This is a genomic window from Brevundimonas vesicularis (assembly GCF_027886425.1).
Classification (GTDB): Bacteria; Pseudomonadota; Alphaproteobacteria; order Caulobacterales; family Caulobacteraceae; genus Brevundimonas; species Brevundimonas vesicularis_C.
Genome location: NZ_CP115671.1, coordinates 1007681 through 1063080 on the forward strand (window position 1 = coordinate 1007681; position 55400 = coordinate 1063080).

The following is a 55400-nucleotide window of genomic DNA, read 5'->3' on the forward strand; positions in this document are numbered from 1 at the left end:
CTACAACGCCTACCTCGGCGCCCCGCGCACCTACGGCGTGACGCTGAAGGTCAAATACTGATCGCTTAGCCTCAAGGCTGACCGAAGAAGGGCCGACCGGGCGACCGGCCGGCCCTTTTTCTTTGCAATCAGGCCTGACAGCGGGCGCGACCCGGCGCTGTCGAGACGGGGAGCCGGCCAGAGTTTTGGTCGATCAACGGGTTTCGGGCGCCGAACTGTTCTAGACGCGGACGTTAGACTGCCCGATACACGATTCTATCGACGCCCTGCGTCCACTGAGGAAGCGAATGCGTCACCAGAAGTTTCGTCATCCGGCCTGGCGTGGCTATGCCTTGGCCGTCGTCGCCTGGCTGATCGCCTTCGGGCTGCGTTATGGCCTGGCCCACTGGTTTCCGCCGGGCTTTCCCTATCTGACCTTTTTTCCAGCCGTGGTGTTGGTCGCCTACTATGCGGGCCTGCGTCCGGCCGTTCTGACGGCGACCCTGTCGGGCCTGTCGGCGTGGTGGTTCTGGATCGGCCCGCCGGGCTTCGACCTGGGCGTCGCCACCCTCGTCGCCATCGGATTCTACGCCTTCGTCGTCGCTGTCGATATCTTCTTCATCGTTGGAATGGACAAGGCTTCGGCCAGGTTGGCGCGCGAGGTCGAGCGCAACGCCGCCCTGGCGGAAAGCCGCGACATCCTGCTCCGGGAAGTGCAGCACCGGGTGTCGAACAACATCCAGATGGTCAGCGCCCTGCTGAAGCTGGAGGCGCGCACCACCGTCGATCCGGGCGCGAAAAAGGCCCTGACCGACGCCTCGGCCCGAACCGGTCTGGTTGCCCGCATCCAGCGCAGTCTGGCCGACGCCGATCAGAAGAAGACGGCCTTCCACGATGTGGCGCGATCGATCGTCGACGATGCGCTGACGGCGGCCGCGCGAGACGACGTGGTCGTCTCCATCTCCGGCGGCGATGTGATGCTGTCGGCCGAAGAGGCCACGCCCGTGGTGCTGATCATGCTGGAATGCGTCAACAACGCGTTGGAGCACGGCTTCCCCGATCGGCCCGGCCGGATCACGATCGACCTGTGCGACGACGGCGCGGTGCGCACCCTGACCATCGCCGACGACGGCGTGGGCGTCGCCGAGGAACCGGGCGCCGAACCGACCAGCCTTGGACTGCGAATCATTACGGCGCTGGCCCGCCAGCTTGGCGGAGACTGGTCGCTGCGACCGTCCTCGCCCGGCGCAATGGCTCGGCTGTCCTGGCCCAGCGCGCCCGTCGCGCACTAGAGCGGCAGATACCGCCCCGCGAAAAAGGTCGCGGTCGAGAAGGCTCCGCGAAGGCATAGGCGCTCCGCGCCATCATTTTTCAGGAATTGGCAGATCGGCTGCGCGTTGCGCTTAGTCTGTTCCGGTCCGGATCGACGCGGGAATTCTGGCTCTTTCAGAACCGTCACCCTCGGGCGCTTTACCGAGGGTGACGGAGACGGTGACGAAGGTTGCGGTGTGAACAGCGCCGCGCGCTTACTCCACCAACGGCCCCTGTCTCGGTTTCGCCAGCTCCCGCTGCCCGGCCGTCTTTCGGCTCAGGATGCGGCGGCCCCAGCCGGCGATGTCGTCGACGATGGTGAAGATGGCGGGGATGTAGAGCAGGGACAGGAAGGTCGACGAGATCAGTCCACCCAGCACGGCGATGGCCATGGGCGAGCGGAACTGGACGTCGGCGCCGACCCCAAGGGCGATGGGCACCATGCCGGCGCCCATGGCGAAGGTGGTCATCAGGATCGGCCGGGCGCGCTTGTGCGCCGCGTCCATGATGGCCTCGTGGCGCGGCATGCCCTCTCGCTCGGCCATGATGACATAATCCACCAGCAGGATGGAATTCTTGGCCGCGATCCCCATCAGCATCAGCACCCCGATCAGGGCCGACATGGAGAAGTTGGCGCCGCCGATAGCCAGGGCGATGAAGGCGCCGCCGATGGCCAGAGGCAGGGCCGCCATGATGGTGATCGGATAGGCGAAGCTTTTGAACAGCAGCGTCAGAACCGCATACATCAGCAGAATGCCAGAGGCGAAGGCGATGGCGAAGCCGGTCAGCATCTCCTGAATGAACTCGGCGTCGCCCGCCGGCACCTGGCGCACGCCGGCGGGCAGGTTCTTGACCGAGGGCAGGCGGTTGACCGCCGCGCCCGCCGCACCGGTGGTGATGCCGTCCAACTCGGCGCTGATCGAGGCGATACGCGACCGATCCTGGCGGGTGACGGTGGCGGGACCGGCGCCGAACTGGATATCGGCGACGGCGCTGAGTGGGACAGAGGTTCCGCCCGTCGCCGGCACGCGCAGGTTCTCCAGCACGGTCAGATCCTCGCGCGCATCTGCGGTCAGTTGCAGGCGGATCGGGATCTGGCGGTCGCCGAGATTGTACTTGGGCAGGTTCTGATCCACGTCGCCGATGGTGGCGACCCGCACGGCTTGAGAGATGGCGCCCGCCGAAACGCCGACCAGGGCCGCCTCGTCGGGACGTGGCGTGACCAGAATTTCGGGTCGGGCGATGGCGGCCGAGTTGACGACGTTGGCCAGGCCGGGGACGCCGCGCATCTCTTCCTCGACCTTTCTAGCCGCTGCGTTCAGGGCGTCGGGATTATCGCTGAGGATCGAGAAGGTGTAGCTGGTGCCATCGCCGGGACCGCCGCCCTGCTGGGCGATGCCCGCACGGATGCGGGCGCCGGGGATCTGTTTCAGCTCGTCCACCATGGCGCGGGCGAAGGCCTGCTGGCTCAGTTCGCGGTCGCCCTTGGGGACCATGTCGGCATAGACATTGGCCTGGGTCACGTCCTGACCGCCGATGGCGGCATAGACCGAGATCACCTCGGGGCGGGCCTCCAGCCGCTTTGTGACCTGCCGAACCACGGCGTCGGTCTGGGCCAGCGTCGCGCCAGGCGGCAGTTCGACCTGGAAGGCGGCGCGGGCGGTATCGCCGGGCGACATGAATTCGAACGACATCTTGGCGATGACGGCCGTGGCGATGGAGCCAAACAGAAACAGCACGCCGAGGATCAAGACTTTCCACCGGTTGCCCAGCGACCAGCGTAGCGCCTTCAGATAACCGCCCATCCAGAACGGATCGCGATCCTCATGGTTGGCGTGCTTGAGGATGTAGGCCGCCATCAGCGGCGTCAGGGTGCGCGCCACCAGCAGCGAGAAGGCGACGGAGACGCAGGCGGCCAGCGCGAAGGCCTTGAAGAACTGCCCGATGATGCCGGGCATGAAGCCGACGGGCGCGAAGACGGCGATGATGGTGGCGGTGGTGGCCACGACCGCCAGACCGATCTCGTCGGCCGCCTCCAGCGAGGCGCTGTAGGGCGGTTTTCCGTCGCGCATGTGGCGCACGATATTCTCGATCTCCACGATCGCATCGTCGACCAGGATGCCGATCGTCAGCGACAGGGCCAGAAGGGTCACCACGTTCAGCGACTGGTCCAGCGGGCCCAGGATGGCGAAGGTCGGGATCAGCGACATCGGCATGGCAATGGCCGCGATGAAGGTCGCCCGCCAGTCGCGCAGGAAGATGAAGACGATGATGACCGCCAGCACGGCGCCCAGCAGCAGGGCCTCCAGCGAGGCCAGATAGGATTCCTCGATCTGTTCGACGCTGGCGGTGACCTGCTGGATCGTCAGTTCGGGGTGGGCGTCGTCAAGCTTCTTGACCTCCTCGCGGACCTTTTCGGCGACCTTGACCTCGGACGCGGTGCGCGACCGCAGGAAGTTGAAGGTCACAGCCTCCTGGCCGTTGTAGCGGGCCAGGCGGCGCGGCTCGCTCCACTTGTCCTCGACCGTGCCCAGGTTATCGAGGCGGATGGTCTTGCCGTCGCCCAGGGGGACCAGGGTGTCGCGAAGCTGCGCCACCGAGGTCGCGGCTCCGAGGGTGCGCACGGCCCTCTCGGAGCCTGCGATGGTGACCCGGCCGCCCGGCAGATTGTTGTTGACGTTGTTCAGCGCCTGGCTGACCTCGGCGGCGGTGACGCCGTATGCGGCCAGGCGTTGCGGATCCAGCTCGACGCGGATCTCGCGGTCCACCCCGCCCGAGCGGTTGACTTCTCCCACGCCGCCCAGAGCCAGCAAGCTGCGGCTGACCTCGTTGTCGATGAACCAGCTGATCTCTTCCGGCGTCATGGTGGGCGAGCGGACCACATAGGTGATCAGGGCGTCGCCGGTGATGTCGATTCGCTGGACCGCCGGCTCCTGCATGTCCTGGGGCAGGGACGCGCGCAGGCCGGTCATGGCGTTGCGCACGTCGTTGGTGGCGCGGTCGGTGTCGGTGCCCAGCTCGAACTCGATCGTCGTGGTCGAGACGCCGTCGGTGATGTTGGACGTGATGTGGCGCACGCCCGACAGGCCGGCCAGCGAATCCTCGATCAGGCGTGTGACTTGGACCTCCATCTCCGCCGGGGCCGAGCCGGGGCGGGCGGCCGTGACGGCGACCAGTGGAAAGTCGATGTCGGGGTTCTGATTGATCCGCATGCCCATGAAGCCGACCACGCCGCCTAGCGTCAGCAGCAGGAACAGCAGGATGATCGGGATCGGGTTCTTGATCGCCCAGGACGACATCTGGTTCATGGTCGTCGGTCCTACTTGGTCGCAGGCTGAGCGGCCGGGGCGGGCGCATTGCCGACCGCCTGGGCCACGTTGACGCGGTCGCCTTCGTTCAGGAAGCCGGCGCCGTCCACCGCGACGCGGGCGCCGACATCGACGCCGCTGACCGCCGTCTGGGCCTCGGTGCGCGACAGGACGGTCACGGGCTGGAAGTGGACGGTGCTGTCGCCGCGGACCACGAAGACGCCGGGCTTGTTGTCGCGATACAGGACCGCGCCGGTCGGCACGGTCGTCGCCGGCTGATCGCCGACGGCGATGTCGGCGCGGGCGAACATGCCGGGCCGCAGCTGGGCGCCGGGCGCCAGGGAAATGCGGGCCAGGCCGAGGCGGGTGGTGGCGTTGACCTCGGGCGTGACGATGCGGACCGAGCCGGTGGTCTGGCCGGCCTCGCTGGAGGTCACGATCGCGGACTGTCCGGCACGGACCAGGGACAGTTCGGTTTCCGGCACCTGGGCGTCCAGTTCCAGCCGGCCGTCGCGAACCATGCGGAACAGCTCGGTCCCGGCGGCGATGATCTGGCCCTTGGTGACGCTGCGGCTGATGATCATCCCGCCGACGGGCGCGCGGATGGTCGCCTGCGACAACTGGGTCTGGGTCTGGCTGAGGGCCGCGCGGGCGGCGGCCAGATTGGCGTTCGAGCTGCGCTGGTTCGCCAGGGCCGTATCCAGCGACGCCTGGCTGAGGAAGCCGCGCTCCTTCAGCTGCTGCGCGCGATCAAGCGCGGCGTTGTCGCGCGCCACATTGGCCTCGGCCAGCTGCACCTGGGCCTGCTGCTGGCGCAACTGGGCGCGCAGCAGGACGTCGTTCATCTGCACCAGCGGCTGGCCCTGACGGACGTAGGAGCCTTCGTCCACATAGACGGCGACGGCGGTCAGGCCGCCGGTCTCGGCCGCCACCGGCACCTCTTCCCAGGCGGAGACGGTGCCCGAGGCGGTGACGGTGCGGTCCAGGCTGGTCTGGGTCACGGTCGCGGCGCTGACGGTCTGGCGCGAGCCGCCTGCGGCCTTTTCGTCCTTCTTTTCCTCGCCATGTCCGCCGCAGCTGGCCAGCAGCAAGGCCGACAGGGCGACGGCGCCGAAGTTGAAAACGGTTCGGGTCGTCTTGGACACGGGATTTCCTCGGTTGCAGGCGAAGCGGGTCGCCGGCTCGCGCCGGTTATCGGGAGGTTTGTTCCATACCGCGTCCGCCAAGCCTTCTCAAACGGCGAAAGGCTTTATTGCCAAGGCTTAATGTGACGCAGTTCGGGACCAGTTCGGCCGTGCGTCTGGTCCCGAACCCTTACGCGTGATAGGGGCGCGCGGATGACGACTCCCCCGATCTCGAACATTCGCAACTTCAGCGTGGTCGCGCACATCGACCATGGCAAGTCGACCCTGTCCGACCGCCTGATCCAGCACACCGGCGGCCTGACCGCGCGCGAGATGTCCGAGCAGGTGCTCGACAATATGGAGATCGAGAAGGAACGGGGCATCACCATCAAGGCCCAGACCGTGCGCCTGACCTATCGGGCCAAGGACGAGCAGGACTATATCCTGAACCTGATGGACACGCCGGGCCATGTGGACTTCGCCTATGAGGTCAGCCGCTCCCTGGCCGCCTGCGAAGGCTCGCTGCTGGTCGTGGACGCCTCGCAAGGGGTCGAGGCCCAGACCCTGGCCAATGTCTATCAGGCCATCGACAACAACCACGAGATCGTGCCGGTCCTGAACAAGGTCGATCTGCCGGCCGCCGAGCCGGACCGCGTGCGCGCCCAGATCGAGGACGTGATCGGCATCGACGCCTCCGAAGCGGTCCTGGCCAGCGCCAAGTCCGGCATCGGCATCGAGGAGGTGCTTGAGGCCATCGTCACCAAGCTGCCGGCGCCCAAGGGCGACGTGAATGCGCCGCTGAAGGCCATGCTGGTCGACGCCTGGTACGACCCATACCTCGGCGTCGTCGTGCTGGTGCGGGTCTTCGACGGCGTGCTGAAGACCGGCATGCGGGTCAAGATGATGCGCAACGGCTCGACCCACCTGATCGACCGGGTCGGCGTCTTCCTGCCCAAGAACACGCCCGTGGATCAGCTCGGCCCCGGCGAGGTCGGCTTCATCACCGCCCAGATCAAGGAAGTGGCCCACGCCGCCGTCGGCGACACCATCACCGATGAGAAGAAGCCGACCGCCGAGCCGCTGAAGGGGTTCAAGGAAGTCCAGTCGGTCGTCTTCTGCGGCCTGTTCCCGGTGGACGCCGCCGACTTCGAGGACCTGCGCGCCGCGATCGGCAAACTGCGTCTGAACGACGCCTCCTTCACCTATGAGATGGAAAGCTCGGCGGCGCTGGGCTTTGGCTTCCGCTGCGGCTTCCTGGGTTTGCTGCACCTTGAAATCATCCAGGAGCGCCTGAGCCGCGAGTTCAACCTCGACCTGATCGCCACGGCGCCGTCCGTCGTCTACAAGATCGGCCTGCGCGACGGCTCCGAAATGGACCTGCACAACCCGGCCGACCTGCCCGACGTGATGCAGATCGAGACGATCGCCGAGCCCTGGATCAAGGCCACCATCCTGACCCCCGACGAATACCTCGGCGGCGTCATCAAGCTGTGCCAGGACCGTCGCGGCCAGCAGATCGAACTGTCCTACGTCGGCAACCGCGCCATGGTGGTCTATGAGTTGCCGCTGAACGAGGTGGTGTTCGACTTCTACGACCGGCTGAAGTCGATCTCGAAGGGCTATGCCTCGTTCGACTACGAGATCACCGAATACAAGGTCGGCGACCTGGTGAAGATGTCCATCCTGGTCAACGCCGAGCCGGTCGACGCCCTGTCCATGCTGGTCCACCGCGCCCGCGCCGAGACGCGCGGCCGGGGCATGGTCGAGAAGATGAAGGAACTGATTCCGCCTCACCTGTTCCAGATCCCGATCCAGGCGGCCATCGGCGGCAAGATCATCGCCCGCGAGACCGTCCGCGCCCTTCGCAAGGACGTGACCTCGAAATGCTACGGCGGCGACGCCACCCGCAAGAAGAAGCTCCTGGAAAAGCAGAAGGCCGGCAAGAAGCGCATGCGCCAGTTCGGCAAGGTCGAAATCCCGCAGGAAGCCTTCATCGCGGCGCTCAAGATGGACGAGGATTGATCCCGCGCTGGACCTCTCCGTCCCCGCCGGGGGAAGGGAGAGGTCTTGGTGCGCGGCCTCAGTGCGCGCCGTTCAACTGCTCGAACACCGCGTCGTAGCCATTCGCTTCCGCGAACCGCAGCGGCTTGACCCGTTCGACCAGGATTTCGCCGCGCGGGGTCTCGCCGCGTTCGATCAGGCCGATCACTTCGTCCGTATAGTCGGCCAGCGGCATGGAGGCGGGGTTTTCCGCATGGCCTGGCATTATGTCGGTGGCGACGCCGGGCGGGGCCAACTCCAGCACCTCGACCGCGGTGTCCGCCAGTTGATGCCGCAGGGATTGGCTCCACGAATGCAACGCCGCCTTGGTCGCATTGTAGGTCGGCGTCGCCGTCAGCGGGACGAAGGCTAGGCCCGAGGTCACCGTCATCACCGTCGCCTTCGGCTGGGCCGTCAGATGCGGCAGCAGAGCGGCTGTCAGGCGGATCGGCCCCAACAGATTGGTGGCGATGATCGTCTCCAAGACGGCCAGGTCGAACGGCTGGGCCTTCAAGTCCTCTGCCTTCATGATGCCGGCGTTCAGAATGACGACGTTCAGGGCGGGGTGGTCCTTGACGACTTGGGCGCCGAAGGCGGCGACGGCCGCAGCGTCCTCCATGTCCAGCGTCGCCCAGGCCATGCCGGGATTGGCGGCCGCCGTCTCTTTCAGCACGCTTTCGCGGCGGCCGGTGATGATGATCTGATTGCCGCGCGCGTGCAGCGCCTCGGCGAGGGCGCGGCCGATGCCCGTCCCGCCGCCGGTGATCAGTATGGTGTTGCCGGTGATGTTCATGATCGTCTCCTCGGGATGCGTCAGCGATGAAAGCGAGGTATGACGTTCACTCTCCAACCGAAAGTAGGCACTTAAAACCGCCCTACTTACTGTCCGGAAAGAAATGGCTATGACGGCGCTTCCGCCTGCAAGAATTGGTCATCCCGAGACCGGCGAGGTCGCCGATCCGCGCGTGGAGGCCTTGGTCAACGACGTGATCGGCCGCGTCGCCGACAAATGGACCATGCTGATCCTGGAGGTTCTGGCCGAGCACGGCGAGACACGTTTCACCCGCGTCGGCGAACTGGTCGGGGGCATCAGCCAGAAGATGCTGACCCAGACCCTGCGCCAGATGGAGCGCGACGGCTTGGTGATCCGCACCGTCCACCCCATCATCCCGCCCAAGGTCGAATACCGCCTGACCGACCTGGGCTTCACACTGGCCGAAGCCTTTTGCGGCGTCTGGATGTGGGCCGAAAAAAACATCGACCGCATCGAGGAGGCGCGCGCGGCGTTTGATGGGCGAGATAAATAATCCCGCTCAAATCAGAGCGCCGGGAATCAAGCCTGCACCGTCTCCGTGATGAAGTGCCGCCCCTGCTTGTCCTCGATCTCGACCACCCACAGGTCCGGGTCATACCCGCGCTGGCGGGCGATATAGGCGTCCAGTTCGCTTTCGCTGTCGGATGTGACGGGCTGGATCCACAGGCGGTCGCCGTCGGTTCCGAAGGCTTCGCTGAACAGGCGGGCGGTGCGGGTGGAGGTGTCGTAGGCCTTGACGATGACCGAGCCGGCGCGGGCGTCGCCTTTCTTGACCACGGTCGCATAGGCGCCCTCGATCTGGGCGCGGCGGATCAGGGCGCTGACCCACAGCTCGCTGGAAAGAAGCAATTCGCTAACCCTGCTCGAACACGGAACCCCAACCCTGGCGCGCTAGGGTCGGGGCATGAGGATAGGCCTTTCCCCCCGGCAAGCCAGAGGTTTCCTGTCGGCCGTGCTGATCGCCGCGACGCCCGTCGCAGCCTTCGCCGCGCCGCAGGACCGCTTCTATGAGCGCAGCTTCGTGCTGGCCGCCAACGACCGCTGCGGCCTGTTCGAGCCGCAGCTGACCGCCGCCTTGACGGCCGCCGCCTGGCAGGCGCGGGGCGCGGCCTTGCGCGCGGGATCCAACGACCGGCAACTGGCCGAGACGGCGCAGCGGGCGCGGGCGCGCGCGAACACGACGCCGTGCGGCTCGACCGATCTGAAGACGGTTCAGGGCCGGGTCCAGACCGCCTTTTCCGGCTGGTCGCGCACGACGCGGATGGAGTTTCCCGGCGATCGCCGAAAGTGGAGCGCGGATCGCGCGGCCTATGCGCGCCCGACCTGGCGGCTGATGCAGGCGACCGTGACCGGCGCATCGCCCGTGCGGTTCGGCGTGGTGGGCGGCATGGACCGGCCGGATCAACTGGCCGCCGTCGTGTCCTGGCAGGGGCGCTCGCGGCCGACCGGGGTGCGGGTGGTGATGCGCGATCACACGGTGGCGCCGCGTCCGTGGCTGTCGCACGACCTGCCGCCCGCCGCGCAACGCCGCGCCTTCTGGGCCGCCGGCGTGACAAACGCCGAACCGATGCTGTTGCCCGAAGGTCGCCCGGCCGGTCAGGCCTGGCTATTCCCCGCCGCCGCCGCCGACGCCCTGTCGGCCCTGGACCCGCGCGAGGTCTTCACCGTCGAGTTCCTGTTCCGCGACGGCAGCATCGCCCGCTCCACCTTCGAAGCCGGCGACTTCGCGGCGGGCCGCGCCTTCCTGGCGATGGGGCAGGTTTAGCCTCTTTGAGCAATTCTGCTGTTAGAAGGGGGCTCTGTGATCCAGGCTGTTTGGGCGGCCGTGGGCTTGGCCCTGATCGGCGGGTGTTCGAGTCCTCCGCAAGCTTCTGACGACGTGCGCAAAGTCGGTGGGCGCAGTTTCCGGGTGCCATCAAATGTCGTCGTCAATCCGACGCCCGATTCATTGGCGTTCTATATGCGCGGTTCAGATTTCGGATTGCTGGATGAACATACGCGCGGCGAGCGCCTGTTCATCCAGATACAGAGCGACCGACAGCCTGACGTCGCCAGCGCCATCGTTGGACTGCGGCGGCATGGCGGTGTTCTCGGCCGCGAAGTCTACGGTGGGCTGACGCCAGTGTCCGGCGCTGGGGAAGACGCACACTACTTCATCCAGAACAGATACGGCGGCGCATCGATATTCTGTCCGGTCGATGGCTGGGAATGTCGTGCGCGCGTCCCCTATCGGGATCTCTCAATCAGCATCCGGTTTCCGCAAGCGCGCCTATCCAGTTGGATGTCGGTGATAGACGGCGTCTTAACTAAGGTCGAAAGTTTAGAAGTCTGACGCCGGGTGCCACTACACCTTCGTTCGTTATTCAAAACGGCGCTTCAGTGACGATATCAGGCCTCGACCTTGGCCGGCTTTACGTCTGACAAACTACCCGCCCCACTTAAATCAATCACCATCACCGGCAACCGGATCATCACCGCCGCGCCTTCGCCCAGGGTGCTGTCGATGGTCATGCGGCCGCCGTGCAGTTCGGTCAGGCTGCGGACCAGGGACAGGCCCAAGCCCGTGCCCTGCGCCTTCTGGTCGGCGCCGCCGGCCTGTTCGAAGGGGCGGCCCAGGCGTTGAAGGTCCTGCGGCGCGATGCCGACGCCGGTGTCGGAGACGGCCAGATCCAGGTCCGGTCCGTCGGCGTCCAGGGTGATGGTGACGGATCCGCCGGCCGGGGTGAACTTGACCGCATTGGACAGCAGGTTCAGCGCCATCTGCTTCAGGGCGCGGGCGTCGGCGCGGACCTTGATCGGCTCTGACGGCAGGACGGCGGCCAGCTCGACCCCCTTGTCGTCCGCCTGCAGCCGGACCAGGGCGACGGCGGCGGATACGGCGTCGCGGGCGTCGAACGTCTCCATCGCCAGCTGGTAGCGCTCGGCCTCGATCTTGGACAGGTCCAGGACGTCGTTGATCAGGTCCAGCAGATGGCCGCCCGCCTGATGGATGGCGTCGGCGTATCCGGCGTAGCGTTCGGGCAGGGGGCCGAACAGCTTCTGGCGCATGATGTCCGCGAAGCCGATCACGGCGTTCAGGGGGGTGCGCAGCTCGTGGCTCATATTGGCCAGGAAACGGGTCTTGCCGGCGGACTGGGCTTCGGCCTCGACGCGGGCGGTCTCCAGCCCCAGCTCGCGGGCGAACTGGGCCGTGCCGTCGAACGCCTGGGCGATCAGGCGCGGGCGGTCCGTCTCGTGCTGGAACGGGCCCAGGATCATGACGACCCGGCGGTCCAGGGCGATGCGCGGGGTGAACTGGACCTCGACCGACTGGCCCGACAGGGCGCGGGCCAGGGCCGCGGACACGGCCGGGCGATCCGGCGCATGCACGGCCGAGATCAGGCCCTGTTCCGTCAGGGCCAGCACCGAAAGGGCGGGCGGCGGCGCGCCCCAGGTCGCGACGGCGCGGCCCGACGGATCGAGCAGCAGGGTTAGGGCCGGCTGATCCTCCAGCAGAGCGGCGATCCGGGCGGCCTCGTCCTCGGCTTCGGCCAGCCGATGCTGGCGCGCGCTCCAGGTCAGGCGCATGGCGGCGATGATCGCGCCCATGGCCAGCAGGCCCGAAACGGCGGCCAGCAAGGGGCCTTGCGCCTCCGCCCCGTTCAGCCAGGTTGAGATCAGCCCCGCCAGCAGCGGCAGGGCCACCGCAAAGGCGCCCATCCGGGTCAGGCGATCGGCCCCGACGCGGGCGTGATGCACGCCGTGATCTAGGGCGATCCCCGCCGCCAGCGGCGTCAGGATCAGGCCGGGCAGGGCGCCGGTCACGCCGCCGGTCAGGCCGGCCGAAGCGGTGGCGGCCAAAATCCACCCGCCCATGACGGCCAGCCTCAGCCCCGCGCTGTCGCGCACCATCAGCACGACGCCGAACACGCCGGGGAAGGCCATCAGCAGCAGGGCGGCCAGCGGCGCGTCCTTCAGCCCGTCCATCATTTGGGCCGCCAGCGCCGTCAGGGCCACAGCCACCGCCCAGATGGCATGCCATAAGGCGACCAGCGGAGCGCCCAACGCCGCGTCGTGCGTCGGGTCGTCCTCGTATCTGGCGTGGGCGTCGGGTTTCAAGAAGGGCGGGCCATGGGTTTCGTCTGCGCCCAGACTAGGGCTGCGGCTGAGTCGGTGCGAGGCCGCTCCCCCCTGAGGCGAACCCCATTGCGGCGTTCACCATGAATATCGGGGGACAAAACGGCCGGTTGTCGTTAACGGCCGCGCGGCCTATCTGGCGGCGCATGACCGACCGCACGCCGCCGACCGACACCCTGGACCAGACCCTGGCCGAACTGGCCGAGGATTTCGACCTGCTGGGCGATTGGGAGCAGCGGATCGAATACGTCATCGAACTGGGCAAGGGGCTGGCTCCGCTGGACGAGGCCGACCGGATCGAGGCCAACAAGGTGCCGGGCTGTGCCGCCCAGGTCTGGCTGGCGACGACGCAGGACGATGGACGGCTGTGGTTCGCCGCCGACAGCGACAGCGCCCTGTCCAAGGGCAATATCGCCCTGCTGCTGAAACTGTACTCCGGCCGCACGGCGGCGGAGATCGTCGCCTTCGACGCCCGCGCGGCGCTGGATCGGCTGGGCCTGCCCTCGGCCCTGACGCGCCAGCGCGCCAATGGCTTGAACAGCATGGTCGGCCGCATCCGCGAGGCGGCGCTGGCGGTTCAGTAGTCGGGGGTTGCAACCGCCGGCCCGGCGACCCACGATCGCGGGGTCGTAACCGGGGGCGCGAATGGACCTGCTGAAGATCCTGCGCAGTTTCGAGGAGTTTCTCTTCGAGGCGGTCAGTTGGCTGGTCTTCTATCCCCTGACCCTGTGGCGCATCCTGCGCGGACCGTTGGCGGCGATGGACTATTCGGACCGCGAGCAGAGCGACAGCGAGGAGCGTCGCTACGACGATGCGCTCAGCCCGCCGCTGTTCCTGTTGGCCACCATCGTCCTGACCAATCTGCTGTCGATGGCGCTGCATGTGCCGCCGCCGCCCGAGGCGACCGACCTCAGCCGCGTGGTCTATGCGTCCCAGCAGAACCTGGTCCTGTTCCGCTCGCTGGCCTTCAGCCTGATCCCTCTGGTCGCCGCCGTCACCCTGCTGCGTCACGAGAAGAAGCGCATCAGCCGCGAAACCCTGCGCGCGCCATTCTATGCGCAATGCTATCTCGCCGCCGTCTGCGCCGCCTTCGTCTCGGCGGGCGGGACCATCTTTCAGCGGCCCGAACTGCCCAATGCGGTCGGCGCCGCGATCATGATCGGCGGCACGGCCTGGTTCGTCGTCGTGCAGTCCCGCTGGTTCGCCCGGCGGCTGAACGTGTCAAAGAGGCGCGGCGCCGTCATCGCGGTGCTGGCCCTGATCCGGGCGCTGATCTACCTCCTGGCCATCCTGATCCCCATCGCCCTGATCTGAGCGGACAAGACAGAGTGCAGTGAGGGCGCTCTTGTCAGCGCAGCGCGAAATCTAAGCGGAGGTCTGCTTGCCAGCGTGATGGCCATTTCGGATTTCGACCCATTGCGGACATCCAATCGGAAAAGCATCATTGGTGAATGTCAGCGCCAGACTACAACGATCCTAGGTCCAGACTTAAGCCTAAGCTGCGCTTGAGGCCGATGCGCGGCTCAGGCCCCATTACCGCGCTAGCCGCTGGGCTGTTCATGTACGCCGCCATTCTCTGCATGATCGCATTTCTGGCTAGCTTTCTTCCCGGTGTCGAAGGCGCCGGCAGTCCGTTCTGGTTCCTCGCTGGAGCGGCAGCCTTTGCCATCGGCGCTGCCATCTTTTACGCGGCCCATAAGTTCTTTCGACGCTTCCGCTAACCACCCAAAGCCGACATTTGCCGCGTCCGTTTCCCGCAGTAAAAATTCAGTGCAATCTGTGCACTTCATCCAATGCCATAGTGATCCGCCAGGGCCTGGAGCGCCTGTTTCAGGACGGTCTTGCCCTGGCGGCGGCGCAGGCCGAGGCACGTTTCGGCCAATTGCAGGCTGTCGCCGTGGATGCAGATGCGGGTCAGGATGGGGCGAAGGCGCGGGCCGACGGCGGTCAGCGCCTGTTCGACGCGGCGGGCGGCGGACAGGGCGCGGTCGGTCGGCTCCATCCGCGCGGCGGTTCCTGAGCCGGAGGTCGGCAGGGCGTCCCAGCGCATGGTGAGCGACGCGCCCTTCGTCGCCTGTTCCGCCTCCCGCCGCAGCCGTTCGCCGGCGGCGGCCTCGGCCGGGGTCAACCAGGGGCGGCCGGACGCATCCTTGCGCCGCGCCAGCCAGGCGATGGGGCTTTCGCCCAGATTGGCCCGCGCGCGGACCATGCGGCCGTCCGGCTGCATCAGGTCGCGCTCGCCCGCCACGAAGCCGGGACGGCCGGGGGCGGGGGACGGCGTCGGGTCCGGCTGGGCGCGTCCCGACCAGCCGCCGCCTGGCCGCACGCGCAGGCCGGGCTGGTCGATCAGGGCGCGAAACTCGGTCTCGGTCAGGGTCAGGCTGATGCGGCTGCGGCGATCCGGCGACAGGCGCAGGGCATATGCGCCGCCCTCGGCCGACAGCCACGCGCCGGGCTTGGCCATCAGATCGCGCGCGCGTTCCAGAAGCCGGCTCATTGCGGCAGCTCCAGGCGGGGCGACTGATACAGACCCTGAATGCAGCCTTCGAGGTCGTTCATTAGATCGTCGATGCTGCGCTGTTCGCGCTCGTCCTCGACCCAGCGGCAGGCGGCGCCGACGCTGGCGCGATTGACGCCGAAGACGTGGCCGACCCGCTCCATCGTCCAGCCATAGGCGACGTGCGACAGGTACATGGCCAGCCAGCGCGGGCGGGCCGCGCGCGGGTTCATCCGGCCCCGACCGGTCATCTGCGACGGATGGGCGCCGGTGCGCGCCGCGATCAGATGAATGGCCAGCCCGGCCTTGACCTGATCCTCCTCGGTGACCGGCACCCTGTAGTCCTCCAGCACGAAACGTCTCCCTCTCACGAACTCTCGACGCCGGCATCATAGGTGACCGTGACGTCGCGCTAGGAATATCGTCCTACTGTGCGCCAAAATCGGTCGTGGCGGCTTAACCGCCTTGCGGTTGCGGGCAGCACGTCGTGCGTGAGGGAGGTGAGAGGACGGGCGGTATGTCGGCCGAAACACGGGGCGCGGGTCCAACATGGTTAATAAATTTCGAATCGTTGACTCCAGCCTCTCGACGCCGATTCGCAAATCAGCCTAGATTCGCCTCAATTGGATGGCGTTAACCCTTCTTAAGGTTTTCACGTCTTAACTTGCGAACAAGGTTACCCGGCCGTGTGCCAGGGTGGTTACCGCAAAGCTTTTGCCTGGAGGGGCACGTATGCGCGTCCTGTTGATTGAAGACGATCACGCAACCGCCCAAAGCATCGAACTGATGCTGAAGTCGGAAGGCTTCAACGTCTATACGACGGACCTGGGCGAGGAAGGCATCGACCTGGGCAAGATCTATGACTACGACCTCATTCTTCTTGACCTGAACCTGCCGGACATGAGCGGCCTGGAAGTCCTGCGCCAGCTGCGCGTCGGCAAGGTCAACACCCCGGTCATGATCCTGTCGGGCAGCCACGAGATCGAAACCAAGGTCAAGACCTTCGGCGGCGGCGCCGACGACTATATGACCAAGCCCTTCCACAAGGACGAACTGATCGCGCGCACCCACGCCGTGGTCCGCCGCTCCAAGGGTCACGCCCAGGCGATCATCCACACCGGCGAGATCGCCGTGAACCTGGACGCCAAGACGGTCGAGGTGAACGGTCACCGCGTCCACCTGACGGGCAAGGAATACCAGATGCTGGAGCTGCTCTCGCTCCGCAAGGGCACGACCCTGACCAAGGAAATGTTCCTGAACCACCTGTACGGCGGCATGGACGAGCCCGAGCTGAAGATCATCGACGTCTTCATCTGCAAGCTGCGCAAGAAGCTGGCCACCGCCGCCGACGGCAAACACTATATCGAAACCGTCTGGGGACGCGGCTATGTCCTGCGCGACCCGGCCGAGGGCGTCGTCACCGTCGCCGCCTGATCGACCTTCGATCCGCGATTTCGAAACGCCCGCCGGTGACGGCGGGCGTTTTGCGTTGAGACCCTACTGACGCTTCGCCGGCATGTCGCGGCCGCCCTGGTGCAGGACCAGGCCCTCGACGGCGCCGTCGGCGTTGCGGGTGAAGGTGATCTGGGCGTCGACGGCGGTGAGGTAGAAGGCGTCCTCAGCTTCCGCCGTCAGTTCGAAGGCGGGCTGGCCGGTGGCCTGGGCCATCAGCTTGCCGTCCACGACCGAGATCGTCAGGGCGAAGGTCGGGGCCAGATTATAGACCCCCCCGTAAGCCTTCAGCACCTCAGGCGAGAGGGCGACGGCGCGGCGTTCGCTGGGCAGGGTGACGGTTCCGCCGCGCGCCAGGGTGACCAGGGCCGCGCCCAGCTTGTCCGGCGCCTCACCGTTCAGATTGCCCAGGACGATGACGGCGGTCCGATCGCCCGGATCATAGGCCATATAGGTGTTGAAGCCCTCGATGGCGCCGTTGTGCCAGACCAGACGCTTGCCGTCGGCTTCGGACACCATCAGCCCCATGGCGTAGCCGTTGCGGACCGGCGTGGTCAGGGCGGTCATCGACTGGGCGTTCAGCAGCCGCCCACCGAACAGGCCCTGTTCCCACTTCAGCAGGTCGTGGGTGGTCGAATACAGGGCGCCGGCCCCGGTCGGGATGCTCATGTCCACATAGTCGGCGTTGACGACGCCGTCGGCGCCCAGCGCATAGCCCGAGGCCCGGCGGGGCAGGATCATGTCGTGGCGGTCGTAGCCGCTGTCGCTCATGCCCAGCGGCTGGAACAGATTGGCGGCGACGAAGTCGGCGTAGGTCTGGCCGCTGGCCGTCTCGATGATGGCGCTGAGCAGCACATAGCCCGAGTTGGAATAGGCGAACCGGGAGCCTGGCGCGAAGTCCAGCGGCCGGTTGCGGAACCGGGCGATCAGTTGGCTCATCGTTGCGGGCCGGGTCTTCTGGGCCTCGAAATCGGAAAAGGCGGTGAAGTTGGGCACGCCCGCTGTGTGGCTGAGCAGATGGCGCGGGGTGATCGCGTCCCAGGCGGCCGGGGCGTCGGGCAGCCAGGTCTTGATCGGCGCATCCAGATCCAGCTTGCCCTGCTGGTTCAGCAGCATGACCGCGACGGCTGTGAACTGTTTCGACAGCGAGCCCAGGCGGAACTTCACATCACCGTCGTTGGGGATGTTCCACTCGCGGTTGGCCAGGCCGTAGCCCTGATCCAGAAGGATACGACCGTCGCGGGCGACCAGGACGGCGCCGGAAAAGGCGTCGGCGTCGCTGGAGGCGCGGATCACCTGATCCATGCGCGCCGCGTCCTGGGCGGCGGCCGGGCGGTTGGCCAGCGGGCTGAGCGTGAGGGCCAGAGCGCTGGCGGCCAGCAGCAGGATGGCTGGGCGACGGCGGACGGTGAGCGAATAGGGCAAGGGGGCGGTCTCCTGAACGCGTCACGCTAACGCTTTCAGAGAGAGGCGACGAGGGCGGCGTTCGGATGCAGGCGCGGCGGATTTTGTCAGTTCATCTGTGTTTCAGACCGTTTACACTGGGATGCCTGTGGTCAGGCGGGGGTCTTGAAGCCTGCTGCGATGGCGGCCGCCATCGGATTGGGACGGCCGAAGCTATCGAAGGGCAGGGGCTTGTCCCGGCCATCGTCCTTGTCGCCCTGGCGATACCAGCTGTCGGTATCGCGCAGGCCCCAGACGGTGAAGGCGAACTGCTGGGCCTTGGGCAGGGCCGCGAAGGCCGAGGCCAGTTCGGTGACGCGCGCGCCCTGGGCCGCGATCCGGTCGGCCTGGCTGCGGAGGTCCAGACGGTTTTCGGTGCGCAGGGTGCAGTCCAGCTCCGACACATGGATCGGCAGGCCGAACTGGCTGATCTTGCGCATATAGGCGGCGATGACGCCCTCGGGGATGTCGATCCACAGGTGGGATTGCAGGCCCAGGCCCTGCAGCGGACAGCCGGCCTTCAGCAGCCGCTCGACCAGTTTCAGGAACTGCGCGCCCTTGGCCGGCACGCTCTCCTGATTGTATTCGTTCAGAAACAGGACGGCGTCAGGATCCGCGATCCGGGCCCTTTCGAAGGCGCGCAGGATATAGCCGTCGTGGCCGTATCGCGCCGACCAGTGGCAGTCGCGCATGCCCGAGCCGTCGTCCAGCATCGGCTCATTGACCACGTCCCAGCTGCGGACCTTGTCGCGATAGCGGCCGGCGACCGTGGCGATATAGCCGTCGAAGGCGCGGTCGAAGGCGGCGCCCGACAGACCGGCGAACGCCTCCTTGCCCTGCGCGTACCAGATCAGGGTGTGGCCATGCATCGCCATGCCCTCAGCCTGGGCGAAGGCGGCGATGCGGTCCGAGCGGTCGAAGTTGGGCCGGTCCAGGCCGTCGGCCAGGATGTACTCCATCTTCATCTCCCACTCGGGCGTGAGTTGGGAGACGTTGGCGCGGGCCAGCGCGACCCAGTCCGGGTCGTCGATCTGGCTGGCCTTGATCGCCGTGCCGAAGGGAGCCGGGGCGATGGACTTCAGCGGGGGGACGTTGGGCGGCGACGGCTCCGCCGAGGCGAAGCGGTCGCAGGCGGCAAGCGCGAGCGGGGCAGCGAGGATAGCGCGGCGGGTGGGCGTCATGCGTCTCCCTTCAACGAGGGCAGACGTAGAAGGCTGCGGATCGTCAGACCGCATGCTTCCGCAGGCCCAGCTCGTCGAAGGCGGCGGTTTCGCGCTTGGCGAGGGCGATCAGCTGGTTCAGGCGCGTGGTCTCGGCGACGTGTTCGAACTTCTTCAGCTCTTCGAACGCGCCGGTCAGGGCGTCGCGGGCGCCGGCTTCCTCGGCGTCCAGCACCGACAGGTCGCCTTCGGCGGCGGCCTTCCTTGATTTCCAGCCGTTCAGATAGGCGCCCAGCATCATGCCGGCCTCAGCATCCATGCGGGCGCGGTTGCGTTCGCCTTCGGCCTCGGCGTCCAGCACGGCGATGCGGAGTTCGGCGCCGGCGCGGCGTTCGGCGATCTCGGCCAAGCGCTTCTGCAGCGTCTCGACCTCATAGTTGGAGATGCGGATCAGGGATTGGGCCCAAGCGGTCATCTAAATCATCACTCCCTGATCATGCCTTGGTTCAGGATTGCTTCCAGCCGGGTAAAGGAATCGGAAAGACGCGTCGCATCGTCCTTGTCTTGTCCCAGAAAATCTTCGAGCGCCGGATTCAGGGCGATGGCCCGGTCCACGATCGGGTCGGCGCCGGTGCGGTAGGCGCCGATCTTGATCAGCTCTTCCATATTGGCGTAGGCGCTCAGGCACTGGCGCGCGCGCTTGTTCAGCTCGCGCTCGGGCGGGGTCTGACAGCCGGGCAGGGTGCGGCTGACCGACTTCAACACGTCGATGGCGGGGAAGCGCCCACGCTCGGCGATCTTGCGATCCATGACGATGTGGCCGTCCAGAATACCGCGCACGGCGTCGGCGATCGGCTCGTCATGGTCGCCGCCGTCCACCAGCACGGTGAACAAGGCGGTGATGGGCGCCGCCGTCGTGCCGTCGGGGCGGATCGGGCCGGGACCGGCGCGCTCCAGCAGCTTGGGCAGTTCGGTGAAGACGGTGGGGGTGTAGCCCTTGGTGGTCGGGGGCTCGCCAGCGGCCAGCCCGATCTCGCGCTGGGCCATGGCAAAACGGGTGACGCTGTCCATCAGGCACAGCACTTCCAGGTCTTGGTCGCGAAGATATTCGGCGATGGCCATGGTCATATAGGCTGACTGACGGCGCTTCAGGGCCGGTTCGTCCGACGTGGCGACCACGACGACGGCGCGTTTCAGCCCCTCTTCGCCCAGGGTCTCTTCCACGAACTCGCGCACCTCGCGGCCCCGTTCGCCGATCAGGCCGACGACGACGGCGTCGCAGGTCGCCTCCTTGGCCAGCATGGACAGCAGCACCGACTTGCCCACGCCCGACCCGGCGAATATGCCCAGGCGCTGGCCCCGGCAAGTGGTGGTGAAGACGTCCATGGCCCGCACGCCCAGGTCCAGACGCTCGCCCACCCGGCCGCGCGAATGGGCGGGCGGGGGCGGGGCGCGCAGGGGATAGGGGGCGGGGCCTTGCGGCAGCGGCCCCTTGCCGTCGATGGGCTGGCCGAAGGCGTCGATGATGCGGCCCAGCCAGGCGGTCGTCGGGCGCACGCTGGCGGCCTGGTCGATGATGCGGATGTCGGCGCCGGGGGCCACGCCCTCCACCGGACCGAAGGGCATCAGAAGGGCCTTGGAATCGCGGAAACCGACCACCTCGGCCGGCAGGGGATCGTGGCCGCGCCGCCCGATCTCGGCCCGAGCGCCGACGGCGAGGCGCGACAGGCCGCCGCGCGATTCGATCAGCAGGCCCGACACGCCTGCGACCTTGCCGGTCACGACCAGCGGGTCGATCGCTTCGACGGCGGCGACGAGATTGCGCAAAAATCAGACCCCAGGAACAGGCCTCAACAGATGCGGCAACGTGGTTAACGACCGATGAAGCGCTGCTGGAAGGCGGGGGATAAGACAGCGATTATTGCGTCTCGATTGCAACTCAAACGCGAAACAGTTTTTCAACTAATTAGCCTATTAATCTTGCAACCGAGGCGGGCGGGGGCCGGCCGATAGCGAAGAGGTTGGGGCCTATGTTCGCGCGTAAACCGAAGTCATCGGACATGCAGGATCGGCTGATCGATCTGGACGGCAAGATGGCCGCCATCGGCCGGTCGCAGGCCGTGATCGAGTTCAACCTGGACGGCACCATTATCGACGCCAACCAGAACCTCCTGACCACGATGGGCTATAGTCTGGACGAGATCCGGGGCGCCCACCACAGGACCTTTATGGACCCGGCCGAGGCGGCCTCGCCCGACTACGCCGCCTTTTGGCGCGAGCTGAACGCGGGACAGTTCCTGGCGCGCAAGTTCCGGCGGCTGGCCAAGGGCGGGCGCGAGGTTTGGCTCCAGGCCTCCTACAATCCTGTGTTCGGCCCAGACGGGCGGCCGGCCAAGGTCATCAAACTGGCCATCGACATCACCGCCGACGAGCAGGAGGCTGCGCGCCGCGAGGCCGAACGGGTCGAGGCGGAAAGCGCCCAGACCCTGCTGGTCGACGCCCTGGCGGGGGTGCTGAACAAGCTGTCGGCCGGCGACCTGACTGCGCGGATCGACGCGCAGGTGAAGGGCGACCATGTGCGGGTGCGCGACGATTATAATGCGGCGGTCGAAAGCCTGCGCCAGACGATGGGCCAGGCGCTGCGGGCCGTGTCGGGTCTGCGGGGCGGGGTGGGCGAAATCTCCAGCGCGTCCGACGACTTGTCGCGCCGCACCGAACAGCAGGCCGCCAGTCTGGAAGAAACGGCCGCGGCGCTGGACCAGATCACCGCCACGGTGAAGCGCAGCGCGGACGGCGCCAAACAGGCTTCGGCCGCCGCCCTGGGCGCGCGCGCCGAGGCGGACCGGTCGGGCGAGGTGGTGCGCCAGGCGATCGCGGCGATGGACGGCATCAAGCGCAGCTCGACCCAGATCAGCGACATCATCGGCGTGATCGACGAGATCGCCTTCCAGACCAATCTGTTGGCCCTGAACGCCGGGGTCGAGGCGGCGCGGGCGGGCGAGGCGGGGCGCGGCTTCGCCGTCGTCGCCTCCGAAGTGCGGGCCCTGGCGCAGCGTTCGGCGGAAGCCGCGAAGGAGATCAAGACCCTGATCACCACCTCGGGCCAGGAGGTGGCGCAAGGGGTCAAGCTGGTCGACGAGACCGGCGCGGCCCTGTCGGCGATCGCCGTCAAGGTGGCGGAGATGGACGCCCTGGTCAGCGAGATCGCCGCCTCGGCCCAGGAACAGGCGACGGGGCTGAGCCAGGTCAATACGGCCGTCAACCAGATGGACCAGGTGACCCAGCAGAACGCCGCCATGGTTGAACAGACGACCGCCGCCGCCATGAGCTTGAAGTCCGAAACCGAACAACTGGCCCTGCTGGTCGAACGGTTCGAGACGGGCGAGGCGCCGGCTCAGACCCGCGTCCACGACCTGTCGCAGGCCGCCGCCCCCGTCCCCCTGGCCCGCGAACGCGCCCGCATCCGGGCCTTCGCTAGCGGCGGCGCGGCCGCGGCTGCGGCGGCGTCGAGCGCGGGCTGGGAAGAGTTCTGACCACCCCGCCTCCGCTCATCCCCGCGAAAGCGGGGACCCAGTCCTTTCGCATGGCAGGGTGCGTAGGATTGGCGGTGTGACTGAACTCAGCCGGTGGAACGCCCAAAGCGCTGGGTCCCCGCTTTCGCGGGGATGAGCGGGGAAATTAGAGCCTAAACCGGTTCCGCCCCGATCTTCGCCTCCCGCGTCGTCGCGATGGCGCCGACCGAGGCGGCGACGATGGCGGCGATGGCGAGCCATTGCTGGCCTGTCAGATGCTCGTGCAGGATCACAAGCCCCGCCAGGGCGCCGACCGCCGGCTCGGCGCTGAGCACCACGCCGAAGGTGCGTTTGGGGATGCTGCGCAGGGCGACCATTTCCAGCGAGTAAGGCAGGGCGCTGGAGAAGATCGCCACCGCCACGCCCGCCAAAATGATGGCGGGGTTCAGCAGGGCCGCGCCCGGATGGGCCACGCCGAACGGCACGACGACCAGGGCCGCCACGCTCATGCCCAGCGCCACCGACTGACCGGCGTGCAGGTGCGACAGCCGCTTGCCGAAGACGATGTACAGCGCCCAGCACAGGCCGGCGAAGGCGGCCAGCGCCATGCCGACGGGATCCAGCGCGCCGGCCCCGGCCTTGATCGGCAACAGCAGGCCCAACCCCAAGACCGCCAGACCAATGCAGGCGAAATGAATGGGCTTCCTCGAATGGATCAGGGCCAGGGTCAGCGGCCCCATGAACTCGATGGCGATGGCCAGGCCCAGCGGAATGGTGCGCAGGGCCATGTAGAAGCTGAGGTTCATCGCCCCCAGCACGACGCCGTACAGCGCAATGGCGCCCAGATCCGCGCGGGTCAGGCGGAACCGCCAGGGCCGGAAGACGGCGACCAGCAGAACGGCTGAAATCCCGACGCGATAGGCCGAGGTCCCCTCCGCCCCGATCACCGGAAACAGCGTCTTGGCGAAGGAGGTGCCACACGCCAGCGTCACCATGCCCGCAAACAGCGCCAGATAGGGGATCAGGCGCGCCGCCAGCGGCGAGTTCAGATGGGTTTTCAGGGCCAGCGACGTCATGGCGTAAAGCTAGCGTAACGCCGCTTGCGCTTCCCGGCGAGTTTCCGCTTGAATGCGACGGAAATCGTCAATGGAGACCCTGTAATGACGAATTTCGTCGCGCTCGACGATTTCGACCATAAGCTGCTGATGCGGGTCCGGCGCAACAATCTGGAGCCGGCGCGGGTGACGGCCGAGGCGGTGGGCCTATCGGAATCCGCCGTCCTGCGCCGCTTGCGTCGCCTGCGGGCCGAGGGCGTCATTGCCGCCGACGTCGCCGTCATTGATCCCGCCCGGGTCGAGCCGCGCATCGTCCTGCATGTCCAGGTCGAGATGAACACCCAGGATCGTAAGGTCATGGACGCCTTCCAGCGCGCCATGAAGGCCAGCCCGGAGGTGCAAGGCGCTTGGGACGTGACGGGCGAAACCGACTATTTGCTGACCGTCGCCGTCCGCTCCATGCAGGACTATGAAGCCTTCGGCATCCGCGAACTGGTCCCCGAAAAGGGCGTGCGCGGCTTCAAGAGCATGATCGTCATCCGCGAGGTCGTCGGCTTCGATCCGGGGCGCGCGGTGCTGGAGCGCTAGGTCGCCGGGGCCTCGACCACCAGGATCGCGCCGACGCCTTGGGTTCGGTTCTCGATCGTGCCGCCGATCTGGCGGACCAGGCTGTCGATCACGCGCATGCCCAGGCTGCGGTCGCTGCGGGCGGCGATCAGGTCGAAGCCCTTGCCCTGATCCGCGACCGTGACGGTCAGGCGTCCGTCGGCGATGCGGCCTGTGACCGCAACGCCGCCGCCCTCGGGGCCATAGGCGTATTTGATGGCGTTGGTGACCAGCTCGTTCACGATCAGACCGAGCGGGATGGCGATGTCGGCGCCCAGCGGCGCATCGGACGCCTCGCAGGTGACGACATGGCGGTCGCTGCCGGCGTCGATGGCCTCGCACAGCTGGCACAGGAAGTCGGACAGGATCACGGTCTGGACGTCGGCGCCGCGCCACAGCTGATCATGGACTTCGCTGATGGCCTGGATGCGCGATCCGGCCGTGGCCAGAGCGGCGCGCACCTCGTCGGAGGCCGCGCCGCGCGCCTGCATCGACAGCAGGCTGGAGACTAGAGATAGGCTGTTCTTGACCCGGTGGCTGACCTCTCGCGTCAGAAGGGCCTGATGTTCGATGGCGGCCAGAAGCCGCTGCTCGGTCTGCTGGCGGGCGATGGCGGCGCCGACGACGGCGGCGAAGGCGTCCAGGAACAGGGCGTCGCGGGCGTCGAACTGGCCCTCGTCTGGGCTGTCGACCTCCAGCACGCCCCAGGGTTCGCCATCCAGCTCAGGCCGGATCAGGACGTTGATGGCGCGCCGCACGCCGTGGTCGGCCAGAAGCTTGGGCGTATGGAAGCGCTGTTCGTTCTCCAGATGGTTGGAGATCAGCGGCTTGCCGGTCTGGAAGGCGTAGCCGGCCGGCGAATCCAGCTCGACGCCCAGCGAGGCCTGGCCCTCGACCGGCCCGGTCCAGCCGACGCCCGCGATCAGCACCAGCCGGTCGCGCGCCTCGTTATGGATCAGCACCTTGGACAAGGGCGTCTCCAGCCCGTCGGCGCAGACCGCGCAGGCGGCGTCGAGCAGGGCCTGACGATCGCGCTCGCGCAGGGCCACCTCGCCGAAGCGCGCCAGCAGCGACTGCTGCTTTAGGCGATAGCGCAGCTCATCGGCGGTGGAGCGCGTCTCGGCCGCCGGCGCATCCTCGATCCTGGGCGCGACCGGGGCGTCCATCCGGATCTGGGTTTCGGCGGCCGTATCCGCGTGCACCTCCGCGACCAGTTCGGCGATTTCCGGGGTCAGGCCGGTGTCGGAGAGCGGACGGGTATGAGGCAAGGACGGAAATCTCGGTTCGCGCGACGGCGACATATAGGCTGACATAGCCGCTCTGAAAGGTTTGCGCAGAAATCAGCGCGCGTCACCCCTTGCGTGGGGGCGCAAGAGCCATGGTCATCCGTATCGGTTTCGCCCGGGCCGGTCCCCGCGGCGCTACAGCGTTCGCTGGAAGAAGCTGACGATCTCGCGATTGAGGTCCTTGTGAAAATCGGCGCGGTCGAAACCTGGCGTCGGGGTGCAGAGCTGCGGCGCCTCGGTCGCCAGGGCCGGCGAGCAGGGCGGCAGGAAGTCGTAATGACCTGCGCCTTCGACGCGGTGGTACTCCGGCGCGGCGCCCAGCCGGTCGCGGATCGGCTCGACGTTGTAGGGCGCGGGCAGAATGGCGTCGGCGCCCGCCTGCCACAGCTGAACCGGAATGCGCACGGCGGCGAGGCTGTCGGACGTAAACGAGAAACCCAGGGCCGGGGCGGCGATGACGGCGGCCTTGATCCGGTCATCCTTCGCACGCGGACGCCAGGTCGACAGGTCGATCTCCATCGCGTCCAGCAGGCGGCAGGCGAAGAAGCCGGTATGGGCCTGGCAATGGTCGCCGATGGCCGCCGCGTCCGAGACCCCGCCGATGGCCGAGGTGACCGTGAAGCCGCCCGCCGAGAAGCCAAAGGCGCCGATGCGGTTCGGATCGACGGCCACGCCGCCCGGCCGCGCGGACCAGTCGCCGGTCATATAGTCGATCAGGCGGCTGAGCTGGGGCGCGCGATTGGTCAGTTGGGTGGAGCGGCTCATGTCGCGATAGTTGTCGCCGGGATGGGTCAGGGCGGCGACCACGAAGCCGGCGTCGGCCAGGGCTTTGGCGGTGTCGGCATGGCTGCGGAAACCGCCGCCGTTGCCGTGCGAAATGACGATCAGGGGCGCGGGCCGGCCGTCGACGCGGCGCGCCGGCAGCCAGACGCCGGCCTCGACCGCCCCGTCCGGTCCGCCGGGGAAGGTGAAGACCTGGTCGGGCGCCAGCGGATCGGTCTGGGCGCGCGCCGGACCTTGGGCTTGTGGCGCGGTCGCCTGCACGGACGAGGCGGCGCCGGCCAGAAGGATCAGCGCGAAGCTGACGCCGGCGATCAGGTTTTGGGGCGGCGAGCGATGGGTCATGTCGGTTTCCGTTGGTCGAGACGATCCGCTGTTCGGGGCAAGACCGAGTGAGCGCCAGCCGGATTTCGCCAATGGGCGAACGGGTGCGTGGACGGGCGACGGGTTCGACGATAGTGGGCTGACGAGGGGAGGGCCGATGACGCAGAACGCCGCCGACAGACTGAATACGCCGCGCGCCTGGGCCGTCGATCTGGCGGCCTGCGCCGTGACCGGGGTGGTGCTGGGCACGGTGGGTCCCTTCGGCAGCTTCTTCAACGACGGGCTGGCGGTGCGGGTCGGCTATTGGACGGCGGTTCTGGTGATCAGCGGCGCGGTGCTCGGTGCTGCGATCCGCTGGGTCTGGCCCAGGATGCGTCGCAGACGCGTGTCCATGCGGTTCTGGCTGCCCATGCTGATCGTCGTCGCCAGCGGGCCGACCGCCGTGATCAGCCGGATCATCGCCGTGGTCCTGTGGCCCGGCATTCGCCAACGTGTCGGCTGGGTCGAATGGTATGGGCAGGCCCTGCTGATCGGGGCCGTCTATGTCGCGCTCTACGCTGTGTTGCGGATGCGGACGTCCGCTACGGCGACGCGAGCGGGTGAAGGCGATCCGGGCTTCGCGCGCACCCTGCCCGCCGGGTTGGGGCGCGACCTGATCTGCCTGCAGATGGAGGACCATTATGTGCGCGTACACACGACGCGGGGGTCGCAGCTTGTTCTGATGTCGCTGTCGCAGGCCGTCTCGGCGTTGAAGGGCGTCGAGGGGCTTCAGACCCATCGCTCGTGGTGGGTGGCGCGCGCGGCCATCGTCGGGGTCGTCGAGGACGGCCGTAACCTGCGCCTGGCCCTTACCGGTGGTCTGACGGCGCCGGTGTCGCGTGCGCGGGTGGCCAATCTGCGGGCCGCCGGCTGGCTTTAGGTCAAGGGTTCTGACGGTCGTTCGCAGAAATCATCGCGCGTCACCCCTTGCGTGGGCCGGCAAGGCCTTATCTGTTGTGCGCCAGCATTCGAGGAGACCTTTTCCATGACCGACTTCAGCTATGACGCGTCCCGCCACCTGAAGAAGGGCCGGGGCAAGGTCTATGACTCGATCGTCGACACCATCGGCGACACCCCCATCGTGCGTCTGCCGCGTCTGTCGGCGGAGTACGATACGAAGGCGACGGTGCTGGCCAAGCTGGAGTTCTTCAACCCGATCGCCTCGGTCAAGGACCGGATCGGCGTGGCCATGGTCGAGGCGCTGCAGGAGGCGGGCAAGATCGATCAGGACACGGTGCTGATCGAGCCGACCAGCGGCAACACCGGCATCGCCTTGGCTTTCGTGGCGGCGGCCAAGGGGCTGAAGCTGACACTGTGCATGCCCGAAAGCATGTCGATCGAGCGGCGCAAGATGCTGGCGCTGCTGGGCGCGCGGCTTGAGCTGACACCGGCTGAAAAGGGTATGAAGGGCGCGATCGCGCGGGCGCAGGAACTGCTGGAGACCACGCCGAACTCCGTCAGCCCGTCGCAGTTCGAGAACCTGGCCAATCCCGCCATTCACCGCGTCACTACGGCCGAGGAAATCTGGAACGACACGGCCGGTGCGGTGGACATCGTGGTCGCCGGCGTCGGCACCGGCGGCACCATCTCGGGCGTGGGCCAGGCGCTGAAGGCCAAGAAGGCGTCGGTGCAGTTCATCGCCGTCGAGCCGGAGGCCTCTCCGGTGCTGTCCGGCGGCGCGCCCGGCCCGCACAAGATCCAGGGCATCGGCGCCGGCTTCGTGCCCGCCATCTACGATCCGTCGGTGGTCGATGGGGTCGAGCAAGTCTCCAACGACGACAGTTTTGACATGGCCAGAAAGGCCGCGCGGGTCGAGGGCATCCCCGTCGGCATCAGCTCGGGCGCGGCCCTGACCGCCGCCTTCCGCATCGCCGCGCGCGAAGAGAATGCGGGCAAGACCATCGTGGTGATCATCCCGTCCTTCGCAGAACGCTATCTTTCGACCGCGCTTTTCGAAGGGCTTTGAAGGGAGCGTGATTCACGCTTTTTGACGCCGCCGCGGCGCGGCTTCGTCAAAAAACGATCACGCTCCAAGCGGAGCCTTTAGGCCGTTCGCGTGTTCGATAACGGACGCGCGTGCGGCTCCGCTTGGGATGAGGGGCGACGCGCGGCGGATCAACAACGCCGGAGCGTTTCATGCCTGTCGCCGCCCTTCGCCTGATCGCCGTCGCCGGGGTCTCGGCCCTGGCGCTCGCCGCCTGTTCCAACAATGACGACAAGGCGGCGGTCGATCCGTCGATGTCGCCCGAGCAACAGGCCGCCGCCGCCGCCAATACCCCCGTCACCGCCCAGCCGCGCCAGATCCGCAATGTGCCGGTGAATGTGCAGGGCGTGACCGACGTGGGCGCCACGGTCCGGGTCAAGAACGTCGATCTGGCCGAAGACGCGACCATCCTGGACGTCAGCATCTCGTTCGCCAGCGACATGACCAACAGCGTCCAGATGGCCTCCGAGGCCACCTATGTCGAACTGCCGAACGGCCAGAAGCTGCGTCTGAAGCCGCCCGAGGGCAATCCGTACATGACCATCGCCAAGGGCGACACGATGAACGGCCGGCTGGTCTTCATGGGCGCGGTGCCGGCCGGGGTGAACCAGATCTCGGTGGTGTTCAACGAAGGCTCGACGTCGGACAGCATCATTGGTCCGTTCCTGCGCATGACCATTCCGCTGACCGCCCAGGCCGCCCAGAACCCGACGAGCGGAGAGGTCGGATGACGGGACGACACGCGCCCGCCATGGCGGCGGCGCTGTTGGCCGCGGGACTGACGCCCTGCGTCGCCTCGGCCCTGACGGTGCGGCTGATGAGCGGCAGCGCCATCGGCCTGCGCTCAACCTTCGAAAAGGATATGGCCGCGCCCCGGTCCACCTTCGCCAAGGCGGGGCCGGACAGCGCGCTGGAAAGCGTGTTCGTCTCGTCCGAGGTCGCGCCCGAACGGGTCGAGACCACCCGCAGCCTGCTGAGCGAACTGAACGCGCGGCGCACCGACGGTGTGATCGTGATCGATCTGCCGGCCGACGTTCTGTTCGACTTCGACAAGGCGACGATCCGGCCGGACGCCGAGTCGGCCCTGACGCGGGCGGCGGAACTGCTGAAAAGCTATCCGCAGGCCCAGGTCAGCATCGGCGGCCATACCGACGCCAAGGGCGACGACGCCTATAACGAGGGCCTGTCGCTGCGCCGCGCGCGGGCGGTGGCGGCGCGGCTGCAACGCGAGGCTGGGCGCAGCCTGGCCGCCGAGGGTTTTGGCGAGCGCAGGCCCGTGGCCCCCAACGTCAAGCCGGATGGTTCGGACGATCCCGACGGGCGTCAGAAGAACCGCCGTGTCGAGATCCGCATCACGCCGCGCGCGGGAGGCTGAGCATGGCCTTGATCCCTTGCCCCGCCTGCGGGCGTCAGGTGTCTGAGGCGGCGGTCGCCTGTCCCAACTGCGGCCATCCGATCGCGGGCGACGCAGCGCGGCCGTCGAGCACGTTCAAGGAGGCTTTGACGCGGCCCGAGGCGGTCAAGAGCGGGATCACTGTGCTGGGCGTCTTCGTCGCCGCGCCGTGGATCGCGCGCGTGCTGGCGGTGGTCGCCTTCGTGATCCTGGCCATCGTGGTGGTGGTCAACAAGAGCTGATCCGGCTCACGCCCGGTTAACCGCTCGCTTCTAAGGTGGGGGGATGGGCGATCTGGCAGCCATGATCGGGGAAGAGGCGACGCCGCCGCCGCTGCGTGCGCGCCGGGCGCTGCTGAAGCGTCTGGCCGACGTCGTGTCCCTGCCCGCCAGCCGCATCAACGCCTTCGAGCGGGCGGTGACGGGCGACCTGCTGGTCGAGATGCTCCGGCTGGCCTCGCACGATGAGCGCAAGCGCGTGGCTGCACGTCTGGCCCCGCTGGCCGAACTGCCCAACAGCGTGGCGCGCATCCTGTTGCGCGACGATCCGGACATCGCCGGCCTGCTGATCGAACAATGCGCCTCGCTGAGCGATGCGGACATCGTCGGTTGCGCGCGCGACGCCAGTTTCGAACATCGGATGCTGTTGGCCGTGCGCCGGGGCCTGTCGGAAATCGTGACCGAGACCCTGTTCTCCTTCGGCGAGATGGAGGTGATCGAGGCGGTGCTGCGCAACACGACCGCGCGCCTGTCTCAGCTGGGCATCGAGACGGTGGTGGGCCTGAGCCGCCAGTCGCCGAGCCTGTGCAGCCCCTTGTTGAAGCGGCCCGAGCTGAGGCCGTCGGGCGCCTATGTCATGTTCTGGTGGTGCGCGCCCGAGGATCGCCGCACCATCCTGCAACGGTTCGCCGTGTCGCGCGAAGTCATGCAGGAGGCGTCCGAAGATGTCTTCGCCATCGCCAATGACGAAAGCTGGTCCGATCCCGTCGCGCGCAAGGCGCTTCAGTTCATCGAACGCCGCCAGCGCAATCGCGCCGCCATCGAAAAGAGCCCGTTCGACAATCTGGAACACGCCGTCATGGTCGCCGCCAGCGATGGCCTGACGCGCGAGACGGCGTCCGAGATCGCCTTCCTGGCCGGGATCAAACCGCTGACGGGGGCCAAGCTTCTGGGTGATCCCGGCGGCGAGCCGCTGGCGATCCTGTGCAAGGCGACGGGGATGTCGCGCGTCGATCTGACCAATCTGTGGCGCTCGATGCGGCGGCCCGAGACGACGGCGGACGGCAAGATCCATCCCGACTGGGAGCGTGTGCAGATCACCTATGAAATGCTGGCCGTCGATCGCGCCCAGACGGTGCTGCGTTACTGGAACTGGTCTTTGTCGTCGGCCCTGACGCCCACGCTGTTGCGCGCCATTCGCGACGGCGAGGATGACGCCGTCGATGAATATTCGGCGCCGGAGCGGGCGGCGATGATGGTGCTGGCCGAAGACTTCGGCCGATAGGTCTGATCACTAAAGTCGAATGCATAGACGTGCATATCGCACTGCTTATACGCGTGTTTGCTTTCGCGGCGAAACAACCCTATGACGCTATTGGGGTCGTTCGGTTGGAGAATCAGCCGAACTCAATAAATCAGGAAAGCGAAGCCGATAATGGAAGATAAGCCCGAACTGCTGGAGATGACCGCAGACATCGTGTCGGCCTATGTCGGCAATAACTCGGTCTCGGCAGAGGCCCTGCCTGCGCTTATCGCCAATATTCACGCCGCCCTATCGGGTGTGTCGAACGGTCCGGTCGAGGCCGAACCTGAACCCAAGGAACCGGCGGTGCCGATCCGCAAGTCGATCGCGCCCGATTTCCTGATCTGCCTGGAAGACGGTCGCAAGTTCAAGTCGTTGAAGCGCCACCTGCGCACCAAATACGACATGAGCCCCGAAGAATACCGCGCCAAATGGGGTCTGCCGAAAGACTATCCCATGGTCGCCCCGAACTACGCCAAGGCGCGTTCGGAGCTGGCCAAGTCGATGGGCCTGGGCCAGGGCGGCCGCAAGCCCGCCCGCGCTGCCGGAACCCGCGCGAAGAAATAAGCCGAGGTTTTTCGGTCTGGAGACGCCCGCTTCCGACAGGAAGCGGGCGTTTTTGGTTTTGGGCGCACGAGCATTCTCCCTCCCCGTACCGGGGAGGGTGGCTGAGGCGCAGCCGAAGCCGGGTGGGGACGGCAGGGCGACGTTCCACGGATTTGTCTTTGATCTGATGAGTGCGCCCGTGCCGGGCCGCCCTCACCCGGTCGCTGCGCGACCACCCTCCCCCGCAGGGAGGAGGGAGAAATAATTACTGCTTCAGGCCGCCTGGGCGGTCCGGCGCATGCGCCAGAAGCGCAGGGTGCGCAGGGCCGCGTCGCGGGTCAGTTCGCCGTACATGCGGCCGTAGGCGGCGGCCTTGCCCATCGGATTGTCCTCGGCGCCCAGGACGGCGACGGCGTAGGTCAGATAGACGGCGCGGTCCATGTCGGCCGCCTTGCAGACCACCGACAGAGCGTCCAGGTCCTTGCGCTCGACGATGCCGCGCGCGGTGTGGAAGTCGATGTCGGCCAGCTTGGACAGGGCGATCAGGAAGGGCGTGCGGCCGTTGGAGCGCAGGAAGCGGATCAGGGTCTGCGGCGTCAGCTGGCCGGCGGCCTGAAGCTCGTCGATATAGGCCAGGTTCTCGGCATAGTCGGCCGGCAGGGCGCCGTCGTCGGTGGCGACGCGGGTGCGGCCGGCCGCGAGCGCCGCCTCCAGCAGGGCCGGGTCCATGCGCGCGTTCTGTTCAAGGATCTGGTGACGCAGCCGGGCCTCGACCACGAAATACATCTCGTTCAGCAGGTCCGCGGGCAGGCTCTGGCGCTCGACCGTGGCGGCGTGCAGGGCCGGATTGGCCTTGGCGCGCTCGATGGCGGTTTCGGAGGCGGCGCGCGACAGCTGGGCGCCGTCGTTGCGCAGCAGGGTGTTCAAGGTGTCGTCGTCGCCGTGCTCGACGATGACGTCGGAAACCGCCTCGGACACCGTCGCGCGGCCTGAGACGGCGCGCAGATGGCCCTGGCTGCGCTTGCGCACAACCTGGATCAAATCCTCGTCGGTCAGGACGGTGGAGGCGCGCAAAACCTGTTCGGCGACCTCGATCTCGTCGTCGGCGAAACGGCGGATCAGGCTGTGGGGGGCGTTGGGGGCCTGGGCGAAACGGGCGGCCAGTTCGGCGCGGACCGCGACCTCCATCTCGGCCGACAACTTGGCTAACACCGTGCCGTAGAGCGCGGTTTCGTTTGCGTTGGGCGAAGGCGCGCCGAAGAAGTGGGCCGTCAGTTCACGCAGCAGCAGACGACGCTTCTCGCTGGACTCCTCGCTGGCCAGGGCGATGAGTTCGGGCAGGCGCGAGCCCTTGATCTCGGCAGGTTCGATCACGGCGCGATCGCTCATGGCAGGTTGTCGGCTTCAGTCTGGGGCACGGCGCGCAGGGCGCCGTTGGCGTTGCGGATCAGGGCAGGCGGACCGTCCGGCTGGGCCAGGTCGCTGGATTGCGGCGTCTGGGCCATCTGGACGGGCAGGGCGTCGAGGTAGGTCTGCTGCGGCGCAGGGATGGCGTCGGGGTGACGGCCGGCCTGGCGGTGGACCGAATAGTAGCGCGCGCTGTTGTCGCCGGCTGTGGGCGTCGAGGCGGCCTGACCGCTGGCGGCGACGGCGGCGGCGTCCAGCGGCGCGCCGGCCTGGGGCCGTTGCAGGCGATAGATGGGGGCGTCGCGGCGCGGGGCCATCGGATCGGCGACGGCCGCCTGCGCCGGCTGGGGCGCGGGCTGCGGTTCGGCCTGCGCGGCCTGTTGCGGAGCGGGCGCCGGCTCGGCCGGCATTTGAAGTTTAGGCTGAGGTTGAGGCGCGGAAGGCTGCGGCTCCGGAACATAGGGCGAGGGCGCGACGCGCGTCGCCTGCGCGGGGGCGGTTTCTACGGGTGCGGCCTCTACGGGTGCACTATGCGCAGGCTCGGCCGGCGTCGGGGCACGCTGGGGCATCCAGGCGCTGGCGGGCGTCAGGCCGTTGCTGCGCGGCGTGGAGATCGAGGGGGTGACCGAAGGCGCGGGCGACAGGCGGGCCAGGGGAATGGCGCCGGGCAGGGAGCGATTGGCGGCGGTCACGGTCGGGGCGGGCGCCTCGGCCTGAATGACGGCGGGCGTCGGGGTCGCACGGGCGGCGACCGCCGGCTTGCCGGGCCAGGACAGGTAGCGCAGACCCGACGCGTTGGTCGGCGCCTGTTGCGCCACGGCGGCGCCGGCCGCCAGATTGACGGCGGTCAGGACGATCGAAACTGCGAGGGCGCGGCGCACGGCGGCTCTCCGGAGAGGAATTCCAGCGCGCACACTAGAGCTCGGACCCTTAATCCCGCGCTAATGTGAAGCCAGGATTCGACAACGACCGCGTGTCAGCCGCGACCGGGCAGATAGTTGTCGGTGAAGGCGTCGCGCCAGTTCAGACCGGCCTCGTAAACCCCCGCTTTCGAGGTCACGTCGAAGAAGGCCTGCCAGCGTTCCTCGGTCAGGGCGCCCAGGCCGTAAAGCGCCGCGTCGCCGCCATCGACGATGGCGTAGTCGCGCAGGCGTTCGCGGGCCTGATCCAGCACAGCCTGGGTCATGTCCGGGTTGTCCTTGCGGATCAGGGCGTCGGCGGCCGAGGCGTCGCCCCGAATATAGTCGCGCCACCCTTCCGCCGAGGCGGCGATGAAGCTGCGCAGCGCCGCCGCATTGTCGCGGGCGAAGGCGTTTGGCGCCAGGACCATGGCGGCATAGGAGGGATAGCCCTCGTCGGCCAGAAGGAAGACGCGCGGGTCGAAATCGGCCGCCTGTTCGATGGCGTAGGGATCGCTGGTCAGATAGCCTTGCTGCACCGCCCGTGCATTGGCGATGAAGGCGGCGGGGTCATAGGCGAAGGGGCGCAGTTGCTCGTCGGTGAAGCCGTATTTGGCCTTCAGCCAGACCCAGAAGGTGCTGATCCCGGCCTCGGACAGCAGGAAGGGTCGGTCGGCCAGATCGGCGATGGTCTCCAGCGCCGCGTCGGGATGGGCCATCAGGACCTGCGGGTCCTTCTGGAAGAAGGCGGCGACCGCCTTCACCGGCGCGCCGGACGCGACCAGGTTCAGGGGGATGAAGCTGTTGGAGCCCATGCCCAGTTCGACCGCGCCCGAGGCCAGCAGTTGCGGCACGTTCACGCCGGGGCCGCCCTGGACGATCTGGACGTTCAGCCCGCGCTTCTCATAGGCCCCGTTGGCGAGCGCCTGATAGAAGCCGCCCTGTTCGGCCTGGGCGCGCCAGTCGGTGGCGAAACGCAGCCGCACGCGACCCTGTTCGTCGACCGGCGCCTCGGCCCGCCCGCAGGCCCTAAGCCCGATCGCCCCCGCCGCCACAGCCGCCCCGCCCGCGATCAGCGCACGGCGACGGGTCAGCAGGCGATTCCCCAACAAGCTCATGCCCCTGACTTACGGGGCGATAGGGGCCTTGGGAAGGCGGGGCGTCAGTCCGCCGCGTTGTCGGCGCCACAATTGAGCGAGGGGACGAAGCGTGCGGGCGGACCCGTCAGCTTCGTCCCCTCGCCAAGTCCGGGTTGGACTTGGCCGTTCGGGTCTGGACCTTGGCGTCAGCGTCGTTTCGGGCGAACCCGAAAGGGCGGTCGGCTATATCCTGTCGCGCTCCTGGTCTTCGGCGTCCCACGGCATTGCGTCCGCGTCGTCCGTCGATCCCGATCCGGTTCTCCTGTCTGCCGTCGATCCGAAGACCGTCGAAGACTGGAGCCTGGATCCCGCCTGTCGCACGTTACGATCCGAAGATCGCCCGAAGCGCCGGGTCGGAGAGCCGGGCCGGTTCGCTGGAGGTCCAAGTCTCCCTGGATTTCCGCTGCCCCGTGTCCCTTGGCCTGTTGACGTTCGAACGAAACCGGCTATGAGGCAAGCGTCCGAACTCGCCCCAGTGTGCACGATTGGCCCGGCGGCGGTGGACAAGCCTGTGAACATCGGTGGACGAATCAAATTCGCGATTGCGGATCAGCGTCTTGTCTTGTCCACAGAAACGCGGCGATAGAGCCCTATGTCCGGCGTCGGACACATTGCGCTGCAACCGTGCGGCGCGCTTTGGGTTCTGTGATCAACGGACAAAAGTCCTTGGGGGAATTCGTTGTCCAACACCGGCTCTGACCACGCCTTGTCGATCGGCATCAATCGCAGCCAACTGGCCCAGATGTTCGCCCATGCGCCGGGGTTCATGGCGCTGGTCACGGGGCCGGACCATCGGTTCGAACTGACCAATCCCAACTATCAGAAGGTGATCGGCCACCGCGAGGTGATTGGGCGCACGGTGGGCGAGGTGCTGACAGATGCGGTGGCGCAGGGCTATCTGGACCTGCTGGACCAGGTTTACCGCACCGGCGAGGCGCACCGGGCCGATAGCGCCCTGTACGCCGTTCAGGCCGAGCCAGGCGACGAGGTGGTGGACCGCTACGTCGATTTTGTCTTCCAGCCGCTGAAGGAAGACGGTCGGGTCTGGGGCATTTTCATCCAGGGGATGGATGTGTCGGATCGCTACCGGGCGGACCAGGCGCTGGCGCTGAGCGAAGCGCGATACGGCGCCCTGTTTGCGGCGATGGCGACGGGCTTCTGCGTCATCGAGATGAAGTTCGACGCGGCCGACCGGCCCGTCGATTACAGGATCGTCGAGGGCAACAAGGCCTTCGAGGAGATGACAGGCCTGGTCGACCCTTACGGCAAATGGGTCAGCGAGATCGCGCCGGGGCTGGAGCAGCACTGGTTCGATCTTTATGGCGGCGTGGCGCGCACAGGCGAGCCGGTCCGTTTCGAGAACCCCGCCGACATCTTCGGTCGCTGGTATGACGTGCAGGCGCTGAGGATCGGCCAGCCGGGCGCCTGGCAGGTCGCGATCCTGTTCAACAACATCACCGAGCGCAAACAGAGCGAGACGCGTCAGAACGCGCTGCTGGAGCTGAACGACGCGATCCGCGACCTGACCGACGCCGGCGAAATCGCCCAGGCCTCCGCCCAGGTTCTGGCCCGCACCATGGGCGTCAGCCGGGCCGGATACGGCACGGTGGACACGGCCGCCGAGACCATCACCATCGCGCGCGACTTCAACCAGCCGGGGGTGAACAGCATCGCCGGCGTCCTGTCGTTCCGCGACTACGGGTCCTATATCGAGGACATCAAGCGCGGCGAGACGGTGGCGATCGACGACGTCGCCCTCGATCCGCGCACGGCTGATACGGCCGAGGCCCTGAGGGCCATCAGCGCCGGGTCGTTCGTCAACATGCCGCTGATGGAACAGGGGCGGGTCGTGGCGATGGTGTTCGTCAACCATGCGACGGCGCGTCACTATACCGACAGCGACCTGCGCCTGATGCGCGAGGTGGCCGAACGGGTTCGCACGGCGACCGAGCGCGCCCGAAGCGAGGCGGCCCTGCGCGACAGCGAGGCCCAGTTCCGGGTCTTCGCCCAGGCCACGCCGATCCAGATCTGGGCCAGCTGGGCCGACGGGTCGCTGTATTGGTTCAACCCCCAGGTCTATGCCTACTCCGGCCTTGCAGAGGGCGCGTTGGACGGCACGACCGGGTGGGGCAAGGTCGTTCACCCGGACGACCTGGACTGGGCGTCCGAGCGATGGGTCCAGGCCCTGGCCAGCGGCCAGGTCTATGAGAACGAGTTCCGCATCCGCCGCCACGACGGCGTCTATCGCACCTTCATGGTTCGGGCCGAGCCCGTCCACGACGAAGAGGGGCGGATCCTGCGCTGGGTCGGGTCCAACACCGACATCGAGGACCTGCGCCGCCAGTCGGCCGAACTGGCGCGGTTCAATGAGACGCTGGAAGAACAGGTCGCCGAACGCACCAGCGCCCTGATGCAGGCCGAGGAGGCGCTGCGTCAGAGCCAGAAGATGGAGGCGGTCGGACAGCTGACCGGCGGCATCGCCCACGACTTCAACAATCTGCTGGCCGGCATCAGCGGCAGCCTGGAACTGATCACCAACCGGATCGCGCAGGGGCGTCATGCCGAGGTGGAGCGGTTCACGGTGGCGGCGCAGGGGGCGGCGAAACGCGCGGCGGCCCTGACGCACCGGCTGCTGGCCTTCTCGCGGCGTCAGACCCTGGATCCCAAGCCGACCGATCCCAACCGCCTGATCCGCGGGATGGAGGATCTGGTGCGGCGCACGACAGGGCCGGGCATCGAGGTCGAGGTGGTCGCCGGCGCTGGCCTGTGGCCCGTGTTGATCGACGCGCACCAGCTGGAAAACGCGGTGCTGAACCTGTGCATCAATGCGCGCGACGCTATGCCGAGCGGCGGGCGTCTGACGATCGAGACCGGCAATCGCTGGATCGATGCGCGCACGGCCAAAGCCCAGGATCTGGAGCCGGGCCAATATGTCTCCATCTGCGTCAGCGACACCGGCACGGGCATGGCCCCCGAGGTGGCGGCGCGCGCGTTCGAACCCTTCTTCACCACCAAGCCGCTGGGAGAGGGGACGGGGCTGGGCCTGTCGATGATCTATGGCTTCGTGCGCCAGTCGGGCGGGCAGGTGCGGATCTATTCCGAGGCGGGCGAGGGGGCGATGATCTGCCTGTATCTGCCGCGCCACTTCGGCGAGGTGGACGACGCCGATCTGATCCCCGAGGTCGAGCAGGCCCCGCGCGCCCAGGCCGGCGAGACGGTGATGGTCGTGGACGACGAGCCGACGGTGCGGATGCTGGTCGCCGAAATCCTGCATGAGCTGGGCTATCAGTGCATCGAGGCGTCCGACGGCGTGGCGGGGCTGAAGCTGCTGCAATCGGGCGCGCGGATCGACCTGTTGGTGACCGATGTGGGTCTGCCGGGCGGGATGAACGGGCGTCAGATGGCCGATGCGGCGCGGATCGATCGGCCCGATCTGAAGGTGCTGTTCATCACCGGCTATGCCGAGAATGCGGTGGTCGGCAATGGGCACCTGGATCCCGGCATGCACGTCATGACCAAGCCCTTCGCCATGGAGGCGCTGGGCAGTCGGATCCGCGAACTGATCGAGGCGAGCTAGAGCCGGGCGTTCAGCCAGGTGCGGATCGCCTTGCGCGCGCCGCGCGCGGCCGGGCCGCCGAAATGCAGGAAGCCGTGCGGGGTCTCGGGCACGCGGATCAGGTCGGCGTCCGAAGCCTCGCCCCAGCGCGTGGCCATCAACAGACTGTCTTCGAACAGAGGGTCCTGTTCGCCGGCGAGGAACAGGGCGGGCGGCAGGCCGGTCAGGTCGGCATACAGGGGCGAGACGTCGGGCTGGCGCAAGGCCGCCTCGTCGCGATCCGGCGCCAGGCGCGCCAGATCGGCCTGCATCGTCGGGCCGTTGAACAGCAGGGTTTCTGGCCCCGCCGAGCGCACGCTTTCGGTACCCGACAGGTCGAAGACGCCGTAGGTGAAGACGCAGCCCTTCACCAGGTCGATCAGCCCCTGGTCGCGCAGGGCGATGGCGGTCAGGGCGGCCAAATGCCCGCCGGCGGATTCGCCCGCCAGAAACAGGGTCGAGGCGCCCAGTTGATCGACATTCGTGACCGTCCAATAGGCGGCGGCCAGACAGTCGGCGATGGCGGCGTCGATATAGATCTGACGTCGCTCGGACAGCAGGCGATAATCCACCGAGACCACGCAGAAGCCGTGGTGGGCCAGATGGGCGTTCAGCCGGTCGTTCAGCCCGGCGCTGCCCAGCACCCAGCCGCCGCCGTGGATGTCCAGGATGACGGCGCGGGGCGTGCCCGTCGGATGCAGGATGCGTAGAGGAACGGGGTGATCGCCGTCCGTCTGGACGATCTCGACCGTCACGCCCCGTTTCTTGAGACGCGGGGTGGTGACCCGCCCGGCGGCCGCGTCCAGCCACAGCGACAGCCGCTGGCCCGCATCGATCCGCCAGCCGTCGGTGCGCAGACGGGGCGCGCGGGCGAGGACGGCGTTGATCCGCCGCACCGCCGCCTGCTGGGGCGGGGCGAATTCGACGAGGTGACTGCGCAGGGTCATGAAGCTTGAGTGTGCAGCGGCGGGTTTGGTTTCAAATCGGGGCCTTTGGCCTAGCCTCGTCAGCCACGACAAAGCCGGTTATCGTCCGCCCCATGAAACGGCTCACCCCCTTCGGCGTCCTGTTGATCTTTGGCTTGGTCGGGCTTTTGACGGGCAAGTTCGGCCTGTGGTTCGCGTTCGGCCTGGTCGCCTGCATCGCCGTCAGCGTGATGCAGAACCGGGGCGCGGCGAAGACGCCGCCCGGGGATCCGGACAGTCAGGGTTAGGCCCTCAAGCCGTCCTCGCCGGGTGACCAGCCGTTCGGTCCCTACCCCGCCAGCGCCGCCTTCTTCTCTTCCAGCTCCAGCCATTCCAGTTCGGCGGATTCCAGCTCGGCGCGGGCCTTTTCGGCGGCCTTCATGGCGGTGTCGAAGGCCTTTGGATCGCGGGCGTAGAGGCCGGGGTCGGCCAGGGTCGCGTCGTGTTTGGCGATGGTCGCGGGCAACGCATCGATCAGGGCTTCCAGCTCCTTCAGGCGGTGGGCGTCCTTGAAGGAGAGTTTGGCGGTCTTCTTTGGGGCGACGGCGGGCGGGGGCGCCGCGGCGGCGCGCTGGGCGGCGGCCTTGTCCTGGGGGCGGGGGTTCGAGCCGGGCTGAAGGAAGCCGGGGTTCTGGCGGATGAAGTCGGTCCAGCCGCCGGGGGTCTCGACGATGTCGCCGCGCCCGTTCAGCGCCAGGGTCGAGGTGGACAGGCGATCGATGAAATCGCGATCGTGGGAGACCAGGATCAGGGTGCCGTCATAGCCCTCCAGCAGCTCCTCCAGCTTGTCCAGCGTGTCCATGTCCAGGTCGTTGGTCGGTTCGTCGAGGATCAGCATATTGGCGGGCTTCGCCAGGGCGCGGGCCAGCAGCAGGCGGTTGCGCTCGCCGCCCGACAGGGTCGAGATTGGCTGGCGCAACTGGGCCTCGGAAAACAGGAAGTCCTTGGCGTAGGCGGCGACATGTTTGGACACGCCGCGCACCAGAATGCTGTCGCCGCCGCCCGGCGTCAGGGCATCCCACAGAGTCATGTCCGACTTCAGCCCCTCGCGCGACTGGTCCAGATAGACGGGCTCGAGGTTGGCGCCCATGCGCACCGTGCCCTCGTCCGGCGCCAGTTCGCCCAGCAAGGTCTTGACCAGGGTGGTCTTGCCCGCGCCGTTGGGACCCACGATGCCCAGACGGTCGCCGCGGATGATGCGGGTGGTCAGGTCCTTGAACAGGGTGCGGCCGTTGAAGCCCTTTGAGACATGCTTGATCTCGGCGACCAGCTTGCCCGAGGTCGAGCCGGAATCGACGCCGAGATAGAGCTCACGCGGCACGTCCTTCATCTTCTCGGCGCGTTCGGCGCGCAGCGCCTGAAGCGAGCGGGCGCGGCCCTCGTTGCGGCTGCGGCGAGCGGTGATGGAGGAGTAGAAGGTGGCGGTCTCGCGCTCGATGGTCTTGGTCAGGCGGCGCAGGGATTCGGCCTCTTCCTCCAAGACCTTGGAGGACCATTCGTCGAACTCGACGAAGCCCTTGTTCAGGGTGCGGACCCGACGGCCTTCCAGCCAGTGGACTGTGTTGGTGACGCGGTTCAGGAAGGCGCGGTCGTGGCTGACGACCAGCAGGGCGAACCGGGCCTGGATCAGCTCGTTCTCCAGCAGTTCGATGGCCAGGATGTCGAGGTGGTTGGTCGGCTCGTCCAGCAGCAGCAGGTCAGGTTCTTCGGCGAAGGCCTTGGCCAGGGCGGCGCGGCGGGTTTCGCCGCCAGACAGGCCCTGGGTCGACTTCGCCGAGTTCAGGCCGAAGGTCTCCAGCCAGCTTTCGGCCGTCCAGGTCTCGGCCTCGCCCGATGACGCATAGTCCAGCAGGGTCTCGCCGGTGATCACGGGCTCTTGCGGCACATAGGCGAAGCGGACGGCGGACTGGATCGAGCGGTCGCCGCTGTCCGGCTCGATCAGGCCCATAACGACCTTCATCAGGGTGGACTTGCCCGCGCCGTTGCGCCCCACCAGGGCGGCGCGGCTGCGCGGTTCGACCGCGAGGTCGACGCCGTCGAAGAGGGGGCGCTGGCCGTCCTGAAGGCGGACGTCCTTGAGTGCGACGAGAGGGGGTCTGGCTGCCATGTGACTTTCGATCCTCTCGGGCGACGCCGGAGAGGGAAACCGCGCACAGCGCGGCGGAGGGGGCGGAAACGGGTGTGATCTAAGGGGTTCAGGCCCATTTCGCCACTGGAAAGGCGATACGAGCCGCAGGCTGTGGATTTGCGGCCGGGCGTCGGGCCGGGCTATGGGCCTGTCATGAGCATGATCACCTGGGCCGCGCTTCTGGGCGCCATCGCGCTGGAGGTGGCGGGCACGACGATGCTGCAGGCCTCGCAGCAGTTCACGCGGGCCTGGCCGACGGCGGGCATGGCGGTCTGCTACGGCCTGGCCTTCTACCTGCTGTCGATCGCCTTGCGGCAGATGCCGGTGGGGATCGCCTATGCGATCTGGAGCGGGTTGGGGGTGGTGCTGATCTCGGTGATCGGGACGGTGGTGTTCCGCCAGCGGCTGGACCTGCCGGCGATGGTCGGGCTGGCGATGATCGTCGGCGGGGTGATGGTGATAAACCTGTTCTCCAAGACGGTCGGGCATTGAGGCTGTGACAAGCGACGGCGCGGCGCGTATGAGGCGCGCCATGCAGCCCTACTGGGAAACCAAGACCCTGGCCGAGATGTCGCCCTCCGAGTGGGAGGGGCTGTGCGACGGGTGCGGGCTGTGCTGCGTGATCCGGTTCGAGGACGAGGATACGGGCGAGGTCATTCCGACGCGGGTGCATTGCAAGCTGTTCGATCCGAACGCCTGCGCCTGTTCGGACTATGCGAACCGCAAGGCCCAGGTGCCGGACTGCATCAAGCTGACGCCCGGCAATATCGAGGCGTTGGAGTGGATGCCCAAGTCGTGCGCCTATCGCCGGCTGCACGAGGGGCGGCCGCTGGCGACATGGCATCATCTGATCTCGGGCAGTCGCGAGACGGTGCATACGGCGGGCGTGTCGGTGCGGGGGCAGACGATCTCGGAGCTGTCGCTGGCCGAGCCGGAGGACGCGCTGGACTTCGAGGCGCCGGAATGGACGGTCGAACGCGGCCGGGAGCGATAGGGTAGCACCCCCTAGCCAGCGCAATGACGCTGGTTGAAAGGCTGCGAAAACAAGCCATTGGCGAATTATGTGGACGTTCTTCCGGCCTGAGGACGCTGGTCCGCTATGGTTTGGGCATGACGGGAAATCAGGACGACGAAGAGGGCGGCTGCGGCGGGGCGCGCGAGACGGCCGCGTCCTGCGCCGGGTGGATGGAGCCCCTGTTCCTGATGATGAAGGCCAAGATCGAGGAGACGGCCAAGAGCGTCTGCGAGACGGACGTCAAGGACGCCGCCGTCGCCGAAAAGGTCGCGCGCCAGATCGGGGTGATCGCGCGGTCGGCCAAGGCGGTCGAGGCGATGCGGCTGCTGTGCCTGAGCGACAACGAAGAGGACGAGATGGGTGGACGAACCTACGACCCCGCCGAGGACGAAATGCTCCGACGAAAGCTGGTCGTCGAATACGAAAGGCTTGATCGGAATCTGGAGGAAAAGCAGGCCGAAGCAGCCGAAAGATCAAGAGCTAAGGCTGGAGATCAGCCATCTTCAGCTTTTGAAACACCAGTATCAGCCGACTGACCTGAGCCTGAAAACTTGGCTGCTGCTGGGCGGCCGGGGATCGGGCAAGACATTCGCCGGGTCGGTCTGGATCGACGTTTTGGCCCGCGAGTTTTCGGGCATCACCCTGGCCCTGGTCGGCCCCGCCCTGCACGATGTGCGCGAGGTGATGGTGGAGGGGGCGTCGGGTATCAAGGCGCTGGCGGAGCCGGGCGACCGGCCGCGCTGGGAGGCGGGGCGGCGTCGGCTGGTGTGGGGTAATCAGTCGGCGGCCTATGCGTTTTCGGCCGAGGATCCCGACAGTCTGAGGGGGCCGCAGTTTCACGCCGCTTGGGCGGACGAATTCTGCGCCTGGCGGCGGCCGGAGATGGTGCTGTCGAACCTGAGGTTCGGACTGCGGCTGGGGGCCTCGCCGCTGCTGGCGGTGACGACGACGCCCCGGCCGATCCCGGCGCTGAGGCGGTTGATGGCCGAGGCGGGGACGGTGACGGAACGGGCGGCGACGGCGCTGAACGCGCAGAATCTGTCGCCCGGCTTTCTGGCGCATCTGAACGACGTCTATGGCGGGACGCGGCTGGCGGCCCAGGAGCTGGAAGGCGTGGTGGTCGAGGGCGAGGGCGCCCTGTTCCGCATCGCGGACCTGAAACGGGCCAGGGGCGCACGGCCGGCCGAACTGGACCGGATCGTCGTGGCGGTCGATCCGCCGGCGACCGCGACCGGAGACGCCTGCGGCATCGTGGTGGTGGGGCGAAAAGGTCGCCACGCCTTCGTGCTGGCCGACCGGACGGTGCAGGGGCGCTCGCCCCAGAGCTGGGGCGGGGCGGTCAGCGCGGCCGCACGCGAGTTCGGCGCGCACGAGGTGGTCGCCGAGAGCAATCAGGGCGGCGACATGGTGCGCTCGGTTCTGGCCATCAGCGCGTGTCCTTGCCGGATCGAGATGGTCCACGCCTCGCGGTCCAAGGCGGCGCGGGCCGAGCCGGTGGCCCTGCTGTATGAACAGGGGCGGGTCGTCCACTGCGACGCCTTCCCGGCGCTGGAGGAAGAGATGCTGGCGCTGGGCAGCGAGGGCGGACCCAGCCCGGATCGGGCCGACGCCCTGGTGTGGGCGATTACGCGGCTGATGCTGGGGCCGCAGTCGGCGCCTAGGATAAGCCGGCTTTAGCGGACCAAGACCCGTCATTCCGGGGCGTCCGAAGGACGAACCCGGAACCCAGGGGGCTTTTGACAACGCTGGGGTCAGCGCCGAGGGGCGGCCCTGGCTTCCGGGTTCCGCGCGGGGCGCGGCCCCGGAATGACGACCGCATCTATTGAATAGGAGAGACGATATGCCGGCCATTCCCGAGCGGGACGGATTGCTGAACCATGGGCGCGATGCGGGCGGGCCGGCGAGGCGCGCGGCGGCGGTCACGCCCAGCGACGCGGCCGATCTGACGACCTACGCCAAGGCGCTGTATGTCGGTGCGGCGGGCAATGTCCGTGTGCTGACGGTCGGGGGCGAGGATATTGACGCCGTGACCTTCGCCAACCATCCGGTGGGGTGGTTGCCGGTGCAGGTGCGCCGGGTGCTGGCGACCGGGACGACGGCGACGCAGATCGTGGCGGCCTTCGACTGATGTCGGGTCTCGAGATCGGAGCGGCGACGGCGGCGCCGGGCGGGGTTCTGGGGCGGGCGCGGTTTTCCGTGCCCGACCTGCCCGTCTGGTCGGCGGCGGTCAGGACGATGCAGGCGGGAGGGCGCGAGGCGCGCCTGCTGTGCATCGGCGACAGCGTGACCCAAGGCTATGGCGCGGTCTCCGGCGGCTGGACGCCGAACGGTCGGGCGAGCGCCTGGCCCGAGCGGCTGGCGGCGATGATGAGCGGGCGGGGCCTGCCGGCCTCGGCGGCGTCGGTCGCGGGCGCGGGGGCGGCGGACGGGGCCAGCGGGGGTTATTCCGCCTATGATCCGCAGGTGACGATGGGGGCCGGGTGGGGCGTCAACGCCTTGACCGGGATGGGCGGCAAGCTGTTTTCGGGCGCGGCGTCGTCGACGGGCGTCTGGAGTTTTCAGCCGAACGGGACGGTCGATCGGTTCGATCTGTGGGCCGTGACCAACACGGCGCTTGGGGTGCTGACGGTCGAGACGGACGGGTTGGTGCGGGCGACGGTCAACACCACCAAGGCGGCGGCGATGGAGGTTGCGACCGTGGCCTTTCCCGAGACCGCCGGGCCGGTGAGCGTGCGCTGGGCCTCGGGCGGGGCGGTGTTTATCGCGGGCGGGGTCGCATGGCGCTCGGACGTGCGCCGCGCACGGGTGATCAACGCGGGATGGGGCGGGGCCAAGATCGCGGACTGGATCACGACGGATCAGCCGTACCGGGCCTATGGGTCGATCCCGGCGGCGGCGCCCGATCTGTCGGTCGTGTGCCTGACCATCAACGACTGGAATGCGGGGACGGCGGTCGCGACCTACAAGGCCGGGCTGGGGACGTTGGTGGACCGGTGCCTGACGACGGGGGACGTGCTGCTGATGACCGGATGTCCGTCCGATCCGACCCAGGGCAAGGCGAGCTATGCAACGCAAGCCGCGATCCGCGATGCGGTGTTCGAGGTGGCGGCGACCCGGGGATTGTCGGTGCCGATTGACGGGACTGCCCTGTTCGGCGGCGGCTTCGCTGGCGGGCTGATGTTCGATTCCGTCCATCCCAATGCGGCGGGCCAGGCGAGGATCGCCGAGGCGGTGCGGGCGCGCGTGATGATCTGAGGTTGTCGCGCACGCTCGCGCGGTGATAACCGTGGCGGATGGGGGAGCGGTTCTACGGGGTGCAGGCGCTGAGGTTCGCGGCGGCGACGGCGGTGGTCGGCACGCACGCCCTGGATCTGGTGGGAGCGCGGCTGGGACAGGAGACGGCGCTGAGCGGCGGGACGCTGGAGAACTTCGGCGCCGTGGGTGTGGATGTGTTCTTCGTCATCAGCGGCTTCATCATCGCCACGACGACGCAGGGTCAGACGGGCGTGGGCGCGGCCGGGGCCTTCCTGTGGCGGCGATTTCGGCGGGTGGCCCCGATCTACTGGCTGCTGTCGCTGCCGATCCTGATCGGGATGGCGCGGGGCGGGACGCTGAGCCCCGAGGTGGCGGCGGCCACGTTTTTATTCTGGCCGTTCAGCGGATTGGAGATGACGTTTCCGGCGCTGGGGCCGGGGTGGACCCTGTGTTTCGAGATGCTGTTCTACGCCGGGTTCGGGTTGGCGATGGTCGGCGGGCGACGGGTCGGTTGGGGGCTGGTCGGGGCCTATGCGGCGATGCTGGCGGCCGGCCTGGTCGTGGCGGCGCCGGTTCTGAGGTTCTGGGGCGCGCCGATCGTTCTGGAATTTTTGCTGGGCGTGGGGATCGCCTGGATGTGGCGGTCGGCGCCGCGTCGGTTGGGGCTGTGGGCGGTGGCGCTGGCGATGCTGGGGTTCGGGTTGGGCCTGGTCTTCGGCTATGGCGGCATCGACGATGTGCGGGCGCTGAACGATCCGTGGAACGGGCTGAGGCGGGCAGCGGTCTGGGGACTGCCCAGCGCCCTGCTGGTGTTTGGCGTGGTGCGAATGGAGCGGACGGACCGGGCGCCGGGGCGGCTGTCGCAGGCGGCCGCCTTCATGGGGGATGCGTCTTACTCAATCTATCTTGTCCATGTGCTGGTGATCCGGGCGATGGGGCGGATGTTCGAGAGCGGGATGGTCGTCCTGCCGGGGGATGCGGTGGTGGGCCTGACTGTGGTCGCCAGTCTGGCGGCGGGGGCGGTCGTGCATGTGTGGATGGAGCGGCCACTTTTGAAAATCCTCCCCCGAGCAGTGTAGCGGCACGGGGGAGGGGGACCGCGCGAAGCGTGGTGGAGGGGGCGGAAACCGGTTGGGTGTGAGACGGTTCGCAGAGCGCGCCGTCGCCCCTCCACCGCTTCGCGGTCCCCCTCCCCCGCTGGCGGGGGAGGATATGAAAAGGAGATTGCGATGGTTTCGATCCGGTGGCCGTTCGGCCAGGCGGGGCGCACGGGCGCGCCTGAGGGCAAGGAGAGCCGGGCGGGCGGGGTGATCGCCTTGTCAGGGGTGGGGCGCCCGCGGTGGACGCCCAACGACTACGCCAGCCTGGCGCGCGAGGGGTATCAGAAGAATGCGGTGGCCTATCGCTGCATCCGCATGATCGCCGAGGCGGCGGCGTCGGCGCCGTTCGCGGTGTTCGTGGACGGGGTGCGAAGCGAGGATCATCCGCTTGCGAAACTGATCCGTCGGCCCAATCCCGAGCAGTCGGGGGCGGAGCTGATGGAGGCGGTCTATGGGGCGCTGCAGGTGTCGGGCAACGCCTATGTCGAGGCGACCGGCGATGCGGACGGGGACGGGGCGCCGGACGAGCTGTGGGCGCTGCGGTCGGATCGGGTGAAGGTGGTTCCGGGCCGGTCGGGCTGGCCCGAGGCGTGGGATTATTCCGTGGACGGACGGTCGGTGCGGATCGGGCGGGCGGCGGACGGCTGGGCGCCGGTGATGCACCTGAAGCTGTGGCACCCGCTGGACGACTGGTACGGGCTGTCGCCGCTGGAGGCGGCGGCGCAGGGCGTGGATGCGCACAATGCGGCCGGCGCCTGGAACAAGGCCCTGCTGGACAATGCGGCGCGGCCATCGGGGGCGCTGGTCTATGGGGCGAGGAACGGCGAGCGGCTGACGGACGGGCAGTTCGAGGCGCTGAAGGATCAGCTGTCGAGCGTCTATGCCGGGGCGACGAACGCCGGGCGGCCGATTCTGCTGGAGGGCGGGATGGACTGGAAGCCGCTGAGCCTGACGCCGGCGGAGATGGATTTTACGGCCGGCAAACATGCGGCGGCGCGCGAGATCGCCTTGGCCTTCGGGGTTCCGCCGCAGCTGCTGGGGATACCGGGCGATGCGACCTACGCCAACTATCGCGAGGCCAATGCGGCCTTCTGGCGTCAGACGGTGATCCCGCTGGTGCGGAAGGCGGCGGGGGCGATGACGGGCTGGCTGGGCGAGCGGTTCGCGAGGTGCGAGATCCGGGCGGACCTGGATGCGGTCTCGGCGCTGCAGCACGAGCGGGACGCCCTGTGGGCGCGGCTGGAGGCGGCGAGCTTCCTGACGGACGAGGAACGCAGGCGGATAACGGGGTTGGGGGCATGACCGAACATCATATCCGGCGCGTGCCGACGGCGCTGCTGATCGCCGTCGTGGTGCAGACGGTGGGCGGCCTGGTCTGGGCCGGGGGCGCCGCAGCGCGGATCGCGACGTTGGAGCAGCGGGTCGGGGAACAGAGGCTGGTCGCCGAACGACTGGCGCGGCTGGAGGTCCAGGGCGAGGCGACGGCGGCGGCGGTGGAGCGGATCGAGCGTAGGTTGGAGGGGAAATGAGCGCACTGGCCATCGAAGGCTACGCCTCGCTGTGGGGCGTGGCGGATCTGAACGGGGACGTGGTGCAGGCGGGGGCGTTTGCGGACAGTCTGGCCAAGACGGGGGCTGAGGGGGTGCGGATGCTGAACCAGCACGATGCGCGGGCGCCGGTCGGGGTCTGGGAGCAGATCGTCGAGGATGCGCGCGGTCTGTTCGTGCGTGGCCGGATCGAAGACTGGTCGGCCGAGGCGCGGTTCGCCGGGGCGTTGAGCCGGGCCGGAGCGCTGGACGGGCTGTCGATCGGCTACCGCACGGCGCGGGCCCGGCGTCAGGGGCGGTTGAGGGTGTTGAGCGCGGTCGAGCTGTGGGAGGTGTCGCTGGTGACGTTTCCGATGCTGCCGGGGGCGCGGTTCGATGTCTTGTTGGCGCATACATAATCCGTCACGGTTGCGCAGAATCATGGTCTCAAATATGAGCGGACAGGGAGGGCTTGAACGAAGGCCTATTGCGAAAGGCCCGAAGTGTCAGCCCTATCGGCGTCGAAAGCGCATTACGACAGCTTGCAGAAGCTCGCAGCCAAGACTGCGGCAGAGACACTTCGATCCTATGGGATCAACCTATCTCTCCTTCATTACAGCGGGCGTGTCGAAGGTGCGATCAAAGCCCAATGGCTAGAGCGTCAGGTCGGTTGGGATTGGCCCGCAATCGCGCGCTCCAATCGAGAGTTTAAATCGTTCTGCCTAGCGATGTGGGCGCCTAACGACCAATTGGTGGGCTTAGCGTTGATGACGCTTAGCAAGCAGGCGGTGACCTTGAAGTTCGTGGAGGGAAGGCCTTCCTCAGACTGCACTTTCAAGGGCAAGCGAATCTTGATCGCGCTGGAAGTAGCGGCGAACTACGCGCAAGGGGCAGGCGTAGGCGAAATTCGCATCCATCCGCTCAATGATACGTTAGCCCATCTGTACGAGAGTGTTTACGGCTTTGAGGTTGTCAAAGAGCGTAAGAGTGAGTCATACTATCGAAAGAGGATATGAGATGAGCCAACTTTTTACATGGTTGTCCGACCTGCCTCGCATGGTCCAACTCCAGGGGCGTCCGTCGGTGGAGGTTGAACCCCTGCGCCCTCAAGCGCGCGCCATGACTGGCTTTCTATCCACTTTGACTAACGAGCAGAGAGCCGCCGCTCTGGATTATTGCGGCGATGACTCCCATGGTGAAACGCACCACTAGACAGGCGTTCTTCACAGGCGCTCGTTAAGCGTCTACTGCCTGGGCATACTATCTTGGTTCCAGAGAACCCCGCGATAGCCAAAAGGCCCTCGCGGGGTTTCGCTTTTGAGATATGTCAGTTTGGCTTGAGGGCCTGGAAGGCGCCGTTGCGGTCGAGGGTTTCGGCGAGGGCGGCCATCTGGGCGCGACCCTTCTTGCCATGGAGATAGCGCAGGGCCCAGGCGGCGAGCACCAGGCCGAAGATCCAGCCGACGTGCAGCACCAGGTGGGCGAACAGGATGAAGACGGCCGCCAGCGCATAGGCGCCAATATAGACCAGCGCCAGCTGGCCGCCGCGCGAGGCCGTGGGGTTGGACAGGCCGGCGATGATCTCGGCCAGGTCCGGCGAGGCGGCGGCGGACGGCAGGACGTGATCGGAGGGCTTTGACGCCGGTTGGGGCGCGGATCTGGATTGCTTCTGCGGCGTGGCCTGGGCGGCGGGTGCAGCGGCCGGTCGGGCGGGTTTTGGCCTGGGCGGGATCGGATCCGGCGTGCGCCGGGCGGGACGGAACAGGATCGATCGGCCGGCTTCGTCGACGGTGAAGACCTCTTCAAAGGCGGTGGTTGTGAAGTCGATGTCACGGGTGTCCTGGCCATAGCTCTGGCCATGCAGGGCCGTCAGCCGGCCCTGGCGCAGTTCGATCTGGAAGCCGACGGGGTCGGGCAGGCCGGCGACCATGGCATGGACCGTGCCGAACAGGCCGGTGGCGTCCGGGTTGGCGGTCGCGCGGTCCGCATCGACGACGATCTGGGAATAGAGGCCGGCGCCGGTGTTGCGACGCAGCCCCGGCGAACTGGCGGCGACCTGTGCCCGCAGGTCCGGCACGCTGTCGCCCATCTGCCAGATCATGGCGTCCATGACGGCGCTTTCGAGGGGCGTCAGGTGGGACATGGGGCGTCAGGACGACTTGGATGCAGCGTTGCGACGCAGCATCAAAACCACGATGCCGACGATCAGGACGAGTATGGCGATCTGCGCCGCGCGGTAGGGCAGGCCGCTTTCGCCCTCAGCCTCGGCGCCGCGATGCAGGGCGGTCAGGACGATATCTGCAATCGTGTAGACGATGACCGGAAGGCCGATGGTCGCCGCCCATGGCCAGCGGGCCACACGTCGTGGCCCTGCTGAAAGCGTGCCGGGCGGGAAGAGGATCGCGAAAAGGATCAGCGCGGCTGCATGAAGCAGCGGGCTGTAGAGATCAGCTTCGACGAAGATCGGCGCGGGCATGAGGCGAGCCTAGCGTTCGCCTGAAGCCGCCGCAATCACAGGTTTCGGGCGGCCGATGACGGCTGCTCGCGAAATGGGAAGGTCGCGACGCGGCCGCCCTCTCCACCGCCTTCGGCGGTTCCCCTCCCCCGCATCGCGGGGGAGGATCGTTTCAGCAGGAGACACCATGAAAGAGACCAAACAGGCTTCGGGCCAGCCCGAGGCGCGCGATGTCGTGCGCGAGATGATGGCGATGCGGTGTTGGCAAGTGCGCCACCTTCCGCTCACGATTCACCCGTGAAAGCTCACTCGCCCTTCGGGTTCGGGCCGAAGCGGTTTTCGCCCTTCTGGCTGTCGACCAGACCGATCCACAACAGGAAAGCCAGGCCCAGCAGGCCGGCGATGGCGAACAGGCCGAAGGCCGGGCCCATCAGAGCGAAGACGGCGGCCGGGTTGCCCTCGTAGTAGTCTTCCGAATAGCCGTTGGCGACGGCGGCGGCGACGACCATGGCGAAGCCGGCGAAGAAGGCTATGACCGAGCCGACCCAGGGAATGGCGATCAGCCAGCCGGTCTTGCCCATGTCGTGCAGGCGCTTCACCGAAATGGCCAGGTTGGGCCATATCAGGACCAGGCCGAACAGGTTGATGATCGGGATCCAGCTGATGACGACGTTGACGCCCAGCAGGATCAGCCAGCCGATCCAGAAATGGCTGCGGCGGATGCGGCCCTCGAAGGACAGGAACAGCTTCTGCCAGTCGAAGCCGGCGACGGCGGTCGAGGTCGAGCTGGCGTAACCGCCGGCGACGCCGGTGGTGGTGGGCGAACCCGCCAGGATCAGGATCTGGGTCGCGGCGGCGCCTTCGGGGACGAAGTCGACGCGGACGCCGGCGGCGGGTACGGCCGGCGATTGCAGCGCGGCCGAGGTGAAGTCGTAACGGGCGCCGTCGTCGCCGCTGATCAGACCGACGCCGGTCGTGGCGTCGTAGCTGAGAATTTCACCGCGCACTGAGATCTCCATGACTGGCGCCAGGTCCGGCGCGGCGGCAACATCGCCGACCCGTGCAATCCCAGCAACCCGAAAAGGTCAAGCTGGCCGATCCTGACGCGTTTGTAATGCGCGCGACCCCTTGGGCGGCGCACCGTGGACGTTCGCGTCGGGTTGCGAGGGCAGGAGGCTGATGATGAAGGTGAACAGGCCGCCGACATAGGGGACGAGGCCGATCAGGATCAGCCAGCCGGTGAGCCCGACATCGTGGAAGCGACGAATCGTGACGCAGACGTAGGGAACGATCAGCGCGAAATAGACAAGGGCGACGATGCAGATCCAGGCGATGCCCCAACTCTCCATATCGTAGCCGGCCTCGGCGTCGAGGACGGCCAGACCGATGATCGGCATGAAGGCGAGCATCAGGATCAGGAAGTGGAACAGGGCGAAGGACCAGTATTCCTTTCGCCGCGCCCGGCCGTGGCCCTCGATATAGAGGTCGGTGATGCAGCGGACGAAATAGCCCCATAGGCCCAGGTCCGGTTCGGGGGCGTATAGGGCCGGCCCCAGAGGGCCGTCACGCAGGACCATCAGGCTGAGCGCCTGGGCGTCCTGAACCACGAAATCGACGCGGCGGCCGGGTTCGAGACCGGCGGCGGCCGAGGTGAAGACGTAGCGCTGCAGGTCGTCGCCGCTGATCAACCCCTCGCCGGTCATCGGATCGTAGCTGAGAATTTCGCCGCGCAAGGCCGTGTCTCGCAAAGACGCGGCGTCGGCGCCGCCGCCAAGGTGTGGACCGGGCGGGCGGCATTGCACAACAGGAGAGTGTTGATGGACGCCTTTCACGAGGTGCGCCTGCCTGCGCGGCTGGCGTTCGGTTCGACCGGCGGGGTTGAGCGTCGGACGGAGATCACGACGCTGGCGTCGGGGTTCGAGCGGCGGTCCACGCCCTGGGCGCTGGGGCGCAGGCGGTATCTGATCGGGGCGAACCTGAGGTCGCTGGACGACATGGCCGAGCTGGTCGCCTTCTTCGAGGCGCGGCGGGGGCGGCTGTACGGGTTCCGGTTCAAGGACTTCGGCGACTTCAAGTCGTGCGCGCCGGGCGGGGTGATCTCGGCCGGGGATCAGGGGCTGGGCGTGAGCGATGGGGTTCGCACCGCGTTCGATCTGGTGAAGCGCTACGGCGATGTGGAGCGGCCGATCGCCAAGCCGGTCGGGGGATCGGTGCGGGTGGCGCTGAGTGGTGTCGAGACGACGGCCTTTGCGGTCGACTTCGCCACCGGCCGGGTGACGCTGGAGCGCGCGCCGGAGGCGGGTGTCAGTGTGACGGCGGGGTTTCAGTTCGACACGCCGGTGCGGTTCGATTCCGATCGGATCGAGACGACGCTGGAGAGCTTCGAGGCCGGACGGATGGCGGCGGTTCCGCTGATCGAGGTTCGGACCGGCGCGTGAGGGGTGACTCGTGAATCGTGACTGGGCGGGGGCACGCCCAACAAGGTCACACGTCACGACTCACGATTCACGCCCTCATGACGGGGAAGACGATGAGAAACATACCGAACGAAATGGCCGCCCGCATCGAGAGCGGGGCGGCGACGCTGTGCCATGTCTGGCGGCTGAAACGGGCCGACGGCGTGGTGATGGGGTTCACCGATCACGACCGGGACCTGGTGATGGACGGCGTCGTCTGTCGGGCGGCGAGCGGCTGGACGGCGGGAGCGGGTGAAAGCGCGGTCGGGCTGGCGGCGGGGTCGGTTTCGGCGGCGGGCGTGCTGGACGACGCGGCGATCGCTGAAGCGGATGTGGCGGCGGGTCTGTTCGATGTGGCGACGGTCGAGCTGTGGCGCGTGGACTGGGCGCGGCCGGATCTGAAAGTACGGCTGTGGGCGGGGGCGCTGGCGAAGATCCGACGCCAGGGGGAGAGCTTCGTCGCAGAGCTTGAGGGACCCTTGGCGAAGCTGGAGCGGGTGGTCGGGCGGACCTATGGGCGGATGTGCGATGCGCGGCTGGGAGACCAGAGATGCGGGGTCGCGGCGCCGGCAGGGCGGGTCTGCGACAATCGGTGGAAGACGTGCGTCGGAACGTTCGGGAATGGCGCGAACTTTCGCGGATTTCCTGACGTGCCGGGAGATGACTTCCTGACGGCCTATCCGGCCGGAAGCGCGCAGAATGACGGCGGGGAGCCGGCGGTGAGAAGCGGGGCAATTACGGTTTCTCCCTCCCCGGAACGGGGAGGGCGGTCGAGCCGCAGGCGAGACCGGGTGGGGAGGGCGGAGCAATCCGAGTCCGGTCGCCGGGCCGCCCCCACCCCGTCGCTTCGCGACGAACCTCCCCCACGAGGGGAGGGAGAGGGCTGTGCAATCGTCGCGGCCGCCCGGTCCTGGCTCGGCACGCCGTATCGGCATCAGGCCAGCATCAAGGGCGTGGGCGCGGACTGTCTGGGCCTGGTGCGCGGGGTGTGGCGTGAGGTGGCAGGCGAGGAGCCCAAGGTCTTGCCGGCCTATTCGGCGGACTGGGCCGAGGTCGGTGGGCGCGAGACGCTGCTGGAGGCGGCGGGGCGATGGATGCGGCCGGTTGCGGTCGTGGAGATGCGGGCGGGGGACGTGCTGCTGTTTCGCATGTCGCCGGGGGCGGCGGTGA

General features: G+C 67.7%; 57 protein-coding genes (2 of these 57 running past the window's edge). 34 read left to right on the top strand and 23 right to left on the bottom strand.

Features of this window, described 5'->3' with window-relative positions; all coding sequences use genetic code 11:
• Positions 1-61, top strand: the 3' portion of a protein-coding gene (locus tag PFY01_RS05020) for a TonB-dependent receptor (protein ID WP_271042649.1). The gene continues 2579 nt to the left of window position 1, outside the view; only the last 61 of its 2640 coding nucleotides appear in the window; its start codon lies off the left edge, out of view; it ends in the stop codon at positions 59-61.
• Between the two features lie 226 nt (positions 62-287).
• Positions 288-1271, top strand: a complete 984-nt coding sequence (locus tag PFY01_RS05025; protein WP_271042650.1) for a sensor histidine kinase — start codon at positions 288-290, stop codon at positions 1269-1271.
• 234 nt (positions 1272-1505) lie between these two features.
• Here PFY01_RS05025 and PFY01_RS05030 read toward each other — a convergent pair whose 3' ends face one another.
• Both PFY01_RS05030 and PFY01_RS05035 read right to left on the bottom strand, forming a co-directional pair.
• Positions 1506-4598: an efflux RND transporter permease subunit gene (locus PFY01_RS05030; RefSeq protein ID WP_271042651.1), complete on the bottom strand. Its 3093-nt coding sequence runs from the start codon at positions 4596-4598 to the stop codon at positions 1506-1508.
• 11 nt (positions 4599-4609) lie between these two features.
• Positions 4610-5743, bottom strand: a complete 1134-nt coding sequence (locus tag PFY01_RS05035) for an efflux RND transporter periplasmic adaptor subunit (protein ID WP_271042652.1) — start codon at positions 5741-5743, stop codon at positions 4610-4612.
• A gap of 192 nt (positions 5744-5935) precedes the next feature.
• Here PFY01_RS05035 and lepA point away from each other — a divergent pair, with 192 nt between their 5' ends.
• Positions 5936-7744, top strand: coding sequence for a translation elongation factor 4 (lepA, locus tag PFY01_RS05040; protein WP_271042653.1), 1809 nt, complete (start codon positions 5936-5938; stop codon positions 7742-7744).
• Positions 7745-7802: 58 nt separating this feature from the next.
• Here the strand turns inward: lepA and PFY01_RS05045 are convergent, their stop codons facing one another.
• Positions 7803-8555: an SDR family oxidoreductase gene (locus PFY01_RS05045; protein WP_271042654.1), complete on the bottom strand. Its 753-nt coding sequence runs from the start codon at positions 8553-8555 to the stop codon at positions 7803-7805.
• Positions 8556-8664: 109 nt separating this feature from the next.
• Here PFY01_RS05045 and PFY01_RS05050 point away from each other — a divergent pair, with 109 nt between their 5' ends.
• Entirely contained in the window at positions 8665-9069 is a 405-nt protein-coding gene (locus PFY01_RS05050; RefSeq protein ID WP_271042655.1) for a winged helix-turn-helix transcriptional regulator, read from the top strand.
• Positions 9070-9095: 26 nt separating this feature from the next.
• On the opposite strand, the gene PFY01_RS05055 is transcribed toward PFY01_RS05050, so the two are convergent.
• Entirely contained in the window at positions 9096-9425 is a 330-nt protein-coding gene (locus PFY01_RS05055) for a DUF1491 family protein (protein ID WP_271042656.1), read from the bottom strand.
• Between the two features lie 55 nt (positions 9426-9480).
• Here PFY01_RS05055 and PFY01_RS05060 point away from each other — a divergent pair, with 55 nt between their 5' ends.
• Positions 9481-10341, top strand: a complete 861-nt coding sequence (locus PFY01_RS05060) for a hypothetical protein (RefSeq protein WP_271042657.1) — start codon at positions 9481-9483, stop codon at positions 10339-10341.
• Positions 10342-10407: 66 nt separating this feature from the next.
• A complete protein-coding gene (locus PFY01_RS05065) occupies positions 10408-10908 on the top strand; it encodes a hypothetical protein (RefSeq protein ID WP_271042658.1) in 501 nt (166 codons plus the stop codon).
• Between the two features lie 56 nt (positions 10909-10964).
• On the opposite strand, the gene PFY01_RS05070 is transcribed toward PFY01_RS05065, so the two are convergent.
• Complete coding sequence (locus PFY01_RS05070; RefSeq protein ID WP_271042659.1) at positions 10965-12674, bottom strand: sensor histidine kinase; 1710 nt, start codon at positions 12672-12674, stop codon at positions 10965-10967.
• Between the two features lie 164 nt (positions 12675-12838).
• Here PFY01_RS05070 and PFY01_RS05075 point away from each other — a divergent pair, with 164 nt between their 5' ends.
• From PFY01_RS05075 to PFY01_RS05085, 3 genes are all read left to right on the top strand, one after another.
• Positions 12839-13276: a SufE family protein gene (locus PFY01_RS05075; RefSeq protein ID WP_205681620.1), complete on the top strand. Its 438-nt coding sequence runs from the start codon at positions 12839-12841 to the stop codon at positions 13274-13276.
• Between the two features lie 61 nt (positions 13277-13337).
• A complete protein-coding gene (locus PFY01_RS05080; protein ID WP_055754062.1) occupies positions 13338-14006 on the top strand; it encodes a hypothetical protein in 669 nt (222 codons plus the stop codon).
• 245 nt (positions 14007-14251) lie between these two features.
• Positions 14252-14413 carry a hypothetical protein gene (locus PFY01_RS05085; protein ID WP_156146727.1) on the top strand — a complete coding sequence of 54 codons (162 nt, stop codon included), beginning with the start codon at positions 14252-14254 and terminating at the stop codon, positions 14411-14413.
• A 65-nt stretch (positions 14414-14478) separates the two neighbouring features.
• Here the strand turns inward: PFY01_RS05085 and PFY01_RS05090 are convergent, their stop codons facing one another.
• Positions 14479-15189: a DUF6456 domain-containing protein gene (locus tag PFY01_RS05090; RefSeq protein ID WP_271042660.1), complete on the bottom strand. Its 711-nt coding sequence runs from the start codon at positions 15187-15189 to the stop codon at positions 14479-14481.
• Positions 15186-15542: a chromosomal replication initiator DnaA gene (locus PFY01_RS05095; protein WP_271042661.1), complete on the bottom strand. Its 357-nt coding sequence runs from the start codon at positions 15540-15542 to the stop codon at positions 15186-15188. The genes PFY01_RS05090 and PFY01_RS05095 overlap by 4 nt, the downstream gene beginning before the upstream one ends.
• A 379-nt stretch (positions 15543-15921) precedes the next feature.
• Between PFY01_RS05095 and ctrA the strand changes: the two genes are divergently transcribed.
• Positions 15922-16623, top strand: a complete 702-nt coding sequence (gene ctrA / locus PFY01_RS05100; RefSeq protein ID WP_017505852.1) for a response regulator transcription factor CtrA — start codon at positions 15922-15924, stop codon at positions 16621-16623.
• Positions 16624-16686: 63 nt separating this feature from the next.
• Here the strand turns inward: ctrA and PFY01_RS05105 are convergent, their stop codons facing one another.
• From PFY01_RS05105 to fliI, 4 genes are all read right to left on the bottom strand, one after another.
• The gene (locus tag PFY01_RS05105) at positions 16687-18066 is read right to left on the bottom strand and encodes a serine hydrolase (protein WP_271042662.1); all 1380 of its coding nucleotides are present in this window, start codon (positions 18064-18066) and stop codon (positions 16687-16689) included.
• Positions 18067-18197: 131 nt separating this feature from the next.
• Entirely contained in the window at positions 18198-19265 is a 1068-nt protein-coding gene (locus PFY01_RS05110) for an endo-1,4-beta-xylanase (protein ID WP_271042663.1), read from the bottom strand.
• A gap of 43 nt (positions 19266-19308) precedes the next feature.
• The gene (locus PFY01_RS05115; protein ID WP_271042664.1) at positions 19309-19719 is read right to left on the bottom strand and encodes a flagellar export protein FliJ; all 411 of its coding nucleotides are present in this window, start codon (positions 19717-19719) and stop codon (positions 19309-19311) included.
• Positions 19720-19727: 8 nt separating this feature from the next.
• A complete protein-coding gene (fliI, locus tag PFY01_RS05120; RefSeq protein WP_066552424.1) occupies positions 19728-21071 on the bottom strand; it encodes a flagellar protein export ATPase FliI in 1344 nt (447 codons plus the stop codon).
• Positions 21072-21274: 203 nt separating this feature from the next.
• Here fliI and PFY01_RS05125 point away from each other — a divergent pair, with 203 nt between their 5' ends.
• On the top strand, positions 21275-22777 hold the full coding sequence (locus PFY01_RS05125) for a methyl-accepting chemotaxis protein (RefSeq protein WP_271042665.1): 1503 nt from the start codon (positions 21275-21277) through the stop codon (positions 22775-22777).
• A 152-nt stretch (positions 22778-22929) separates the two neighbouring features.
• On the opposite strand, the gene PFY01_RS05130 is transcribed toward PFY01_RS05125, so the two are convergent.
• Entirely contained in the window at positions 22930-23832 is a 903-nt protein-coding gene (locus PFY01_RS05130) for an EamA family transporter (RefSeq protein ID WP_271042666.1), read from the bottom strand.
• 84 nt (positions 23833-23916) lie between these two features.
• On the opposite strand from PFY01_RS05130, the gene PFY01_RS05135 reads away from it, so the two are divergent.
• Positions 23917-24399: an Lrp/AsnC family transcriptional regulator gene (locus PFY01_RS05135; protein WP_271042667.1), complete on the top strand. Its 483-nt coding sequence runs from the start codon at positions 23917-23919 to the stop codon at positions 24397-24399.
• On the opposite strand, the gene PFY01_RS05140 is transcribed toward PFY01_RS05135, so the two are convergent.
• Both PFY01_RS05140 and PFY01_RS05145 read right to left on the bottom strand, forming a co-directional pair.
• Positions 24396-25685, bottom strand: coding sequence for a sensor histidine kinase (locus PFY01_RS05140; RefSeq protein WP_271042668.1), 1290 nt, complete (start codon positions 25683-25685; stop codon positions 24396-24398). The two genes, PFY01_RS05135 and PFY01_RS05140, sit on opposite strands and share 4 nt — an antisense overlap.
• Before the next feature lie 153 nt (positions 25686-25838).
• Positions 25839-26828 (bottom strand): alpha/beta hydrolase family protein, encoded by a 990-nt coding sequence (locus PFY01_RS05145; protein ID WP_271042669.1) that lies wholly within the window; start codon positions 26826-26828, stop codon positions 25839-25841.
• A 136-nt stretch (positions 26829-26964) separates the two neighbouring features.
• Here PFY01_RS05145 and PFY01_RS05150 point away from each other — a divergent pair, with 136 nt between their 5' ends.
• The 7 genes from PFY01_RS05150 (at position 26965) to PFY01_RS05180 (ending at position 32311) form a co-directional block, all read left to right on the top strand.
• Complete coding sequence (locus PFY01_RS05150; RefSeq protein WP_271042670.1) at positions 26965-27726, top strand: LytTR family DNA-binding domain-containing protein; 762 nt, start codon at positions 26965-26967, stop codon at positions 27724-27726.
• 105 nt (positions 27727-27831) lie between these two features.
• Positions 27832-28812 (top strand): cysteine synthase A, encoded by a 981-nt coding sequence (gene cysK / locus PFY01_RS05155; RefSeq protein WP_066629471.1) that lies wholly within the window; start codon positions 27832-27834, stop codon positions 28810-28812.
• Positions 28813-28982: 170 nt separating this feature from the next.
• The gene (locus PFY01_RS05160; RefSeq protein WP_271042671.1) at positions 28983-29561 is read left to right on the top strand and encodes a hypothetical protein; all 579 of its coding nucleotides are present in this window, start codon (positions 28983-28985) and stop codon (positions 29559-29561) included.
• Positions 29558-30205, top strand: a complete 648-nt coding sequence (locus tag PFY01_RS05165) for an OmpA family protein (protein WP_271042672.1) — start codon at positions 29558-29560, stop codon at positions 30203-30205. Before PFY01_RS05160 ends, PFY01_RS05165 begins: the two co-directional genes overlap by 4 nt.
• A gap of 2 nt (positions 30206-30207) precedes the next feature.
• Positions 30208-30465, top strand: a complete 258-nt coding sequence (locus PFY01_RS05170; RefSeq protein ID WP_271042673.1) for a zinc ribbon domain-containing protein — start codon at positions 30208-30210, stop codon at positions 30463-30465.
• Positions 30466-30508: 43 nt separating this feature from the next.
• Positions 30509-31726: a DUF2336 domain-containing protein gene (locus tag PFY01_RS05175; protein WP_271042674.1), complete on the top strand. Its 1218-nt coding sequence runs from the start codon at positions 30509-30511 to the stop codon at positions 31724-31726.
• A 150-nt stretch (positions 31727-31876) separates the two neighbouring features.
• Positions 31877-32311, top strand: coding sequence for a MucR family transcriptional regulator (locus PFY01_RS05180; protein ID WP_055753018.1), 435 nt, complete (start codon positions 31877-31879; stop codon positions 32309-32311).
• Positions 32312-32563: 252 nt separating this feature from the next.
• Here PFY01_RS05180 and PFY01_RS05185 read toward each other — a convergent pair whose 3' ends face one another.
• From PFY01_RS05185 to PFY01_RS05195, 3 genes are all read right to left on the bottom strand, one after another.
• Positions 32564-33679 (bottom strand): DUF2336 domain-containing protein, encoded by a 1116-nt coding sequence (locus tag PFY01_RS05185; RefSeq protein WP_165115596.1) that lies wholly within the window; start codon positions 33677-33679, stop codon positions 32564-32566.
• Positions 33676-34578 (bottom strand): hypothetical protein, encoded by a 903-nt coding sequence (locus PFY01_RS05190; protein WP_271042675.1) that lies wholly within the window; start codon positions 34576-34578, stop codon positions 33676-33678. Before PFY01_RS05190 ends, PFY01_RS05185 begins: the two co-directional genes overlap by 4 nt.
• A gap of 95 nt (positions 34579-34673) precedes the next feature.
• Entirely contained in the window at positions 34674-35714 is a 1041-nt protein-coding gene (locus PFY01_RS05195; RefSeq protein ID WP_271042676.1) for an ABC transporter substrate-binding protein, read from the bottom strand.
• Between the two features lie 700 nt (positions 35715-36414).
• Here PFY01_RS05195 and PFY01_RS05200 point away from each other — a divergent pair.
• The gene (locus tag PFY01_RS05200) at positions 36415-39312 is read left to right on the top strand and encodes a PAS domain S-box protein (RefSeq protein WP_271042677.1); all 2898 of its coding nucleotides are present in this window, start codon (positions 36415-36417) and stop codon (positions 39310-39312) included.
• Here the strand turns inward: PFY01_RS05200 and PFY01_RS05205 are convergent.
• Positions 39309-40277, bottom strand: a complete 969-nt coding sequence (locus tag PFY01_RS05205) for an alpha/beta hydrolase (protein WP_271042678.1) — start codon at positions 40275-40277, stop codon at positions 39309-39311. The two genes, PFY01_RS05200 and PFY01_RS05205, sit on opposite strands and share 4 nt — an antisense overlap.
• 92 nt (positions 40278-40369) lie before the next feature.
• Here PFY01_RS05205 and PFY01_RS05210 point away from each other — a divergent pair, with 92 nt between their 5' ends.
• Positions 40370-40543, top strand: a complete 174-nt coding sequence (locus PFY01_RS05210) for a hypothetical protein (protein WP_176758279.1) — start codon at positions 40370-40372, stop codon at positions 40541-40543.
• Positions 40544-40584: 41 nt separating this feature from the next.
• Here PFY01_RS05210 and PFY01_RS05215 read toward each other — a convergent pair whose 3' ends face one another.
• Positions 40585-42402, bottom strand: coding sequence for an ABC-F family ATP-binding cassette domain-containing protein (locus PFY01_RS05215; protein WP_271042679.1), 1818 nt, complete (start codon positions 42400-42402; stop codon positions 40585-40587).
• 180 nt (positions 42403-42582) lie between these two features.
• Here PFY01_RS05215 and PFY01_RS05220 point away from each other — a divergent pair, with 180 nt between their 5' ends.
• From PFY01_RS05220 to PFY01_RS05270, 11 genes are all read left to right on the top strand, one after another.
• Entirely contained in the window at positions 42583-42915 is a 333-nt protein-coding gene (locus PFY01_RS05220) for a DMT family transporter (protein ID WP_409514919.1), read from the top strand.
• A 40-nt stretch (positions 42916-42955) separates the two neighbouring features.
• On the top strand, positions 42956-43417 hold the full coding sequence (locus tag PFY01_RS05225; RefSeq protein ID WP_271042681.1) for a YcgN family cysteine cluster protein: 462 nt from the start codon (positions 42956-42958) through the stop codon (positions 43415-43417).
• A 116-nt stretch (positions 43418-43533) separates the two neighbouring features.
• Positions 43534-43974, top strand: a complete 441-nt coding sequence (locus PFY01_RS05230) for a hypothetical protein (RefSeq protein WP_271042682.1) — start codon at positions 43534-43536, stop codon at positions 43972-43974.
• Entirely contained in the window at positions 43949-45115 is a 1167-nt protein-coding gene (locus PFY01_RS05235) for a DNA-packaging protein (protein ID WP_271042683.1), read from the top strand. The genes PFY01_RS05230 and PFY01_RS05235 overlap by 26 nt, the downstream gene beginning before the upstream one ends.
• Positions 45116-45278: 163 nt before the next feature.
• Complete coding sequence (locus tag PFY01_RS05240) at positions 45279-45566, top strand: spike base protein, RCAP_Rcc01079 family (RefSeq protein ID WP_271042684.1); 288 nt, start codon at positions 45279-45281, stop codon at positions 45564-45566.
• On the top strand, positions 45566-46693 hold the full coding sequence (locus PFY01_RS05245; RefSeq protein ID WP_271042685.1) for an SGNH/GDSL hydrolase family protein: 1128 nt from the start codon (positions 45566-45568) through the stop codon (positions 46691-46693). The genes PFY01_RS05240 and PFY01_RS05245 overlap by 1 nt, the downstream gene beginning before the upstream one ends.
• Before the next feature lie 38 nt (positions 46694-46731).
• On the top strand, positions 46732-47772 hold the full coding sequence (locus PFY01_RS05250) for an acyltransferase family protein (RefSeq protein WP_271042686.1): 1041 nt from the start codon (positions 46732-46734) through the stop codon (positions 47770-47772).
• Between the two features lie 150 nt (positions 47773-47922).
• On the top strand, positions 47923-49095 hold the full coding sequence (locus PFY01_RS05255; protein WP_271042687.1) for a phage portal protein: 1173 nt from the start codon (positions 47923-47925) through the stop codon (positions 49093-49095).
• Complete coding sequence (locus PFY01_RS05260) at positions 49092-49322, top strand: hypothetical protein (protein ID WP_153926101.1); 231 nt, start codon at positions 49092-49094, stop codon at positions 49320-49322. The genes PFY01_RS05255 and PFY01_RS05260 overlap by 4 nt, the downstream gene beginning before the upstream one ends.
• Entirely contained in the window at positions 49319-49738 is a 420-nt protein-coding gene (locus tag PFY01_RS05265) for an HK97 family phage prohead protease (protein ID WP_271042688.1), read from the top strand. Before PFY01_RS05260 ends, PFY01_RS05265 begins: the two co-directional genes overlap by 4 nt.
• 123 nt (positions 49739-49861) lie before the next feature.
• Positions 49862-50335, top strand: a complete 474-nt coding sequence (locus PFY01_RS05270) for a hypothetical protein (RefSeq protein WP_271042689.1) — start codon at positions 49862-49864, stop codon at positions 50333-50335.
• A gap of 311 nt (positions 50336-50646) precedes the next feature.
• Here PFY01_RS05270 and PFY01_RS05275 read toward each other — a convergent pair whose 3' ends face one another.
• From PFY01_RS05275 to PFY01_RS05290, 4 genes are all read right to left on the bottom strand, one after another.
• Complete coding sequence (locus PFY01_RS05275) at positions 50647-51462, bottom strand: hypothetical protein (protein WP_271042690.1); 816 nt, start codon at positions 51460-51462, stop codon at positions 50647-50649.
• A 6-nt stretch (positions 51463-51468) separates the two neighbouring features.
• The gene (locus tag PFY01_RS05280) at positions 51469-51795 is read right to left on the bottom strand and encodes a hypothetical protein (RefSeq protein WP_271042691.1); all 327 of its coding nucleotides are present in this window, start codon (positions 51793-51795) and stop codon (positions 51469-51471) included.
• Positions 51796-52079: 284 nt separating this feature from the next.
• On the bottom strand, positions 52080-52781 hold the full coding sequence (locus tag PFY01_RS05285; protein ID WP_271042692.1) for a DUF805 domain-containing protein: 702 nt from the start codon (positions 52779-52781) through the stop codon (positions 52080-52082).
• Positions 52782-52859: 78 nt separating this feature from the next.
• Positions 52860-53507, bottom strand: coding sequence for a DUF805 domain-containing protein (locus PFY01_RS05290; protein WP_271042693.1), 648 nt, complete (start codon positions 53505-53507; stop codon positions 52860-52862).
• A gap of 84 nt (positions 53508-53591) precedes the next feature.
• On the opposite strand from PFY01_RS05290, the gene PFY01_RS05295 reads away from it, so the two are divergent.
• Positions 53592-54212 carry a DUF2460 domain-containing protein gene (locus PFY01_RS05295; RefSeq protein WP_271042694.1) on the top strand — a complete coding sequence of 207 codons (621 nt, stop codon included), beginning with the start codon at positions 53592-53594 and terminating at the stop codon, positions 54210-54212.
• 92 nt (positions 54213-54304) lie between these two features.
• Positions 54305-55400, top strand: the 5' portion of a protein-coding gene (locus PFY01_RS15565) for a baseplate hub protein (RefSeq protein WP_333780228.1). Its footprint extends 146 nt past the window's final position; only the first 1096 of its 1242 coding nucleotides appear in the window; the start codon lies at positions 54305-54307; the stop codon falls past the right edge of the window.

What these genes read in the sequence shown, in the direction of transcription:
- PFY01_RS05255 (WP_271042687.1), top strand. Translation starts at nt 47,923, where the DNA reads ATGGTTTCGATCCGGTGGCCGTTCGGCCAGGCGGGGCGCACGGGCGCG.
- PFY01_RS05175 (WP_271042674.1), top strand. Translation starts at nt 30,509, where the DNA reads ATGGGCGATCTGGCAGCCATGATCGGGGAAGAGGCGACGCCGCCGCCG.
- PFY01_RS05215 (WP_271042679.1), bottom strand. Translation starts at nt 42,402, where the DNA reads ATGGCAGCCAGACCCCCTCTCGTCGCACTCAAGGACGTCCGCCTTCAG.
- PFY01_RS05025 (WP_271042650.1), top strand. Translation starts at nt 288, where the DNA reads ATGCGTCACCAGAAGTTTCGTCATCCGGCCTGGCGTGGCTATGCCTTG.
- PFY01_RS05250 (WP_271042686.1), top strand. Translation starts at nt 46,732, where the DNA reads ATGGGGGAGCGGTTCTACGGGGTGCAGGCGCTGAGGTTCGCGGCGGCG.
- PFY01_RS05260 (WP_153926101.1), top strand. Translation starts at nt 49,092, where the DNA reads ATGACCGAACATCATATCCGGCGCGTGCCGACGGCGCTGCTGATCGCC.
- PFY01_RS05180 (WP_055753018.1), top strand. Translation starts at nt 31,877, where the DNA reads ATGGAAGATAAGCCCGAACTGCTGGAGATGACCGCAGACATCGTGTCG.
- PFY01_RS05130 (WP_271042666.1), bottom strand. Translation starts at nt 23,832, where the DNA reads ATGACGTCGCTGGCCCTGAAAACCCATCTGAACTCGCCGCTGGCGGCG.
- ctrA (WP_017505852.1), top strand. Translation starts at nt 15,922, where the DNA reads ATGCGCGTCCTGTTGATTGAAGACGATCACGCAACCGCCCAAAGCATC.
- PFY01_RS05110 (WP_271042663.1), bottom strand. Translation starts at nt 19,265, where the DNA reads ATGACGCCCACCCGCCGCGCTATCCTCGCTGCCCCGCTCGCGCTTGCC.
- PFY01_RS05295 (WP_271042694.1), top strand. Translation starts at nt 53,592, where the DNA reads ATGGACGCCTTTCACGAGGTGCGCCTGCCTGCGCGGCTGGCGTTCGGT.
- cysK (WP_066629471.1), top strand. Translation starts at nt 27,832, where the DNA reads ATGACCGACTTCAGCTATGACGCGTCCCGCCACCTGAAGAAGGGCCGG.
- PFY01_RS05045 (WP_271042654.1), bottom strand. Translation starts at nt 8,555, where the DNA reads ATGAACATCACCGGCAACACCATACTGATCACCGGCGGCGGGACGGGC.
- PFY01_RS05225 (WP_271042681.1), top strand. Translation starts at nt 42,956, where the DNA reads ATGCAGCCCTACTGGGAAACCAAGACCCTGGCCGAGATGTCGCCCTCC.
- PFY01_RS05075 (WP_205681620.1), top strand. Translation starts at nt 12,839, where the DNA reads ATGACCGACCGCACGCCGCCGACCGACACCCTGGACCAGACCCTGGCC.
- PFY01_RS05195 (WP_271042676.1), bottom strand. Translation starts at nt 35,714, where the DNA reads ATGAGCTTGTTGGGGAATCGCCTGCTGACCCGTCGCCGTGCGCTGATC.
- PFY01_RS05245 (WP_271042685.1), top strand. Translation starts at nt 45,566, where the DNA reads ATGTCGGGTCTCGAGATCGGAGCGGCGACGGCGGCGCCGGGCGGGGTT.
- PFY01_RS05115 (WP_271042664.1), bottom strand. Translation starts at nt 19,719, where the DNA reads ATGACCGCTTGGGCCCAATCCCTGATCCGCATCTCCAACTATGAGGTC.
- PFY01_RS05205 (WP_271042678.1), bottom strand. Translation starts at nt 40,277, where the DNA reads ATGACCCTGCGCAGTCACCTCGTCGAATTCGCCCCGCCCCAGCAGGCG.
- PFY01_RS05050 (WP_271042655.1), top strand. Translation starts at nt 8,665, where the DNA reads ATGACGGCGCTTCCGCCTGCAAGAATTGGTCATCCCGAGACCGGCGAG.
- PFY01_RS05230 (WP_271042682.1), top strand. Translation starts at nt 43,534, where the DNA reads ATGACGGGAAATCAGGACGACGAAGAGGGCGGCTGCGGCGGGGCGCGC.
- PFY01_RS05160 (WP_271042671.1), top strand. Translation starts at nt 28,983, where the DNA reads ATGCCTGTCGCCGCCCTTCGCCTGATCGCCGTCGCCGGGGTCTCGGCC.
- PFY01_RS05135 (WP_271042667.1), top strand. Translation starts at nt 23,917, where the DNA reads ATGACGAATTTCGTCGCGCTCGACGATTTCGACCATAAGCTGCTGATG.
- PFY01_RS05125 (WP_271042665.1), top strand. Translation starts at nt 21,275, where the DNA reads ATGTTCGCGCGTAAACCGAAGTCATCGGACATGCAGGATCGGCTGATC.
- PFY01_RS05090 (WP_271042660.1), bottom strand. Translation starts at nt 15,189, where the DNA reads ATGAGCCGGCTTCTGGAACGCGCGCGCGATCTGATGGCCAAGCCCGGC.
- PFY01_RS05265 (WP_271042688.1), top strand. Translation starts at nt 49,319, where the DNA reads ATGAGCGCACTGGCCATCGAAGGCTACGCCTCGCTGTGGGGCGTGGCG.
- PFY01_RS05165 (WP_271042672.1), top strand. Translation starts at nt 29,558, where the DNA reads ATGACGGGACGACACGCGCCCGCCATGGCGGCGGCGCTGTTGGCCGCG.
- PFY01_RS05085 (WP_156146727.1), top strand. Translation starts at nt 14,252, where the DNA reads ATGTACGCCGCCATTCTCTGCATGATCGCATTTCTGGCTAGCTTTCTT.
- PFY01_RS05080 (WP_055754062.1), top strand. Translation starts at nt 13,338, where the DNA reads ATGGACCTGCTGAAGATCCTGCGCAGTTTCGAGGAGTTTCTCTTCGAG.
- PFY01_RS05275 (WP_271042690.1), bottom strand. Translation starts at nt 51,462, where the DNA reads ATGTCCCACCTGACGCCCCTCGAAAGCGCCGTCATGGACGCCATGATC.
- lepA (WP_271042653.1), top strand. Translation starts at nt 5,936, where the DNA reads ATGACGACTCCCCCGATCTCGAACATTCGCAACTTCAGCGTGGTCGCG.
- PFY01_RS05145 (WP_271042669.1), bottom strand. Translation starts at nt 26,828, where the DNA reads ATGACCCATCGCTCGCCGCCCCAAAACCTGATCGCCGGCGTCAGCTTC.
- PFY01_RS05220 (WP_409514919.1), top strand. Translation starts at nt 42,583, where the DNA reads ATGATCACCTGGGCCGCGCTTCTGGGCGCCATCGCGCTGGAGGTGGCG.
- PFY01_RS05210 (WP_176758279.1), top strand. Translation starts at nt 40,370, where the DNA reads ATGAAACGGCTCACCCCCTTCGGCGTCCTGTTGATCTTTGGCTTGGTC.
- PFY01_RS05240 (WP_271042684.1), top strand. Translation starts at nt 45,279, where the DNA reads ATGCCGGCCATTCCCGAGCGGGACGGATTGCTGAACCATGGGCGCGAT.
- PFY01_RS05280 (WP_271042691.1), bottom strand. Translation starts at nt 51,795, where the DNA reads ATGCCCGCGCCGATCTTCGTCGAAGCTGATCTCTACAGCCCGCTGCTT.
- PFY01_RS05030 (WP_271042651.1), bottom strand. Translation starts at nt 4,598, where the DNA reads ATGAACCAGATGTCGTCCTGGGCGATCAAGAACCCGATCCCGATCATC.
- PFY01_RS05185 (WP_165115596.1), bottom strand. Translation starts at nt 33,679, where the DNA reads ATGAGCGATCGCGCCGTGATCGAACCTGCCGAGATCAAGGGCTCGCGC.
- PFY01_RS05150 (WP_271042670.1), top strand. Translation starts at nt 26,965, where the DNA reads ATGACGCAGAACGCCGCCGACAGACTGAATACGCCGCGCGCCTGGGCC.
- PFY01_RS05170 (WP_271042673.1), top strand. Translation starts at nt 30,208, where the DNA reads ATGGCCTTGATCCCTTGCCCCGCCTGCGGGCGTCAGGTGTCTGAGGCG.
- PFY01_RS05060 (WP_271042657.1), top strand. Translation starts at nt 9,481, where the DNA reads ATGAGGATAGGCCTTTCCCCCCGGCAAGCCAGAGGTTTCCTGTCGGCC.